Source organism: Paraburkholderia acidicola, from assembly GCF_002362315.1.
Taxonomy (GTDB): Bacteria; Pseudomonadota; Gammaproteobacteria; order Burkholderiales; family Burkholderiaceae; genus Paraburkholderia; species Paraburkholderia acidicola.
The window spans coordinates 56379-111826 of record NZ_MTZV01000005.1 but is presented as its reverse complement, the minus strand read 5'-3'; the positions used below and the strand labels follow the sequence as shown (position 1 = coordinate 111826).

The 55448-nt window shown below is 62.9% G+C and carries 59 protein-coding genes, 1 tRNA gene and 1 riboswitch (2 of these 61 cut by a window edge); of the genes, 11 read left to right on the top strand and 49 right to left on the bottom strand.

Annotated elements, in window-relative coordinates:
* The 10 genes from BWP39_RS18780 to BWP39_RS18740 form a co-directional block, all read right to left on the bottom strand.
* Positions 1-601, bottom strand: the beginning of a protein-coding gene (locus BWP39_RS18780; RefSeq protein WP_207556953.1) for a S53 family peptidase. It extends 1367 nt beyond the left edge of the window; 601 of the gene's 1968 nt are visible here — the first part of the coding sequence; it begins with the start codon at positions 599-601; its stop codon lies beyond the left edge, outside the window.
* 585 nt (positions 602-1186) lie between these two features.
* The gene (locus BWP39_RS31770) at positions 1187-1333 is read right to left on the bottom strand and encodes a hypothetical protein (protein ID WP_157915157.1); all 147 of its coding nucleotides are present in this window, start codon (positions 1331-1333) and stop codon (positions 1187-1189) included.
* A 149-nt stretch (positions 1334-1482) separates the two neighbouring features.
* Positions 1483-2283 carry an alpha/beta fold hydrolase gene (locus BWP39_RS18775; protein WP_157915156.1) on the bottom strand — a complete coding sequence of 267 codons (801 nt, stop codon included), beginning with the start codon at positions 2281-2283 and terminating at the stop codon, positions 1483-1485.
* Positions 2284-2444: 161 nt separating this feature from the next.
* A tRNA-Thr gene (locus BWP39_RS18770) sits at positions 2445-2520 on the bottom strand.
* Between the two features lie 19 nt (positions 2521-2539).
* Positions 2540-3061 carry a ClpXP protease specificity-enhancing factor gene (locus tag BWP39_RS18765; RefSeq protein ID WP_096722883.1) on the bottom strand — a complete coding sequence of 174 codons (522 nt, stop codon included), beginning with the start codon at positions 3059-3061 and terminating at the stop codon, positions 2540-2542.
* A gap of 85 nt (positions 3062-3146) precedes the next feature.
* A complete protein-coding gene (locus BWP39_RS18760) occupies positions 3147-3758 on the bottom strand; it encodes a glutathione S-transferase N-terminal domain-containing protein (RefSeq protein WP_090537322.1) in 612 nt (203 codons plus the stop codon).
* Between the two features lie 94 nt (positions 3759-3852).
* Entirely contained in the window at positions 3853-4620 is a 768-nt protein-coding gene (locus BWP39_RS18755; protein WP_096722881.1) for a cytochrome c1, read from the bottom strand.
* 22 nt (positions 4621-4642) lie between these two features.
* A complete protein-coding gene (locus BWP39_RS18750) occupies positions 4643-6022 on the bottom strand; it encodes a cytochrome b (protein WP_091019772.1) in 1380 nt (459 codons plus the stop codon).
* Positions 6022-6642 carry a ubiquinol-cytochrome c reductase iron-sulfur subunit gene (gene petA / locus BWP39_RS18745; protein WP_096722879.1) on the bottom strand — a complete coding sequence of 207 codons (621 nt, stop codon included), beginning with the start codon at positions 6640-6642 and terminating at the stop codon, positions 6022-6024. The genes BWP39_RS18750 and petA overlap by 1 nt, the downstream gene beginning before the upstream one ends.
* 207 nt (positions 6643-6849) lie before the next feature.
* Positions 6850-7599 (bottom strand): Nif3-like dinuclear metal center hexameric protein, encoded by a 750-nt coding sequence (locus tag BWP39_RS18740; RefSeq protein WP_096722877.1) that lies wholly within the window; start codon positions 7597-7599, stop codon positions 6850-6852.
* Positions 7600-7617: 18 nt separating this feature from the next.
* Between BWP39_RS18740 and BWP39_RS18735 the strand changes: the two genes are divergently transcribed.
* Entirely contained in the window at positions 7618-8841 is a 1224-nt protein-coding gene (locus BWP39_RS18735; protein ID WP_096722875.1) for a Do family serine endopeptidase, read from the top strand.
* 83 nt (positions 8842-8924) lie between these two features.
* Here BWP39_RS18735 and tatC read toward each other — a convergent pair whose 3' ends face one another.
* From tatC to BWP39_RS18590, 29 genes are all read right to left on the bottom strand, one after another.
* Positions 8925-9710 (bottom strand): twin-arginine translocase subunit TatC, encoded by a 786-nt coding sequence (tatC, locus tag BWP39_RS18730; protein ID WP_096722873.1) that lies wholly within the window; start codon positions 9708-9710, stop codon positions 8925-8927.
* A 37-nt stretch (positions 9711-9747) separates the two neighbouring features.
* Positions 9748-10272: a Sec-independent protein translocase protein TatB gene (tatB, locus tag BWP39_RS18725; protein ID WP_096722871.1), complete on the bottom strand. Its 525-nt coding sequence runs from the start codon at positions 10270-10272 to the stop codon at positions 9748-9750.
* A 37-nt stretch (positions 10273-10309) separates the two neighbouring features.
* Positions 10310-10543, bottom strand: coding sequence for a Sec-independent protein translocase subunit TatA (tatA, locus tag BWP39_RS18720; protein ID WP_096722869.1), 234 nt, complete (start codon positions 10541-10543; stop codon positions 10310-10312).
* A gap of 240 nt (positions 10544-10783) precedes the next feature.
* Positions 10784-11149: a histidine triad nucleotide-binding protein gene (locus BWP39_RS18715; protein ID WP_096722867.1), complete on the bottom strand. Its 366-nt coding sequence runs from the start codon at positions 11147-11149 to the stop codon at positions 10784-10786.
* A gap of 42 nt (positions 11150-11191) precedes the next feature.
* Positions 11192-11587, bottom strand: a complete 396-nt coding sequence (locus BWP39_RS18710; RefSeq protein ID WP_096722865.1) for a DUF4870 family protein — start codon at positions 11585-11587, stop codon at positions 11192-11194.
* 75 nt (positions 11588-11662) lie between these two features.
* Positions 11663-12028: a phosphoribosyl-ATP diphosphatase gene (locus BWP39_RS18705; protein WP_091019927.1), complete on the bottom strand. Its 366-nt coding sequence runs from the start codon at positions 12026-12028 to the stop codon at positions 11663-11665.
* 5 nt (positions 12029-12033) lie between these two features.
* The gene (gene hisI, locus BWP39_RS18700; protein WP_096722863.1) at positions 12034-12441 is read right to left on the bottom strand and encodes a phosphoribosyl-AMP cyclohydrolase; all 408 of its coding nucleotides are present in this window, start codon (positions 12439-12441) and stop codon (positions 12034-12036) included.
* Position 12442: 1 nt separating this feature from the next.
* Positions 12443-13216, bottom strand: coding sequence for an imidazole glycerol phosphate synthase subunit HisF (hisF, locus tag BWP39_RS18695; RefSeq protein ID WP_096722861.1), 774 nt, complete (start codon positions 13214-13216; stop codon positions 12443-12445).
* Positions 13217-13398: 182 nt separating this feature from the next.
* Positions 13399-14151 carry a 1-(5-phosphoribosyl)-5-[(5-phosphoribosylamino)methylideneamino]imidazole-4-carboxamide isomerase gene (gene hisA, locus BWP39_RS18690; RefSeq protein WP_096722859.1) on the bottom strand — a complete coding sequence of 251 codons (753 nt, stop codon included), beginning with the start codon at positions 14149-14151 and terminating at the stop codon, positions 13399-13401.
* A 189-nt stretch (positions 14152-14340) separates the two neighbouring features.
* Positions 14341-14982 (bottom strand): imidazole glycerol phosphate synthase subunit HisH, encoded by a 642-nt coding sequence (gene hisH / locus BWP39_RS18685; protein ID WP_096722857.1) that lies wholly within the window; start codon positions 14980-14982, stop codon positions 14341-14343.
* Entirely contained in the window at positions 14979-15599 is a 621-nt protein-coding gene (locus BWP39_RS18680) for a YchE family NAAT transporter (protein ID WP_096722855.1), read from the bottom strand. The genes hisH and BWP39_RS18680 overlap by 4 nt, the downstream gene beginning before the upstream one ends.
* A 53-nt stretch (positions 15600-15652) precedes the next feature.
* Positions 15653-16240, bottom strand: coding sequence for an imidazoleglycerol-phosphate dehydratase HisB (hisB, locus tag BWP39_RS18675; protein ID WP_091019747.1), 588 nt, complete (start codon positions 16238-16240; stop codon positions 15653-15655).
* A 57-nt stretch (positions 16241-16297) separates the two neighbouring features.
* Positions 16298-17368: a histidinol-phosphate transaminase gene (gene hisC, locus BWP39_RS18670; protein ID WP_096722853.1), complete on the bottom strand. Its 1071-nt coding sequence runs from the start codon at positions 17366-17368 to the stop codon at positions 16298-16300.
* Between the two features lie 119 nt (positions 17369-17487).
* Positions 17488-18810 carry a histidinol dehydrogenase gene (gene hisD, locus BWP39_RS18665; RefSeq protein ID WP_096722851.1) on the bottom strand — a complete coding sequence of 441 codons (1323 nt, stop codon included), beginning with the start codon at positions 18808-18810 and terminating at the stop codon, positions 17488-17490.
* Between the two features lie 31 nt (positions 18811-18841).
* On the bottom strand, positions 18842-19540 hold the full coding sequence (gene hisG / locus BWP39_RS18660; RefSeq protein WP_091019740.1) for an ATP phosphoribosyltransferase: 699 nt from the start codon (positions 19538-19540) through the stop codon (positions 18842-18844).
* A complete protein-coding gene (gene murA, locus BWP39_RS18655) occupies positions 19537-20799 on the bottom strand; it encodes a UDP-N-acetylglucosamine 1-carboxyvinyltransferase (protein ID WP_096722998.1) in 1263 nt (420 codons plus the stop codon). The genes hisG and murA overlap by 4 nt, the downstream gene beginning before the upstream one ends.
* 139 nt (positions 20800-20938) lie before the next feature.
* Positions 20939-21178 carry a BolA family protein gene (locus BWP39_RS18650; RefSeq protein ID WP_096722849.1) on the bottom strand — a complete coding sequence of 80 codons (240 nt, stop codon included), beginning with the start codon at positions 21176-21178 and terminating at the stop codon, positions 20939-20941.
* Positions 21179-21191: 13 nt separating this feature from the next.
* Positions 21192-21956: an ABC transporter permease gene (locus BWP39_RS18645; RefSeq protein ID WP_096722847.1), complete on the bottom strand. Its 765-nt coding sequence runs from the start codon at positions 21954-21956 to the stop codon at positions 21192-21194.
* On the bottom strand, positions 21953-22879 hold the full coding sequence (locus tag BWP39_RS18640; RefSeq protein ID WP_096722844.1) for an ABC transporter ATP-binding protein: 927 nt from the start codon (positions 22877-22879) through the stop codon (positions 21953-21955). Before BWP39_RS18640 ends, BWP39_RS18645 begins: the two co-directional genes overlap by 4 nt.
* Before the next feature lie 185 nt (positions 22880-23064).
* Positions 23065-23310, bottom strand: a complete 246-nt coding sequence (locus tag BWP39_RS18635; protein ID WP_096722842.1) for an STAS domain-containing protein — start codon at positions 23308-23310, stop codon at positions 23065-23067.
* A gap of 20 nt (positions 23311-23330) precedes the next feature.
* Positions 23331-23960 (bottom strand): MlaC/ttg2D family ABC transporter substrate-binding protein, encoded by a 630-nt coding sequence (locus tag BWP39_RS18630; RefSeq protein WP_096722840.1) that lies wholly within the window; start codon positions 23958-23960, stop codon positions 23331-23333.
* 112 nt (positions 23961-24072) lie between these two features.
* Positions 24073-24999: an MlaA family lipoprotein gene (locus BWP39_RS18625; RefSeq protein WP_091019729.1), complete on the bottom strand. Its 927-nt coding sequence runs from the start codon at positions 24997-24999 to the stop codon at positions 24073-24075.
* Between the two features lie 11 nt (positions 25000-25010).
* On the bottom strand, positions 25011-25553 hold the full coding sequence (mlaD, locus tag BWP39_RS18620) for an outer membrane lipid asymmetry maintenance protein MlaD (RefSeq protein ID WP_177228342.1): 543 nt from the start codon (positions 25551-25553) through the stop codon (positions 25011-25013).
* An 84-nt stretch (positions 25554-25637) separates the two neighbouring features.
* Complete coding sequence (gene mlaE, locus BWP39_RS18615; RefSeq protein ID WP_091019727.1) at positions 25638-26405, bottom strand: lipid asymmetry maintenance ABC transporter permease subunit MlaE; 768 nt, start codon at positions 26403-26405, stop codon at positions 25638-25640.
* Positions 26402-27223, bottom strand: a complete 822-nt coding sequence (locus BWP39_RS18610; RefSeq protein ID WP_096722838.1) for an ABC transporter ATP-binding protein — start codon at positions 27221-27223, stop codon at positions 26402-26404. The genes mlaE and BWP39_RS18610 overlap by 4 nt, the downstream gene beginning before the upstream one ends.
* Before the next feature lie 95 nt (positions 27224-27318).
* Entirely contained in the window at positions 27319-28437 is a 1119-nt protein-coding gene (gene thiE, locus BWP39_RS18605) for a thiamine phosphate synthase (protein ID WP_096722835.1), read from the bottom strand.
* The gene (locus BWP39_RS18600; protein ID WP_096722833.1) at positions 28434-29249 is read right to left on the bottom strand and encodes a thiazole synthase; all 816 of its coding nucleotides are present in this window, start codon (positions 29247-29249) and stop codon (positions 28434-28436) included. Before BWP39_RS18600 ends, thiE begins: the two co-directional genes overlap by 4 nt.
* 34 nt (positions 29250-29283) lie before the next feature.
* Positions 29284-29481, bottom strand: coding sequence for a sulfur carrier protein ThiS (gene thiS / locus BWP39_RS18595; RefSeq protein ID WP_096722996.1), 198 nt, complete (start codon positions 29479-29481; stop codon positions 29284-29286).
* 58 nt (positions 29482-29539) lie between these two features.
* On the bottom strand, positions 29540-30694 hold the full coding sequence (locus BWP39_RS18590; protein ID WP_096722994.1) for an FAD-dependent oxidoreductase: 1155 nt from the start codon (positions 30692-30694) through the stop codon (positions 29540-29542).
* 192 nt (positions 30695-30886) lie between these two features.
* Positions 30887-30998: riboswitch (TPP riboswitch) on the bottom strand.
* A 332-nt stretch (positions 30999-31330) separates the two neighbouring features.
* Between BWP39_RS18590 and BWP39_RS18585 the strand changes: the two genes are divergently transcribed.
* The 4 genes from BWP39_RS18585 to BWP39_RS18570 all read left to right on the top strand — a co-directional run bounded on the left by BWP39_RS18585 (position 31331) and on the right by BWP39_RS18570 (position 35771).
* Positions 31331-33082, top strand: a complete 1752-nt coding sequence (locus BWP39_RS18585) for an ABC transporter ATP-binding protein/permease (protein ID WP_096722831.1) — start codon at positions 31331-31333, stop codon at positions 33080-33082.
* Complete coding sequence (locus BWP39_RS18580) at positions 33079-33882, top strand: SDR family NAD(P)-dependent oxidoreductase (protein WP_096722829.1); 804 nt, start codon at positions 33079-33081, stop codon at positions 33880-33882. The genes BWP39_RS18585 and BWP39_RS18580 overlap by 4 nt, the downstream gene beginning before the upstream one ends.
* 328 nt (positions 33883-34210) lie before the next feature.
* On the top strand, positions 34211-34849 hold the full coding sequence (locus BWP39_RS18575) for a hypothetical protein (RefSeq protein WP_207556950.1): 639 nt from the start codon (positions 34211-34213) through the stop codon (positions 34847-34849).
* 151 nt (positions 34850-35000) lie between these two features.
* Positions 35001-35771: a response regulator gene (locus tag BWP39_RS18570; protein WP_096722827.1), complete on the top strand. Its 771-nt coding sequence runs from the start codon at positions 35001-35003 to the stop codon at positions 35769-35771.
* A 113-nt stretch (positions 35772-35884) separates the two neighbouring features.
* Here BWP39_RS18570 and BWP39_RS18565 read toward each other — a convergent pair whose 3' ends face one another.
* From BWP39_RS18565 to BWP39_RS18550, 4 genes are read right to left on the bottom strand one after another with little or no spacing between them, the layout of a single operon-like run.
* Entirely contained in the window at positions 35885-36553 is a 669-nt protein-coding gene (locus BWP39_RS18565) for a flagellar basal body L-ring protein FlgH (protein ID WP_096722825.1), read from the bottom strand.
* Between the two features lie 52 nt (positions 36554-36605).
* Positions 36606-37301 carry a hypothetical protein gene (locus BWP39_RS18560; protein ID WP_207556949.1) on the bottom strand — a complete coding sequence of 232 codons (696 nt, stop codon included), beginning with the start codon at positions 37299-37301 and terminating at the stop codon, positions 36606-36608.
* 5 nt (positions 37302-37306) lie between these two features.
* On the bottom strand, positions 37307-37513 hold the full coding sequence (locus BWP39_RS18555) for a DUF6726 family protein (protein WP_096722823.1): 207 nt from the start codon (positions 37511-37513) through the stop codon (positions 37307-37309).
* The gene (locus BWP39_RS18550; protein ID WP_096722821.1) at positions 37510-37710 is read right to left on the bottom strand and encodes a hypothetical protein; all 201 of its coding nucleotides are present in this window, start codon (positions 37708-37710) and stop codon (positions 37510-37512) included. The genes BWP39_RS18555 and BWP39_RS18550 overlap by 4 nt, the downstream gene beginning before the upstream one ends.
* Positions 37711-38023: 313 nt before the next feature.
* On the opposite strand from BWP39_RS18550, the gene BWP39_RS18545 reads away from it, so the two are divergent.
* Positions 38024-38809 carry a response regulator gene (locus BWP39_RS18545; RefSeq protein WP_096722819.1) on the top strand — a complete coding sequence of 262 codons (786 nt, stop codon included), beginning with the start codon at positions 38024-38026 and terminating at the stop codon, positions 38807-38809.
* Positions 38806-40155: an ATP-binding protein gene (locus BWP39_RS18540; protein ID WP_096722817.1), complete on the top strand. Its 1350-nt coding sequence runs from the start codon at positions 38806-38808 to the stop codon at positions 40153-40155. The genes BWP39_RS18545 and BWP39_RS18540 overlap by 4 nt, the downstream gene beginning before the upstream one ends.
* A 229-nt stretch (positions 40156-40384) precedes the next feature.
* Here the strand turns inward: BWP39_RS18540 and BWP39_RS18535 are convergent, their stop codons facing one another.
* A complete protein-coding gene (locus BWP39_RS18535) occupies positions 40385-41326 on the bottom strand; it encodes a tyrosine-protein phosphatase (RefSeq protein ID WP_096722815.1) in 942 nt (313 codons plus the stop codon).
* Between the two features lie 301 nt (positions 41327-41627).
* Between BWP39_RS18535 and BWP39_RS18530 the strand changes: the two genes are divergently transcribed.
* Positions 41628-42887, top strand: coding sequence for an MFS transporter (locus tag BWP39_RS18530; protein WP_096722813.1), 1260 nt, complete (start codon positions 41628-41630; stop codon positions 42885-42887).
* A gap of 16 nt (positions 42888-42903) precedes the next feature.
* A complete protein-coding gene (locus BWP39_RS18525; RefSeq protein WP_096722810.1) occupies positions 42904-44172 on the top strand; it encodes a D-amino acid dehydrogenase in 1269 nt (422 codons plus the stop codon).
* Between the two features lie 140 nt (positions 44173-44312).
* On the opposite strand, the gene BWP39_RS18520 is transcribed toward BWP39_RS18525, so the two are convergent.
* The 3 genes from BWP39_RS18520 to BWP39_RS18510 form a co-directional block, all read right to left on the bottom strand.
* Positions 44313-45779 carry a glutamate synthase subunit beta gene (locus BWP39_RS18520; RefSeq protein ID WP_096722808.1) on the bottom strand — a complete coding sequence of 489 codons (1467 nt, stop codon included), beginning with the start codon at positions 45777-45779 and terminating at the stop codon, positions 44313-44315.
* A gap of 99 nt (positions 45780-45878) precedes the next feature.
* On the bottom strand, positions 45879-50582 hold the full coding sequence (locus BWP39_RS18515; RefSeq protein ID WP_096722806.1) for a glutamate synthase-related protein: 4704 nt from the start codon (positions 50580-50582) through the stop codon (positions 45879-45881).
* Between the two features lie 300 nt (positions 50583-50882).
* Positions 50883-51590 carry a transposase gene (locus BWP39_RS18510; protein WP_096722804.1) on the bottom strand — a complete coding sequence of 236 codons (708 nt, stop codon included), beginning with the start codon at positions 51588-51590 and terminating at the stop codon, positions 50883-50885.
* A 187-nt stretch (positions 51591-51777) separates the two neighbouring features.
* On the opposite strand from BWP39_RS18510, the gene BWP39_RS18505 reads away from it, so the two are divergent.
* On the top strand, positions 51778-52497 hold the full coding sequence (locus tag BWP39_RS18505; protein ID WP_096722802.1) for an OmpW/AlkL family protein: 720 nt from the start codon (positions 51778-51780) through the stop codon (positions 52495-52497).
* A 349-nt stretch (positions 52498-52846) separates the two neighbouring features.
* Positions 52847-53224: a DUF883 family protein gene (locus BWP39_RS18500; RefSeq protein WP_096722800.1), complete on the top strand. Its 378-nt coding sequence runs from the start codon at positions 52847-52849 to the stop codon at positions 53222-53224.
* An 83-nt stretch (positions 53225-53307) separates the two neighbouring features.
* On the opposite strand, the gene BWP39_RS18495 is transcribed toward BWP39_RS18500, so the two are convergent.
* Positions 53308-54453 (bottom strand): deoxyguanosinetriphosphate triphosphohydrolase, encoded by a 1146-nt coding sequence (locus BWP39_RS18495; protein WP_235851459.1) that lies wholly within the window; start codon positions 54451-54453, stop codon positions 53308-53310.
* A gap of 162 nt (positions 54454-54615) precedes the next feature.
* A protein-coding gene (gene aroB, locus BWP39_RS18490) for a 3-dehydroquinate synthase (protein WP_096722796.1) crosses the window boundary here: on the bottom strand, positions 54616-55448 show its 3' portion. The gene runs 244 nt beyond the window's last position; only the last 833 of its 1077 coding nucleotides appear in the window; its start codon lies beyond the right edge, outside the window; it ends in the stop codon at positions 54616-54618.

Below are 55448 nucleotides of genomic sequence, written 5' to 3'. Positions count from 1 at the left end.
CGATATCGCCGAGCGCTGCCGGCACCTGCGCGTCGCTCGTGTTCGCGTAAACCTGGTGGCCGTCTTGCGTGAAACGCTTGAGGCTCGTGTTGAACGCCGACTTCACCAGCGCAGCGTTGCCGTCTGCCGTAACCAGCAAGCGGTTCTTCGCAGCGCGGACGTTCTTGAAGCCGGCACGCGTCAGATACTCCACCACCGTCTGCACCTGGGCCTCGGTCGGCGCGTACGTCGCGAGGATCTGCTCCGGCGTCAGGTACTGACGATAGTTCGGGCTGCCCGGCTGGTTGACCTGGTTGATGAACGCGTCGAGACCCTTCTGGTCGCGCATCTTCAGCGATACCACGACGTGAATCGGCGTAGTCGCAGCAAGTTCGCTAGCGGCGCTGACGGCGAAGTTGGTCGACGCTTGCGCGCCTGACGCTGCAGATGGCGCGGCAAACGCGTGGGTGTTGGTCGATACCCAGTCAGTGGAATTGCTTTGCGCATGCGCGGGCAACACCATCAAACCCGTTGAAGACAAACCGATCAACGACAGAACTGACAGACGACACGTCGCGGAAAGAATCGGTGCGACGAAAGACGGTGCTTGTTTAGGCATCATGCCTCCTCGTGAGATCAAACGGCCACCTGCAGGCCAGCACGGGTAGTGCTGGGATAACAACGCGATGAGCAGATCCGGGAATGCGATGCTCATTCGCGTCTATTCGGGTATTCGTAATTTTTTCGTGATCGAATAGTAGGCTAGCCAATTACATTTGCAAGAAAGCAATTCTAAATTTTCCTCAGAATCTTCAATCCTTTCTTATCGAATTACGGCATATCTTTTGGCGAAAATTCGATAATATTTATGAATTAAATTGTCATATCGACGGAGAGACAAGGGACTGTCAATGCTCGGTGGATGGCCGATCTGAGAGGCATTGCGTGCGATGACGATTTCGATGCCGCGACCTATGCGGGAGGGATAGAGACGATCGAGGAGATAGCAGAATGAATATGTGCCAAAGGGCGGCTTAAATGTGCCAAAGATTGGTCTTGATCGAATTCGATGTGCTAAAAACTATTGTGCCAAATTCGATATTTCTGGTTATTTTTTTATCGAAATCATTGTGCCAAAGTGATCATTCCGGATTCAATGTGACAAACAACAATTGTATTGAATTCGATATGCGATTCTCGAGGCACTCTATTGCCGCGCGTTAGCGGAAGCGGTACGCGCCGTCCCGTCGCACGCGCTCGATGTATCAGCCACCACCGCCAGAACCGTGAGCAGCCCGACGAGAGCAAAGGCAATCACGCACAACGTGCGAATCACGATCGTGGTACGACACATGAGCAAACTCCTTCGATCATTTCCGCTCGTGCGGGTCCTGCTGACGCACGTCCGTATCGTCAGTTCGTGTTGATTTTCAGGGGATGCAAAGATATCAGGTCGTCCAAGATGCGACTGACAACTATTGTCAAACTCGCGTCGCTACGATTTCACAGCATGGCCAGCACGGCGTCGATCACCACGTCCGGATCGTCGCGCTGCACGAAGTGCTGGCTCGCCGGTGTCATGATCTGGCGCGCCTGCGTCGATAGCTGTAGCAGTTCGCGCTGCAGATCTTCCCAACGCGCTTGCAGCGCATCTCGCGTCGCGGTGGGGAAAAATCGTGAATTCGCGTAGGAGCCGGCGGTGATCACCGTCACTGGCAGATCGCCAAGCGGCGCGATCTCGCGATACAGGTCGAGACTGGTGGGCAGATCGATGCGCTCCGGCGTTGCGTTGGGCAGGCGCCATTCGCCTGCCCAGAATGTCCGCATGCGTGTTTGTTCGGGTGTGTCTGATTCGCCCGGCGGAGGGAATGCGTTGCCGAACACGGAGAACTGGCGCGTATGCATGGATTCGACCAGCACGACCCCGTGCATTTCGTCGCGATAGCGCTGAGCGAAGCCACGTGCCAGCAGTCCACCAAACGAATGACCGACTATGAGGTAAGGCGGCGGCATCGCAGTCGCCTGCAGCAGCGCGTGCAGTTCGTCGATCAGATGACCGGCGTGACGTACCGTCAGCGGGCGATCGCTTGCTCCGCGTCCCAGCCGGTCGTAACGGAACACGGTGCAGTGCGCCGCAAGCGCGACCTGGATCGGTTGCCATTCGGCGCTCTCCGCGCCTAGGCCGGTTTCGAGCACGACGGTCGGGGGCCCACCGTGCCCCGATACGGTATAGGCGATACGACCGGACGCCAGCGCGGCGAATTCCGGTTGGGGATCATCTTGGGTTGGGACGATGCGGGACACGGCGTGGATACCGACGTCACGAGTTTCGGTACCAGCGAATATACCTGCAATTTTTGCTGTGGCTTACCGCCAGGCTTCGAATCCGCACAAACAAAAAACCCCGGAAATTCACTGAATTTTCGGGGTTTTTTGCCGCCATCGAACTTCGATGGCGTTGAATTTGGTGCCGGCTGCAGGACTCGAACCCGCCACCTCATGATTACAAGTCAAGCGCTCTACCTGATGAGCTAAGCCGGCATGAGGCCGTGATTTTACTTCATTTCACGACCTTGAGGTGACCTCTTCCACCACCCTTTGATCCGTCGTCATCGGGACGATGCGTTTCATCGTCGGCAGCAGCAGCGGGGGCTGGTGCAGGCGCATCGGGCGGCGCATCCGCTACCCTCAGCCCACCCTCGCCCGTCGTTGCGGCATCGTCTGTCGGCAACGCTTCGTCAGCGCCCGAATCGGTTGCTTCGCCCCCCGCCGAATCGACGGGGAACGCCATGCCTTGCCCATTTTCCCGCGCGTAAATAGCCAGCACGTTAGCGACCGGTACTTCGATCTTGTGCGACTTGCCGGAAAAGCGTGCGCTGAACTCGATCCATTCGTTGCCCATCTGCAGCTGGCTCGTCGCCTCGAAGCTGATGTTCAGTACGATCTCGTTGTCGCGCACAAACTGTCGCGGCACACGCGTCTGGTTATCGACGCGCACCGCGATGTGCGGTGTGTAGCCGTTATCCGTGCACCACTCGTACAGCGCGCGAAGCAGATAAGGCTTGGTGGAAATCTCTTGCATCAACGGTCCTCTTCCTTGCCCCAGGCTTGCCGGGCCGCGGCATGACGCCCACTGGCGCCATGCCGGCGGTCCGCAAAGCCGGCTCTCAGCGGCGCATCACCTTTTCCGAAGGCGTCAGCGCTTCGATATACGCCGGACGGCTGAAAATACGCTCGGCGTACTTCATTAGCGGCGCTGCGTTCTTCGACAGCTCGATACCGTAGTGATCGAGACGCCACAGCAGCGGTGCGATCGCAACGTCGAGCATCGAGAACTCTTCGCCGAGCATGTACTTGTTCTTCAGGAAGATCGGTGCGAGCTGCGTCAGACGATCACGAATGGCAATGCGTGCCTTCTCGTGATTCTTCTCGGCCGCCTTGCCCTTTTCGTTTTCGAGCGTGCCGACATGCACGAACAGTTCCTTTTCGAAGTTCAGCAGGAACAGGCGGGCGCGGGCGCGCTGCACCGGGTCGGCAGGCATCAGCTGCGGATGCGGGAAGCGTTCGTCGATGTACTCGTTGATGATGTTCGATTCGTACAGAATCAGATCCCGTTCAACGAGAATCGGCACCTGACCATACGGATTCATCACCGCGATGTCTTCCGGTTTATTGAACAGGTCGACGTCGCGAATCTCGAAGTCCATGCCCTTTTCGAACAACACCAGCCGGCAACGCTGGGAGAACGGGCAAGTTGTGCCGGAATACAGAACCATCATATTTACATTTCCTCAAAAAACTGAAGGGCCAGCGCGCGGAAAAACCGTCCTGCAGGTTTTTCCTGGCGCCGGCCCCACGCCTGTCAGGGCGTGACTATTTGATATCTTTCCAGTACGCGGCGTTCAATCGCCACGCCAAAAAGCTCAGGACGCCGAGGAACAGGAGCACCCAGACGCCAAGCTGCTTGCGGGTTTTCTGCGTGGGTTCGGACATCCACGACATATAAGCCACGAGGTCGGCCACAGACGCATCATAATCTACCGCCGATAACGTCCCCGGCGTGACCTGTTTGAAGCCCGTGAACTTGTGGATCTTCTCGCCATTCTCCGAGTCGACCACATCCTCGAACGTCGCGGTGCGCTGCCCCTGCAGCTGCCACAACACGTGAGGCATGCTCACGTTGGCATACACCATGTTGTTCCAGCCGGTCGGCCGCGTGTCGTCGCGATAGAAACTGCGCAGATACGTGTACAGCCAGTCGCGATTGCGTGCCCGCGCTTCCACCGATAAATCCGGCGGCGCAGTCCCGAACCACTCCTTCGCGTCGTCGGGCCGCATGGCCACGGTCATCGTGTTGCCGACCTTATCGGTCGTGAACAACAGGTTGGCCTCGATTTCCTTCTGCGATATGCCGAGATCCGTCAACCGGCTGTAGCGCATCAGGCTCGCACTATGACAACTCAGGCAGTAATTTACAAATATTTGCGAGCCATGCTGCAAAGAGACGAGATTTTCGGTGTTATCGGGCGCGCGGTCGAGCGGAAAATTTTCATCCGCGTGAGCCGGCGCGCCCAGCATCGCCAGCGCGACGGTCAGCGTTGCCACGCCGGTCCGCGCGAGCGTCGAAAGTACTTTTTTCATCTTCGTGTTCTCCTCGCTCGCATTAATGGGGCTTGAACTGCACGCGCTCAGGTGGCTGCTTGAACTTGCCAAGCCGCGTCCAGAAAGGCATGCCGAGGAAAAACGCGAAGTAGATGATGGCGCAGATCTGCGCAATCAACGTCGCGGCGGGCGATACAGGGCGCGTTCCGAGGAATCCCAGCGTCAGGAAAATCAGCACGAAGATGCCGTAGAACACCTTGTGGAACAGCGGCCGGTAGCGGATCGACTTCACCGGCGAGCGGTCCAGCCATGGCAGGAAGAACAGCGACACCACCGCGCCGCCCATCACCACCACACCCCAGAACTTCGACTGCGTGAAGTACATGGCCAGAATGACCAGCACGGCCAGCACCGGCAGACCCAGGCGCCACTTGCCGCGCCCCCGCACCAGCGCGAGCACGCCAAGCAGCGCGATCACGATCATCAGCACGATCTTGAATGGATCGGTGGTGGCGCGCAGCATCGCGTAGAACGCCGTGAAGTACCAGACCGGGGCGATTTCCGGCGGCGTCTGCAGCGGGTTGGCCGGGATGAAGTTGTTCGCTTCGAGGAAGTACCCGCCCATTTCCGGTGCCAGGAAAATAATCGCCGCGAAGATCATCAGGAATACACAGACCCCGAGGAAATCGTGCACCGAGTAGTACGGGTGGAACGGGATTCCGTCGAGCGGAATGCCCTTCGCGTCCTTCTTCGCCTTGATCTCGATGCCGTCCGGGTTGTTCGAGCCGACTTCATGTAGCGCCACCAGGTGCGCCACCACCAGCCCGATCAGCACCAGCGGGATCGCGATCACGTGGAACGCGAAGAAGCGGTTCAGCGTGACGTCGGACACGACGTAGTCGCCGCGAATCCACAGCGACAGGTCCGGCCCGATGAACGGAATCGCCGAGAACAGGTTCACGATCACCTGCGCGCCCCAGAACGACATCTGTCCCCAGGGCAGCAGGTAGCCGAAGAACGCCTCGGCCATCAGGCACAGGAAGATCGCGCAACCGAAGACCCACACCAGTTCGCGCGGTTTGCGGTACGAGCCGTACAGCAGGCCGCGGAACATATGCAGATACACGACGACGAAGAACATCGATGCGCCGGTGGAGTGCATATAGCGGATCAGCCAGCCCCACGGCACATCCCGCATGATGTACTCGACCGAAGCGAACGCGAGCGTCGCATCGGGCTTGTAGTTCATCGTGAGAAAGATGCCGGTGACGATCTGGTTGACCAGCACCAGCAGCGCCAGCGAGCCGAAGAAGTACCAGAAATTGAAGTTCTTCGGCGCGTAGTACTCGGAAACGTGCTTCTTCCAGGTCGACGTCAGCGGAAACCGGCGATCGATCCATCCAAGCAGCCCGGTCGTCTCTACCTCGTGTTCGGTCGCCATTACGCTTCTCCTTTCTCGTCCCTGCCGATCACAACCGAATGATCGGACGTGAACATATAGGGCGGGATATCGAGGTTCTGCGGCGCAGGTTTGTTCTTGAAGACACGACCGTCGAGATCATAGGTCGAGCCGTGGCACGGGCACAGGAAGCCGCCTGGCCAGTCGTCGGGAAGATTGGCCTGCGGGCCCTCCTGGAAGCGCTGCGTCGGCGTACAGCCCAGATGCGTGCACACCGCAACGACGACAAGAATGTTCTTGTGTTCGGCCCGTGAGCGGAATTCGTTGTTGCAGTACTCCGGCAGGGGCATCGAAAACGGATGATCTGTATGGGGATCGGCTAGTTCTTTATCGGCTTTCTGGACATCGGCGAGCATTTCGTCGGTGCGATTCAGGATCCAGACGGGCTTGCCGCGCCATGCGACGGTGAGCATGTCGCCAGGCTTCAGGTTGCTGATATCGACTTCGACCGGTGCTCCGGCTGCTTTTGCTTTTTCAGATGGTGCAAACGAACTAACAAAGGGTACGACAGTGGCAACGCCTCCAATACCACCTGCTACGGTCGTCGCAATCAGCCAGGTACGACGGCTGTTGTCGACGCGCTCATCTTCCTTGTCTCGCATCACAAGCCCCACTTCTGAGTTGGATTTTTCCTTCACGTCTCTTCTACCGCCGCTAGTTTGCTCGAATGGAGTCAGCATTTACAAGGGCCGATTGCCAAAAACCGTGCGAAGTCGTTGATGCGTCAGGGTTTCCACCGACACATAACAAACTTTTTGTCGTCTCCTTTTAAGTGTTCCCTTCGTTTTTCGAACCTTTTCGGTCGGTAATCAAACCGGATTATCGATATCGATAAATAGATGCTCGACGTCGAAAGTCTCGGAAATATGCGTACCGAGTGATTGAACACCGTAACGCTCGGTGGCGTGATGGCCGGCCGCGATAAACGCGACGCCGCTTTCCGCTGCCGTGTGCGCGACCGGTTCGGACACTTCGCCGGTCAGGTAGACATCGGCGCCGGCGTCGATCGCCGCGTCGAAGTAACCCTGGGCGGCGCCGGTGCACCAACCGATGCGCCGCAGTTCGCGGTCGGGGTCGCCGAATACGAGCGGCGTGCGGCCGAGCGTCTGCTCGACCTCCGCGGTGAAGTGGGCAAGCGAGAGCGGCATTGGCAGCGTGCTCAGCCAGCCAAGCTGGTTGTCGCCGAAGCGGATGTCGTCGGCAATCAGGCCGAGCCGGGCGCCCAACTGCGCGTTGTTGCCATACAGCGGATGGTCGTCGAGCGGCAGGTGGTATGCAAACAGGTTGAGATCGTTGGCAAGCAGCAGCTTCAGGCGCCGGTATTTGCGTCCGGTGATCGGCGCCGCCTCGTTGCGCCAGAAATAGCCGTGGTGGACCAGCACGGCGTCCGCGCCCCATTCGAGCGCCGCTTCGAGAAACGCCAGCGAAGCCGTGACACCCGTCGCGAGCTTCTTGACCCGCCGGCGCCCTTCCACCTGCAGCCCATTGGGGCAATAGTCCTTGAACCGCGCCGTTTCCAGAACGTTGTTCAAGTACAATTCGAGTTCGATCCGATCCATATAAACCTCTAATTTCAGATGCTTAGACGCTTCTGGCTGTTCTTCGCCCAAGCGGTGACCGTGCTTCTGGCGCTGATGTTCATCGTTGCGACCCTTAAGCCGCAATGGCTGCAGCGACAAGGCCAGTTCGGCAAGCAGCTCGCCGAACCGATCGTCGCACTGCGGGAAGTGGCGCCAGGCATCGGCGGCGGTCCTGCGCAGGCGTCGTATGCAGACGCGGCGCATAAGGCCATGCCCGCGGTCGTCAACGTGTTTTCCAGCAAGGACGGATCGCTGCCGCCCGACCCACGGGCGAAAGATCCGCTGTTTCGCTACTTCTTCGGCGACAAGAACAATAACCGCAAGCAACAGGATCAGCCGGCGGCGAACCTGGGCTCGGGTGTCATCGTGAGTTCGGAAGGTTACATTCTAACGAACCAGCACGTCGTGGACGGCGCAGACCAGATTGAAATCGCGCTGTCGGACGGCCGCACGACCAACGCGAAAGTGATCGGCGTCGATCCGGAAACCGATCTGGCCGTGCTGAAGATCAACATGACCAATCTGCCCGCCATCACGCTTGGGCGGATGGATCAGACCCGCGTGGGCGACGTCGTGCTGGCGATCGGCAATCCATTCGGCGTCGGGCAGACCGTGACGATGGGTATCGTCAGCGCGCTCGGCCGCAATCACCTAGGCATCAATACGTTCGAGAACTTCATCCAGACCGATGCAGCGATCAACCCGGGTAACTCGGGCGGCGCGCTGGTCGATGTGAACGGCAATCTGCTCGGCATCAACACCGCCATCTATTCACGCTCGGGCGGCTCGCTTGGGATCGGCTTCGCGATTCCCGTGTCGACGGCGCGCACGGTGCTGGAGAGCATCATCACGACGGGCTCGGTCACGCGCGGCTGGATCGGCGTCGAGCCGCAGGATGTGACGCCGGAGATCGCCGAATCGTTTGGGCTCGAGCAGAAGTCGGGGGCGATCGTCGCGGGCGTGCTGAAGGGCGGCCCGGCCGACAAGGCGGGCATCAAGCCTGGCGACATCCTGATGAGCGTGAACGGCCAGGACATCACCGACACGACGAGTCTGCTGAACGTGATCGCCCAGATCAAGCCGGGCGCCGACGCGAAGGTTCATGTGGTGCGCAAGAATCGCGAGCAGGACCTGAACGTAACGATCGGCAAGCGTCCGCCACCGCCGAAACAGGCCACCGACGACAACAGCAACGATAACAACGACGACGACGGCGGTTGATCCAGCGACACGAAACCCGTAACGCATCCAACAAAAAGGGCAGCTCACATAGCTGCCCTTTCTCGTTCAGTGGATACGGTTCTTCAGCTCTCGCTCTTCGGTTCCTCGTCGGGCGATACCGGCTCCGGCCTCTTGACGAAGAGCCGTGCCGCGATGATCCCCGCCTCGTAGAGCACGATCAGCGGCACCGCGAGAATCAGCTGCGAGAACACGTCCGGTGGCGTAACCACAGCCGACACGATAAATGCCCCGACAATCACATACGGCCGGATCTCCTTGAGCTTCTGCACCGTCAGAATGCCCATGCGCACCAGCAGCACGACGACGATCGGCACCTCGAACGTGACGCCGAACGCGACGAACATCGTCAGGACGAAGCTCAGGTAATTGTCGATGTCGGTGTTCATTTCCGCGCCGAGCGGCGCGTTGTAGTGCGCCATCACGTGGAAGATGGTCGGGAACACCACGAAGTACGCGAACGCCATGCCGCACAGGAACAGCGTATAGCTGCTGGCGACGAGCGGCATGACCAGCTTCTTTTCGTGCTGGTACAGCCCCGGCGCGACGAACGCCCAGATCTGATACAGCACGACCGGCAGCGCGATCACCAGGGCCACCAGCATGGTCACCTTCATCGGCACAAAGAACGAGCCAGTGACGTCGGTGACGATCATCTTGCCGTTGGCGGGCAGGTTCATCATCAGCGGTCGCGCGAGCAGCCTGAAGATGTTTGGCGCCCAGTAGACGAGCCCAAGGAACACGACGATCACAGCAATGCCGGCGCGGATGATACGGTCGCGCAGTTCGACGAGATGCGAGATGAAGGTCTCTTCGTTGCCTTCAGTCTGGGTTTGTTGCGGGTCGCTCACAACGGCCCTCGGTAGGAGATGGGGGAGGCGCGGGACATCAGAAGAAGCGGGTCGGACGACGCAGGCTCACCGGCGTGTGACGCGCCACGCGTGCCGCCCCTGACTGCACGCGGGTGCGGCGTAACGTCGCACGCTTGTACCAGGACGGGGCCGCGGTCTGCTTGATGCGCCAGTTCTTGCGTTTCGGCGGCGCCGTGAAGCTGCTGCGCCACGACACGCCACCGTCCGAGAAACCCGAACCGGTCGACGTGCTCGCCATGTCGGGCGACACCGAGGTACCCGCACTCCATGCGTCGTTGAGTTCGGTTTCGGTCTTGCGCAGGTTGTCGTGCACCGTATTGCTGACGTTCTGCGCCGCCGATTCGAACTCGGTCTTCATGCGGCGCAGTTCGTCGAGTTCGATCTCGCGCGTGACTTCCGCCTTGACGTCGTTGATATAGCGTTGCGCGCGCCCGAACAGCGCGCCCGCGGTGCGCGCGACGCGCGGCAGGCGCTCCGGCCCGAGCACGACCAGTGCGACGACGCCGATCAGCGCCATCTTGGTAAGACCGAGATCGAGCATGAAGCGTGATATCCGTCAGTGCGCGGGTGGCCGCGGCTTAGCGGGAGTCGCCGGCATTCGGCGCTTTTTCTTTTGCATCGACATCGACGGTGCCGCTACGCGGCAGTTCGCGCTGCGTTGCGTCGGCCGTTTCGCTTTCCTTCATGCCTTCCTTGAAACCCTTCACCGCACCACCCAGATCGGTGCCGATGTTACGCAGCTTCTTCGTGCCGAACACGAGCGCAACGATCAGCAGAACGATCAACCAGTGCCAAATACTGAACGAACCCATGAAAACTCTCCTTAACCCCGCTGTCGCGTATCGACGCAACGGAACACGGTGTGCCTTGCGGCCTGTTGCGAAGCCGAGGCTTCGTCCTTCTGTTACTGCCCGACCCGGGCGGCGCGCCATTATCGCGTGCGATCGCGTCGGCGGCGTTACAGAGATACAAAAATCTCCAGTCGTACCTGCGCGGCCCGAAAATCGTGCTGGATGCGGAAAAGCGGCGATTGATACCAATCTAGCCCGCTTTTACCCCATCCGCTGCCACGGACGCGGCCCTGCGATCAGATGCGCATGCAGGTGATACACCTCCTGCCCGCCGCCGGGACCCGTATTGATCACCGTACGAAAGCCGGTTTCTCCACCCGTATAGGCCACGCCGAGCTGCTTCGCGAGCTGCGCGACCAGAATCATCATTTTACCAAGCAGCGGCGCATCGCTTTCGGTGCAGTCGGATAGCGTCGCGATGTGCTTGCGCGGGATCACCAGTACATGCGTTTCGGCGGCAGGATGGATGTCTTTGAACGCGACGAACTCGTCGTCTTCGTGCACGCGGGTCGACGGAATATCGCCGGCGGCGATCTTGCAGAAAAGGCAGTTCGGATCGTGGCTCATGGTTTTCCTGGTACGCGGGCGCGTGCAACTTCAGACGCAACGTTAGAAGAAGCTACGCGGATTCTGCAGCGGCTTGTTGTCGTACAGATACAGCCAGCCTTTGATAATACGGTACAACGTCCAGATTCCGACAGCCCAGAGCACTGGAATGCCGATCACCACGAAAAGCAGCACCCCGCCGATCACATAGCCGAGCAGGCAGAACCAGAACGTGCGGATCTGCCACGTGAAATGCGCCTCATACGGCGTGCCATCGGCATCCTGCCGCTTCAGGTAGTTGATGATGATCGCAATCAGCACCGACACGCCGCCGGTCAGGAAGTGCACCGCGTACAGCCCGTACAGCACGTGCGTCAGCGTGCGCAGCCGGCGCTCCTGCTCGGCATCGAGTTCGCCAGGGTAAGACGGAGGCGGATAACCGCCCTGCGACTGTTCCATGCTTGCGTCCTCCTATCGGGTCCGTCAGTCCATCAACCAGCAAAGCGAGCTGCCGAAGTGCCGCCTGGTGCCAGCTCAGTCGCCGCTCTCTTCACGTTCGCGGCTCTTGCGCAGCGCCTTTTCTTCGATGCCCGACGTACCTTCGCGCCGTTCGAGCTCCGCGAGGACATCAGCGGGGCTCAGATCGAAGTGCGACAGCATCACGAGACAATGAAACCACAGGTCGGCCACTTCACCGACGAGCGCAGTCGGCGCGCCGCCCTGGCGCACGTCCTTCGCGGCAAGTACGACTTCGGTCGCTTCTTCGCCGATCTTTTTCAGCACCGCATCGTCGCCCTTGTGAAACAGGCGCGCCACATACGAAGCATCCGGGTCGCCGCCCTTGCGGCCATCGATCACCGCCGCGAGGCGCAGCAGCGTGTCGTTTGTCGATTGCGAAATTTGCGTCATTTGTAGATGTGCTCGGGGTCTTTCAATACGGGCTCGACGGTTGCCCAGTCGCCGTCGTCGACGGTGCCTTCGAATTTCTGGAAGAAGCAGGAGTGACGGCCGGTGTGGCAGGCGATGCCCGACACCTGCTCGACCTTCAGCAGCACCACGTCTTCGTCGCAATCGAGCCGCACTTCATGCACGTGCTGCACGTGGCCCGACTCTTCGCCCTTGAACCACAACCGCTGACGCGAGCGCGAGAAGTACACCGCGCGGCCGGTTTCGATGGTTTTGGCGAGCGCTTCGCGGTTCATCCACGCGAACATCAGCACGTCGTTGGTCGACGCTTCCTGCGCGATCACCGGCACGAGGCCGTTCGCGTCCCACTTCACCTTGTCGAGCCAGTTGCCTGAAGAGTTCGTCACGTCACAGCCTCACGGAAATACCCTGCCCGGCCATGAAGCGCTTTGCCTCGCCGACCGTGTGTTCGCCATAGTGGAAGATGCTTGCGGCCAGCACCGCATCGGCGTGTCCGTCCTTGATGCCGTCGGCGAGATGCTGCAGCGAGCCGACGCCGCCCGACGCGATTACTGACACCGGCACCGCGTCCGACACCGCGCGCGTCAGCGCGAGATCGAAGCCGCTTTTGGTGCCGTCGCGATCCATGCTGGTGAGCAGGATTTCGCCCGCGCCGAGTTCGGCCATCTTGCGCGCCCACTCGACGACTTCGAGGCCGGTCGCCTTGCGACCGCCATGCGTGAACACTTCCCAGCGCGGGGCTTCGTTGTCGGCAGATACGCGCTTTGCGTCGATCGCGACGACGATGCACTGCGAGCCGTATTTGTCGGTGGCATCGCGCACGAGCTGCGGATTCGCCACCGCCGACGAGTTCATGCTGATCTTGTCCGCGCCCGCGTTCAGCAGGCGCCGCACGTCTTCGACCGCGCGCACACCGCCGCCGACCGTCAACGGAATGAACACCTGCGATGCGACCGCTTCGATGATCGGCAGGATCAGGTCGCGCTGGTCGGAGGTGGCGGTGATGTCGAGGAACGTGAGTTCGTCGGCGCCCTGTTCGTCGTAGCGTCGCGCGATTTCGACCGGGTCGCCCGCATCGCGCAGTTCGACGAAGTTGACACCCTTCACCACGCGGCCGGCCGTGACGTCGAGACAGGGGATGATGCGTTTAGCTAGAGCCATGATCTTGCCAATGCTTGCGTAGTTCGCAGGTAAATCGCAGGTAAGGCCGCCTGCTGCGGGCGGTGCGGGCGAACCGCTGCGGTGCCACTGCGGCGATAAGTCGCTGTGGCGCCGCAGGTTGCGTGCGCGGTCTGTGCCGTGTGCAGCAGCGGGCCCGCGCAGTCGACGCCCAGGCGTCGTGCTTACGCGTCGTCAGACTCGCGCAGGCGGTCGGCGAGCGTCTGTGCGGCAGCGAAGTCAAGATCGCCCGAATAGATCGCGCGACCGCAGATCACGCCTTCGATCCCTTCGTCCTCGACTTCGCAGAGCGATTCGATATCGGTCAGATTCGACAGGCCGCCGCTCGCAATGACCGGAATTTTTACCGCACGCGCAAGGCGCACCGTCGCATCGATGTTGATGCCCTGAAGCATGCCGTCGCGGCCGATGTCCGTGTAAATGATCGACTCGCAGCCGTAATCCTCGAACTTGCGCGCGAGATCGGCGACTTCGTGGCCGGTGAGCTTGCTCCAGCCGTCGGTGGCGACCTTGCCGTCCTTCGCATCAAGACCGACGATGATATGGCCGCCGAACGCCGTACAGGCTTCCTGCAGGAAGCCCGGGTTCTTCACCGCCGCCGTGCCGATGATGATGTACGACAGGCCGTCGTCCAGATAACGCTCGATCGTATCGAGGTCGCGGATACCGCCACCCAGTTGCACCGGAATCTCGTTGCCGACCTCCTGGATGATCGCGCGAATCGCGTCCTCGTTCTTCGGCTTGCCGGCGAACGCGCCGTTGAGGTCGACGAGATGCAGGCGCCGCGCGCCGCGCTCGACCCAGTGTCGGGCCATCGCCGCCGGTTCCTCGGAGAAAATCGTCGCCTGGTCCATATCGCCCTGTTTGAGGCGTACACACTGACCGTCTTTGAGGTCGATGGCGGGGATCAGCAGCATAGCAATCGGGTGGTGTCTGGGAAGAGGGTTGGGTGTGGGTCGGCGCGATGAACGCAAAACCTGCAGGCGCGCCGTTCCGCTAGTTTAGTACAACTCTTTCGGCGCCCTTGATGGGGCGGCTTGAACGCACCGGCACCGGAGCGGCACGATCGGTGCCGGACAGGCCGCGGCGCAGCGGACGAAAGGCGCTCATGGGTTCCAGTGCACGAAGTTGCGGTACAGGCGCAACCCCGCGTCGGCGCTCTTTTCCGGGTGGAACTGGGTGGCAAAAATGTTATCCCGCGCGACCGCCGAGGTAAAGGGCGCGCCGTACACGGTTTCGCCCGACGTATGCGCGGCATTGTCGGGCACGACGTAGTAGCTGTGCACGAAATAAAAAAAACTGCCGTCCGCGACACCGTCCCACAACGCATGCGGCTGCGCCTGGCGAACGCGGTTCCAGCCCATCTGCGGCACTTTGAAGCGGGAGCCGTCGTCCTGCACCTGGTCCGCCAGATCGAAGCGCACCACCTTGCCGGGCAACAGCCCGAGCCCGCGTGTATCGCCCTCGGCGCTCCAGTCGAACAGCATCTGCTCGCCGACGCACACGCCGAGCAACGGCTTGCTGCGCGAGGCTTCGAGCACCGCTTCCTGCAACCCGGATTCGCCGAGACACCGCATGCAATCGGGCATCGCGCCCTGTCCCGGCAGCACGACCCGGTCTGCCGCGCGAATCGCTTCGGGGCGGTCGACGATCGCCACGTCGGCCTCGGGGGCAGCTTTCCTCAGCGCCTGCGCGACCGAACGCAGGTTGCCCATGCCGTAATCCACAATCGCAATCGAAGTTTTCATCTCAAGTTAGGCAGCAACGCCTTCAATCCGTCGACGATGAACTCCACCGCCAGCGCCGACAACATCAAACCCATGAGCCGCGTGCCGATATTGATCCCGGTTTGGCCCACCCAGCGGGCGATCGGCTCGGCAAGCCGCAGCGACAAAAAGCAGATCGCCGCGAGCACCGCGCCGATCGCAATCAGACTGATCCGGTCGTACCAGTGCGCGGAACCGGCCGCATACACGATGACCGTGCTGATCGCGCCAGGGCCGGTCAGCAGGGGAATCGCGAGCGGCACCACCGCGACGCTGTTCTTCTGCTCGGCCTCGTCACGCTCTTCCGGCGTGGAGCGCGAATTACCGATCTGCGCATTCAGCATGTTGATCGCCATCAGCAGCATGATGATGCCGCCGCCCACTTCGAGCGAGCCAACCGAAATGCCGAAAAAACTGATGATCTGCTGTCCGAGCAGCGTCGTCACGGCGATCACGCAGAACACCGAGATCGCCGCGATGCGAATGGTGTGCTTGCGCTCACCCTCCGACTGCTGCGACGTAAGGCTCAGAAAAAATGGTATCGCGCCGACCGGGTTGATCAGCGCGAGCAGTGAAATAAACGACTTGAGGGTATCCATCGCACGCCGGCCGCGCTGCTGCGCCGCCGGTCCGCTTCGTCAGGGTTCGGGGCCTAGAGGCTGCCTTTGGTCGACGGAATCTGCCCCGCCGCGCGCTCGTCGAGTTCGGCTGCCATCCGGAGGGCCCGGCCGAACGCCTTGAACACCGTTTCCATCTGGTGATGGGCGTTCAGACCGCGCAGGTTGTCGATATGGAGCGTCACGCCCGCATGATTGACGAAGCCGCGGAAAAATTCGATGGAGAGATCGACGTCGAACGTGCCGATGCGCGCCCGCGTGAACGGCACATGGAATTCGAGGCCCGGGCGGCCCGAGAAGTCGATCACGACGCGCGACAGCGCTTCGTCGAGCGGCACGTACGCGTGACCGTAGCGGCGAATCCCCTTGCGATCGCCGATCGCCTTCGCGACCGCCTGTCCGAGCGTGATGCCGACGTCTTCGACCGTGTGATGGTCGTCGATATGCAGGTCACCATGCGCCTCGACTTCCAGATCGATCAGCCCATGCCGTGCAATCTGGTCGAGCATGTGGTCGAGGAACGGCACGCCGGTCGCAAGCTTCTGCTGGCCGGTGCCGTCCAGGTCGATCTTTACACGGATCTGCGTTTCGCTAGTGTTGCGAACGACTTCCGCAAGGCGCATGGTGAATCCTCGAATCGAACTAAAAAGTAAGGTGAAACGAAACAACGGAACCGGGCATCAGTGCAGCACGAGTTTCAGCGCGGCCAGCATCTGATCGTTCTGTTCCGGCGAACCGACCGTCAGACGCACGCAATTGGCGAGCAATGGATGCATTTTACTCACGTTTTTGACAAGAATCCGCGCAGTAAGCAGCGTTTCGAACGCTATTGATGCATCCGGCACACGCACCAGCAGGAAATTGCCCGCGCTCGGGAAGACTTCGGCGCCCGGCAGCTGGGCCACCGCTGCGGCCAGCCGCGAGCGTTCCTCGCGCAGTCGCGCCGCCTGCGCGTCGAGCACGTCGACATGGTCGAGCAGGAAATCGGCGGCGGCCTGGGTCAGGACGTTGACGTTGTACGGCGGCCGCACCTTGTCGAACTCGGTGAGCCATGCGGGACGGCCGGCCAGGTAGCCGAGACGGATACCGGCAAGCCCGAGCTTCGACACCGTGCGCATCACGACGACGTTGTCGAACTGGTCGGCGCGCGGCAGCCAGCTTTGCTGCGCGAACGGTTGATACGCCTCGTCGATGACGACGAGGCTGCGATCGGCGGCCGCGATGATGCGTTCCATGTCGGCTTCGTCGTACAGCGTGCCGGTCGGGTTGTTCGGGTACGCGAGGTAGATCACGGCCGGTGCATGTTCGGCGATCGCGGCGAGCATCGCGTCGGCATCGAGCGTGAAATCGGCCTTCAACGGCACACCGATAAACTCCAGATGCGCGAATTTCGCGGACATCTGATACATGACGAACCCCGGCACCGGCGCGAGCACCTTTGCGCCCGGATTCGCACAGGCCAGCGAAATGATGCTGATGATTTCGTCGGAGCCGTTGCCGAGCAGCACGTCGCAGGCGGCCGGCACCTGCATCACCCGCTTGATCTTCTCGATCAGCGCTTCCGGCCGCGGCGCGGGGTAGCGGTTCAGCGCGACGCCGGCCAGATGCTCGCCGAGATGCGCGGCCAGCACGGGGGGCAGCGAGAACGGGTTCTCCATTGCGTCCAGCTTTACGAAGCCGGTCGCGTCCGGAACCGGGTAGCTCGTCATCGCGAGTACGTCGCGGCGGATGATGTCTTGTGGTGTCGTCATAACTGGGCAAACCGGTCGCATCACGCGCCGGCACAACAAGAGCGACGCGCAGCCGCCCTGTGGTTGGTCGATATTCTCGTTTTAGTACGGTCTTACTGCTGGCCCTTCTCTTTCAACTTTCAACCGGTCTGCTTCATCCGGTACTCGGCACTGCGTGCATGCGCCTGCAGCCCTTCGCCATAGGCAAGCTCGGCGGCAATTTCGCCGAGCGTCTGCGCACCCTCGGCGCTGACTTCGATCACGCTCGAACGTTTGAAGAAATCATAGACACCGAGCGGCGACGAAAACCGTGCGGTGCGAGACGTAGGCAGCACGTGGTTCGGTCCGGCACAGTAGTCGCCGAGGCTTTCGCTGGTGTAGCGACCGAGGAAAATCGCGCCCGCATGGCGGATCAACTGGCCCCACTGCTGCGGCTCCAGCGCGGAAATCTCGAGATGCTCCGGTGCGATGTCGTTGGCGATCGCGCAGGCTTCGGCCATGTCGCGCACCTTGATCAGCGCGCCACGCCCTTCGAGCGACGCCTGAATCACATCGCGGCGCGGCAGCGTGGGCAGCAACTCGGCGATCGCGTCCTCGACGCGCGCGATAAACGCGGCATCCGGACACAGCAGGATGGATTGCGCGAGTTCGTCGTGCTCGGCCTGCGAGAACAGGTCCATCGCGACCCAGCGCGGGTCGGTTGTGCCGTCGCAGAGCACGAGGATTTCCGACGGACCGGCAATCATATCGATGCCGACCGTGCCGAACACGCGACGTTTCGCCGACGCGACATACGCATTGCCTGGACCGCAGATCTTGTCGACCGCCGGCACGGTTTTCGTGCCGTACGCGAGCGCCGCCACGGCCTGCGCACCGCCAATCGTAAACACCCGATCGACACCGCCCAGCAGCGCCGCGGCAAGCACGAGCGGATTCTTCACGCCGTCGGGCGTCGGCACGACCATCACGATTTCGCGCACACCGGCCACACGCGCCGGAATCGCATTCATCAGCACCGACGACGGATACGCAGCCTTACCACCCGGCACGTAGATGCCCGCGCGGTCGAGCGGCGTCACCTTCTGGCCGAGCACCGTGCCGTCGGCCTCGGTGTAATGCCAGCTATGGCTGCCGCACTCGATCTTCTGCTTCTCGTGAAACCCGCGCACGCGCGCAGCCGCAGCTTCGAGCGCCGCACGGCGCTTCGGCTCCAGCCCTTCGAGTGCCGCTTCAAGCTCGGCCATCGGCAGCTCGAGCGCCGAAACGCTAGCCGCGTTCAGGCGATCGAAGCGATTCGTGTAGTCGAGCACGGCTGCATCGCCGCGCGTCTTCACGTCGGCGAGTATCTCCGCGACCGAGCGCTCGATCGCTTCGTCCTCGCTCGCCTCGAACGCGAGCACCGCGTGCAGCGCTTTCTGAAAACCGACCGCGCTGGAATCGAGTTTGCGAATCTTGATAGACATACGAGTATCCGTTTCGGTAAGGCGCGCGCCGTCAGGCCTTCGCGCCGTCGAGCCGCGACGCGCGTTCAAACGCATCGAGGAACGGTCGCAGCGCAGCGCGCTTCAACTTCAGTGCCGCCTGGTTCACCACGAGGCGCGACGAGATCTGCATGATCTCTTCGACTTCGACGAGATCGTTCGCTCGCAGCGTACCACCCGAGCTGACCAGGTCGACAATTGCGTCGGCAAGGCCGACGAGCGGCGCGAGTTCCATCGATCCATACAGCTTGATCAGATCGACGTGCACGCCTTTGGCCGCGAAATGTTCGCGGGCGGTTTCGACGTACTTGGTCGCGACACGCAGGCGCGCGCCCTGGCGCACCGCGCTCGCATAATCGAAGCCCGCCTTGACTGCGACCGACATGCGGCAACGCGCGATGTCGAGATCGACCGGCTGGTACAGGCCGCTGCCGCCGTGTTCGAGCAGCACGTCCTTACCGGCCACGCCGAAATCGGCGGCACCGTATTCGACGTAGGTCGGCACATCGGTGGCACGCACGATGATCACGCGAAGGTTTGGATCGGTGGTGGGCAGGATCAGCTTGCGCGAGGTTTCCGGATCTTCGGCCACTTCGACACCGGCCGCGGCCAGCAGCGGCAGCGTTTCCTCAAAGATGCGGCCCTTCGACAACGCGAGCGTCAACGGTGCACTTGCAGCCGGCGACGACGACGTTTGCGGCACCGTGCTCATGCTGCTTTCCCCTGAATGCGGCGCACCTGCGCGCCGACCGCCGTCAGCTTCGATTCCATCCGGTCGTAGCCACGGTCGAGGTGATAGATCCGGTCGATCAGCGTTTCGCCACTCGCGCACAGCCCGGCGATCACGAGGCTCGCGGAGGCGCGCAGATCGGTTGCCATCACCTTCGCGCCCGACAGCCGCTCGACGCCGGTGACCAGCGCGGTCTTGCCGTCCGTCGTAATGCTCGCACCGAGGCGATTGAGTTCCTGCACGTGCATGAAGCGGTTCTCGAAGATCGTTTCGACAACCTGCGCGGTGCCGTTCGCGACCGCGTTGAGCGCCATGAACTGCGCCTGCATGTCGGTCGGGAATGCCGGGTATTCGGACGTACGAATGTTCACGGATTGCGCACGCTGGTTCATCCGCACACGCATCCAGTCGTCGCCTTCCTCGATCGTCACGCCGGCTTCGCGCAGCTTGACGGTGACGGCTTCGAGGATCTGCGGACGCACCTTGCGCAAGATCACATCGCCGCCCGCTGCGGCCACGGCGCACAGGAAGGTGCCCGCTTCGATACGGTCGGGGATCACCGTGTGTTGCGCGCCATGCAACCGGTCAACGCCCTGGATCACCAGCCGGTCGGTACCGATGCCGTCGATCTTCGCGCCCATCGCGACCAGCAGATTGGCGAGGTCGCCGACTTCCGGCTCACGCGCCGCGTTCTCGATCACCGTTTCGCCGTCGGCGAGCACCGCGGCCATCAGCAGGTTTTCGGTGCCGGTCACGGTGATCATGTCGGTGACGATGCGCGCGCCCTTCAGACGCTTCGCGCGCGCTTCGATGAAGCCGTGCTCGATGGTGATCTCGGCGCCCATCGCCTGCAGCCCCTTGATGTGCTGATCGACCGGTCGTGCGCCGATCGCGCAGCCACCGGGCAGCGATACCTTCGCTTCGCCGAAACGGGCGACCAGCGGGCCGAGCACGAGGATCGACGCGCGCATCGTCTTCACGAGTTCGTAAGGGGCGACGGGGTTGGTCACCTTCGAGGCATCGAGTGATACACGACCCGCGCTACTTTCGGTGCGCACGCCCATCTGGCCGAGCAGCTTGAGGATGGTGCGCACGTCCTGCAGATCGGGCACGTTGTCCAGATGCACCGGGTCCGCGCTCAGCAGACCGGCGCACAGAATGGGCAGCGCGGCGTTCTTCGCGCCCGACACCGTGATCTCACCCGCAAGCCGCTGTCCGCCAACGATAACGAGTTTGTCCATGCCAGTCGTTTCCTGATGCGTTTCCTGAGCCGTTTCCGGTTCCGTCCGCGAGCCGTTCGGCGCGGCCTGTTGAAGCTCTGCTACGGCGCCGCTCACTGCGTCGCCGGTGTCCTGTGTGATTCGCACTGAAGTGTCCAGATTATCCGTTCTGCCATTCGGCGGGCGTCAGCGTTTTCATGCTGAGCGCGTGTATTTCTTCGCGCATGCGGTCGCCGAGCGCCGCGTACACGAGTTGATGGCGCTGGATCAGCCGCTTGCCTTCGAAGTCCAGCGAAACGATCGTCGCAAAGAAATGCTGACCGTCGCCTTCGACTTCGAGATGCTGGCAGGGCAAACCAGCCGCGATGTAATTCTTGACCTGTTCGGGAGTCGGCAACATGGAAAGCTCCTCGTCAGTGGCGCAGCTTGTAGCCGGATGCGAGCATGCGCATCGCGATCACGGCCAGCACCACGAAGAAACCGCCGACAATCGCCAGGCTCGCGAGCGGATCGATATCCGCGATCCCGAAGAAGCCAAAGCGAAAGCCGTCGATCATGTAGAAAAAGGGATTCAGCCGCGACACTTCGCGCCAGACCGGCGGCAACGTATGCGTCGAGTAGAACACGCCGGACAGGAACGTGAGCGGCATGATCAGGAAATTCTGGAATGCGGCGAGCTGATCAAATTTCTCCGCCCAGATGCCGGCGATCAGCCCGAGCGTGCCGAGAATCGCCGAACCGAGCACGGCGAATCCGACGATATAGAGCGGCGCAGCGAAGTTGAGCGGAATGAACCAGATCGTCACGACGAACACGCCGCAGCCCACCGCAAGACCGCGCACCACCGAGGCGAGCACGTAGGCGCCATACATTTCCCACGGCGCGAGCGGCGGCAACAGCACGAACACGAGGTTGCCGGTGATCTTCGACTGGATCAGCGACGACGAGCTGTTTGCGAACGCGTTCTGCAGCACGCTCATCATCACGAGGCCCGGCACCAGGAAGCTCGTGTATTGCACGCCGGGATAGACCTGCACGTGATCGCGCAGCGCGTGGCCGAAGATCGTCAGATACAGCAGCGCCGTGATGACCGGCGCGAGCACCGTCTGGAACGACACCTTCCAGAAGCGCAGGACTTCCTTGTAGAACAGCGTGTTGAATCCGCTATAGCCGCTCATGCAAGCCCCTCGATCACTTCCGGACCGTTCATCACCTGAACGAATACGTCTTCGAGGTCGGCTTTGCGAACCTCGATTTCTTCGAATGTACAACCGGCCGCGCGACATTGCGAAAGAATCCGCTCGACGTCGTCGTAGCTGGCGAGACGCAGCAGATGCTGGTGCGGCTGCATCTGCGTCGGATCGACTTCGAGCGGCCGCAGTTCGGCGGGCAGCATGCCCTGCGCAAAACGCACGAACAGCTGGATGCCCGCGAAGCGCTGCAGCAGCGCCGCCGTACGGTCGAGCGCGACCACTTCGCCGCGCCGGAGCATCGCGATACGGTCGCACAGCGATTCCGCTTCTTCCAGGTAGTGGGTGGTCAGCACGATCGTGTGACCTTCACGGTTCAGGCGCGAGATGAATTTCCACAAGGTCTGGCGCAATTCAACGTCTACGCCGGCGGTCGGCTCGTCGAGCACGATCACCGGCGGCCGGTGCACCAGCGCCTGGGCGACCAGCACGCGGCGCTTCATCCCACCGGACAGCGCGCGCATGTTGGCGTCGGCCTTGTCGGTGAGATCGAGATTCGCCATCACTTCGTCGATCCACGCATCGTTGTTGCGCAGGCCGAAGTAGCCGGACTGGATGCGCAGCGTCTCGCGCACGCTGAAGAACGGATCGAATACGAGTTCCTGGGGCACGACGCCGAGCGCACGACGCGCTTCGCGGAAATCGGCGACCACGTCGTGGCCGCGTACCGCGATCGAGCCTTCATCGGCCCGCGCGAGACCCGCAAGTATGCTGATGAGCGTCGTCTTGCCCGCGCCGTTCGGGCCGAGCAGCCCGAAGAACTCGCCTTCTTCGATGGCGAGGCTGACGCCCTTGAGCGCCTGCAGATCCTTGTAGCGCTTCTTGACGTTACGAATGTCTATCGCTGGCATGACTGTGCGCCGCTTTCGGCGGCGGCGCCTTTAGGTGCGCAATATGCGGGGGAAACGGAAATTGGGGCCGGCTCTGTATCGCGATAATCCGCGAGGCAAGCCCCAAAAAAGCCCCTGATTATAGGGCAAAGTCGCTTATCCGACTCTGCCTGGGGTATTAGAGGCTGAAGGTGACGCGTAGAGCGTCAATGTCGCGACGACAGCAGCGTATCGACGCCGTAGGCCTGAGCGAGACTGGCGAGCCCCGCCGGAAGATTGACGATATCGAGTGCGGCGCCGCGAGTTTGCGCGGCACGCTGCCACGCGAGCAATACAGCCAGCGCGGACGAATCGAACTGCGTGAGCGGCGCACAATCGACGCCAGTCGCACCGCCGGCAATCCGCTCGAGCCCCGCCGCGAGCGCGGTTTTCGCGCTCGCGTGGGTCAGCATGGCGCCGGTTTCAAAGCGGCTCACGACTGCTTGCCCGCAGCCAGCTGCTGGTTACGCTGGGTCAGGAACTGAATCAGGCCGTCGACACCGTGCTGCTGGATCTGCTCGTTGAACTGCTGCTGGTACGCCTGGATCAGCCACGCGCCGAGCACGTTGATGTCATAGACGCGCCAGCCTTGCGGCGTCTTGTACAGACGGTAGTCGAGCTCGACCGGCGAACCGTTGTTCATCACCACCGAGCGCACGACCACGTCGGTGTCATCCGGGCTCGAGCGGAACGGACGATACTGGATTTCCTGGTTGCGCACCTGGGCCAGCGCGCCCGAGTACGTACGGATCAGCAGCATCTTGAACTGCTCGACGATCTGCGCCTGCTGCTCCGGCGTCGCGGTGCGCCAGTTGCGGCCCATGGCCAGTTGCGTCGTACGGTGGAAGTCGGTGTACGGAAGAATCTTTTCGTTGACGAGCTTCGTCACCGCGGCGATGTCGCCCTGCTGGATCGACTTGTCGGCCCGCACGGCGTCGATGACCTGCTGCGTGGCTGTCTTGACCAGCGTGTCAGGCGTGCTGGTATCGACGCCTTGCGCGAATGCAGCACTGGTGAACGAAAACAACGCAGCGAACAACGGAATCAGGAATAGTTTTTTCATATGAAGCCTGCAAGAGAATGAGCGCCTATCTTTGAACGGGCTATGTTGCCCGAGTTCATCGACTTACGCCCGGAATCTGCGACAGTCGTATCTATCTGTTACCGCGGTGCCGTCAATGCAGCTTGAGCGACGGGAAGCCGAACCCGGTACGCGACGGCGGAACGATCTGGCCAGCCGGCACCGTGCTGTCCTGACTGCCCTTCTGGTTGGTCTGCGGAGCAACTCCCGCGCCTGACGCGGGCGCAGCCGCCGCTGCTGCGCCAGAAGCCGCGGCCGGTGCGGCGGCACCATCCACCGCGCTGTCGTCGTACTTCGGCGGCGGCGCACCGTCGCCGTAGTCGGGCAGCGCAGCCGAGTTGCCATCCGAAAGCTGATACTGGCGGCGCTGCAGGTACGCATTACGCACGAACGAATACTTGTCGAGCGCGGCGCCCGCCAGCACATCGCCAGCGCCGAGCAGGTTAGCCCGCGTGCTGATGATATTCAGGCCGTACAACGCCCAGCGGAAACCTTCCGGATCGACGTACGAAAGCGGATTGACGTAGTAGTTGCCCAACGTGCCCACCGCATCACGCACGGTGCTCGGGCCGAACAGCGGCAGCACGAGGTACGGGCCCGCCGGCACACCGTAGTGGCCGAGCGTCAGACCGAGATCGTTGTTGTGCTTCGGCAGCCTCGCGAGCGTCGCGACGTCAAACAGACCGCCCACGCCGAACACCGTATTGATCACGATCCGCATGATGTCTTCGACACCATCGGTGATCTTCAACTGCAGCAGGTTGTTCGCCGCGGTGTACACGTCGCCGATGTTCGAGAAGAAGTTGGTGACGCTGTCGCGCACCGGCTGCGGCGTGATGAACACGTAGCCCTTCGCCACCGGCTTCAGCGCGTACTGGTCGACGGTATCGTTGAACTTGAAGATCGTGCGGTTGAAGCCTTCGATCGGATCTTCCTTGATCGGCGTCTGAACGGTCGAACAACCGGCGAGCATGGCCACCGCCAGCACGAGGGCCGCATTGCGGACGCGCAGGGTCTTCATTCTTGTTCTCCTTATTGGCCGGCGGCACCGCCAGAGGCGGGCAGCGTCGGTGCAGCGGCGCCCGGTGCGGGCGCGGGAGTTTTGGCAGCGCCAGAGTCGGCGGCCTTGCTGTACAGAAACTGTCCAATCAGATTTTCGAGGACGATCGCCGACTGCGTCATCGCGATGGTGTCGCCGGCTTTCAGCATCTCGGTGTCGCCACCGGCCTCGAGTCCGATGTACTGCTCGCCGAGCAGACCCGAGGTCAGGATCTTCGCGGACGAATCCTTCGGAAACTGGTACTGCTTGTCGAGATCGATCGTGACGAGCGCCTGATACGTATTGCTGTCAAAGCCGATCGAATCGACCCGGCCGACCGTCACGCCCGCGCTCTTCACCGGCGCACGCGGCTTCAGTCCACCGATATTGTCGAACTTGAGCTTCACCGGGTAGGTGGCCTGAAACGATAGCGAACTCATGTTGCCGGCCTTCAGCGCGAGGAACAGCAGCGCGATGAAACCCAACACTACGAACAGGCCGACCCAGAAGTCGAGAGCAGTCTTTTTCATCGTCATCCCAAAGAGAAACCACCGCGGCGCCCGGCTACCCGCGTGGCGCCATGGCTCGGCGCCGTACGTCGGGAGCGCGACGCGCGGGTCTTAACTGAACATCAGCGCGGTCAGGAGGAAGTCCAGACCGAGCACGGCAAGCGATGCATACACCACCGTCTTCGTCGTCGCACGCGACACGCCTTCCGGGGTCGGCTTCGCCTCGTAACCCTGGTACAGCGCGATGAAGGTCACGGCAAAACCGAACACGATACTCTTGAACACGCCATTGCCGACGTCGCTCCAGACGTCGACGCCGCCTTGCATCTGCGACCAGAACGCACCTGAGTCGACACCGATCATCAGCACGCCGACCACATAGCCGCCGATGATCCCGACCGCGCTGAAAATCGCCGCGAGAATCGGCATCGCAATGATGCCCGCCCACAGGCGCGGCGCGATGACGACCTTCAAAGGATCGACGGCCATCATTTCCATCGCCGTGAGTTGCTCGCCGGCCTTCATCAGACCGATCTCGGCGGTGAGCGACGTGCCGGCACGGCCCGCGAACAGCAGTGCGGTGACGACCGGCCCGAGTTCGCGCACCAGCGACAGCGCGACCAGCAGCCCGAGCGCCTGCTCGGAGCCATAGCGGTTCAGCGTGTAATAGCCCTGCAAGCCGAGCACGAAGCCGACGAACAGCCCCGACACGGCAATGATCACCAGCGAATAGTTGCCGACGAAATGGATCTGCTTCGTGACAAGCCGCGGGCGCCGCAGCAGCGCAAAGAATTCGAATACAAGACGAACGAACATCCGCGCCGCGTAACCCGCGCCGGCCAGCCCGTCGAGCACCGAACGTCCAATGGTGCTGATCATGCCCGCCCCCCGTCGATACCGAAATCCGCGGCCAGCGATGCGCTGCCCGGGTAGTGGAACTTGAACGGACCGTCGGGCGCGCCGTCGATGAACTGGCGCACCGTCGCATCCGTCGATGCGCGCAGCTGGTCCGGCGTGCCTTCCGCGTGCACGCCGCCGTTGGCGAGGAAATAGACGTAGTCGGCAATCGCAAACGATTCGGGCACGTCGTGCGTGACCAGAATCGAGGTCGCGCCGAGCGCCTGGTTCAGCGTGCGGATCAGGTTCGCCGTGATGCCGAGCGAGATCGGGTCGAGCCCGGCGAACGGCTCGTCGTACATCATCAGTTCGGGATCAAGTGCGATGGCGCGGGCCAGCGCCACGCGCCGCGCCATGCCGCCGGAAATCTCCGACGGCGCGAGATCGCGTGCGCCGCGCAAGCCGACCGCGTTGAGTTTCATCAGCACGAGGTCGCGCAGCAGTTCTTCGGGGAGATCCGTGTGTTCGCGCAACGCGAACGCGACGTTTTCGAACACCGACATGTCGGTGAAGAGCGCGCCGAACTGGAACAGCATGCCCATCTTGCGGCGTAACGTGTACAACGCGTCACGGGACTGCGTGCCGATGTCCTGCCCCTGGAACAGCACCTGGCCGCGCTTCGCCTTCACCAGACCGCCGATCAATCGCAGTACGGTCGTCTTCCCGCAACCGGAGCCGCCCATGACCGCCACCACCTGACCGCGCGGGAAACGCAGGTTCAGGTTCGACAGGACAAGGCGGTCGCCATAGCCGAAATCGACGTCGCGCAGTTCGAGAAGGGGCTCAGAGGTGGAAGGCACGTAGCTGACAGTCCATTTACACGAAGGCCGAATTATAGGGCCATCATGAAAAAACTGTCGTGACGCCCCGGCTAGGTGCCGCAGAAGTCCGACGATTATTGCGTAAACACCTGTTGCAGTGCAGAAACCGCGGCGGCCGGGTCGGGTGCTTCGGTGACAGCGCGGACCACGGCCGCGCTGCCGACGCCGGTCGCCAGCACGTCGGGCAACACGCCGCCGTCGATTCCGCCGATCGCCACCAGCGGCACCACGCCGTCCAGCAACTGGACATAGCGCGCAAGGCGCGCAAGGCCCTGCGGTTCGGTGGGCAGCGCCTTGGTCGTGGTCGCAAAGATCGCGCCGAAAGCGATGTAGCTGGGCCGGAAATGCAGTGCGACGAGGACTTCGTAGTAGCCGTGGCTCGACAGGCCGAGGCGCACGCCGGCGGCACATAAGGCCTGGAGGTCGGCAGTATGGAGATCTTCCTGGCCTAGATGGACGCCGTAGGCGCCTGCGTCGATGGCGGCTTGCCAGTGATCGTTGATGAACACCTGCGCGTCATGTCGACGTCCCGCTTCAACACAGCGCGCGATGTCCTGTGCCAGTTCAGCGCTCAACTGACCGGGTGTGCCGGCCTTGTGGCGCAACTGGACGGTCTTCACGCCGAACTCCAGCACCCGCTCGACCCAGTCGGCGTTCGGCAGCACCGGATAGAGGCCCAGCCGGTCCGGGCAACGCGGAAACAGCTGTGCCGGTGCGGGCGGCAACCCGACGACACGCGGAAAGCGCGTGAGATCGGTGGGCCAGGCATCGGCGGCGCGCTTTTCGTCGCCATCGCGCCAGGCCAGCGCCAGCACCAGCGCGTCATGCGGCGCAAACCCGCAATCGAGGAACGCGGCCAGCGCCGGGATCCAGTCTTCGGGCAACGCGCCTTCGAGCGATTCCAGCGGATAGCGCTCGCCGCCCAGATGCAGCGTCGCACGATCCGGCGCAGCCTCAATCACGCCCGCGCCCTGCACGAGCCAGCGCGCGAGTTGCGCACCGTCAGGCTTCGCACCGGCGGCGACGATCAGGTCACCGCCGTTCGCATCGTCGGGCGCGGTCAGGCAGATACGCCATGGCGCGTGGGTCGGCGGCCAGTCGCCGAGCCGCGAACGGATGCGCTCGGCGGCTTCGGTGAGTTCGTCGGCGGGCGGCCAGAAGCGGTCACCGGTCAGCGGGAAAGTCTGCGTCACGCGGCGCTCCCGTCGTGATGCCAGAACGGCATACCGACCACCGGCGTGCTCGCCTCGGCCGTCTCGCGCTCGGCCATCGGCCCAGCAACGTAAGCCGCGCGGCCCGCCTCGGCGGCCAGCGCGAAGGCCCGCGCCATCGCCGGCGGGTGGGTTGCCTGCGATACCGCCGTGTTCAGCAGCACACCATCGAAGCCCCACTCCATCACCTGGCACGCGTGCGAAGGCACGCCGAGCCCGGCATCGACGATCAGCGGTACGTCGGGCAGCCGCTCACGCAGCACGCGCAGTCCGTACGGATTGATGACGCCCTTGCCGGTGCCGATCGGCGCGCCCCACGGCATCAGCGCCTCGCAGCCCACATCGAGCAATCGACGGCCGATCACGAGATCTTCCGTGCAGTACGGCAGCACCTTGAAACCTTCCTTCACGAGCTGGGCGGCCGCCTCGATCAGTCCGATCGGGTCGGGTTGCAGCGTGTAGTCGTCGCCGATCAGTTCGAGCTTGATCCAGTCGGTGGCGAAGATTTCGCGCGCCATGTGTGCGGTCGTCACCGCTTCGGCGACGCTCTGGCAGCCGGCCGTGTTCGGGAGCAATGGCACGCTGTGGCGCTTGAGCAGGTCGAAGAAGCCCGCCTCGGCGCCGCCTTCGTTCATCTGGCGCCGCAGCGCGACGGTGACCATGCCCGGCTGCGCCGCCGCGATCGAATCGGACAGCGACTGCAGCGACGGATAGCGTGAGGTGCCGAGCAGCACGCGGCTCGCGAACGTTTCGCCGTAGAGGCGGAGGGGATCGGCGGGAGCGGGAGAAGTCATTGGGGAATCCTTGCGTCTGACGGTACGCCGCGGCTCAGCCGCCGGCGACCGGTTGCACGACGTCGAGCCGGTCGCCCGGTTGCAGCGCGCGCGCCGCATGCTGCGTGCGCGCGACGAAATCGCCATTCAGCGCAACCGCGAACGGCGGCCGCGCGCCCCATGCGGCAAGCGCATCGGCGACCGTGGCACCGTCGGGCAGCGTCAGCGGTTTCTGATTGATGTGGATGTTCATGAGGTTCGTCAAAAGCGGTTCTTCCATTTCTTCTGTGGTTCGCGACAGGCGGCTTGTGTCACGCCGGCTCGCGTGCCGGGTCCGGCTGGCTCAGCGAGTCGAGGTGGAGCAGCTCGCTCCAGCGTGCATCGCGCCGCCAGGTCGCAAACGCGTCGGCATCGGCGACGCGGCGCTCGAGTAACGCGGTCGCGAAGCGCACCGCTTCGTCCGCGACTTCCGGCGCGATCATGTAACCGTGCCGGTACAGGCCATTCACGCGCAGTGTCTGCGCGCCGTTCCAGACCAGCGCCGGGCGATGGTCGGGCAGGGTCGGCCGGCAGTGTGCATTGAGTTCGAGAATGCGCGCTTCGCCGAAACCCGGATGCACGGAAAACGCCGCGCTCAGCAGTTCGAGCGCCGAGCGCACGCTGACCGGCGACATGTCCTCGCCTTCCACTTCGGTTGCACCGATCACATAGCAGTCGTCCTGCTTCGGCGCGATATAGAGCGGATACCGCGGATGCAGCAGGCGCACCGGGCGCGTGAGGTCGATGCCCGGCGCGTGGACCCGCGCGACTTCACCGCGGATACCGCGCAGCGTCGGCAGAACCGGTTTTGCGCCAAGGCCGCGACAATCGATCGTGACGTGCGCGTCGGGCATCGCGCGATCGTCGATGTGGGTGTTCCAGTGCAGTTCGACACCGCGCGCCGCGAGCCCCGCCGCAAGCGCGGCGAGCACCTGGCGATTATCGAGCTGCCCTTCGCGCGGCAACAGCCAGCCTTTCGTGAAGCGGCCGGTCAACGCGGGCTCGGCGGCGCCGACCTGCGCACCGGACAGCGCGACGAAGCCACTGTCGAGCCACTCGGCCGGTGCGTTCGCCCGCACCCGGCGCTCGAACAATGAAGCTTCCGTGCGATCCGCGTGATGCCACACGATCAGCGAGCCATTGCGCTGAAAGAACACCGGCTCCGGCAATTCGGCGAGTAGCCGCGGCCATGCATCGAGCGATGCGGCGCCCAGTTGCGTGATCAGCAGTTCGGCGCTGGCCGCTTCGGCAAGCGGCGCGAGCATCGCGGCGGCGACCCACGCGGCGGCCTGCGTACCCGCTGCATCGCCGCGTTCGTACAACGCCACGCGATGCCCCGCGCCGGCCAGACGCCACGCGACGAGCCGCCCGCACAGACCGCCGCCGATCACGGCGAAATCCGGCTTGGATTGGATAGCGGTCTTCATCGCGCGGGAACCGGACGCGACGGCGCCCATCCGCGAACACGCAGACAGACAACGCAAAAGACTGAAGAATAAGCGGTCATCGAATCCTTTCCGTACGGCAGGAAGCGCACGTACCCAAGGACGAAACCGGCGGGCGAAGCCGGCCGGACCGGGCACCTATGACGGTGCCGTCCGGCGGAGAAATGGAAGACATCAGAACTTCCGGAAACTTCCCGCGCCGGTATTACCCGGATCGGGTGCGAAGGGTCTCTCTCAGCCTGGCCGCAGCGTGTCGCCCGCGCGCAAAGCACCCCTGTTTCGTCAGCGGCCATTAGACCATAAAAGGCTCGACGCCCGCAAACCGGCGGGCTGCGGCGGCCGTCCAGCCGGCCTGTAGCGGGTTGCGCGGGGAAATACGGCGACCTGGGGTGGTCTGGCACAATGCCGGTCAACGCAGCGTGGGCCGGCTGAGCGGTTAAGACCTGTTAAGACTCGTTTAAGCGGGTCGGGACAGAATCGGGCGGTCGCGGAACGGGGTCGATACCCGGGTCGCAATCACAATCTGGCCGTGGCGCCGACTTGCTATGGACTGAGCCTATCAAGGTCCAGCCATGTTGCGCCGGTCCCAGACGTGCCAGCATTTCTCCCAGGATGGTCATGACGCCCAACACTTCCCCTACACCCACGCTAGAGCCCGACGATAAAGTCTCCGCGTGGAGTCTGATCAAGCCTTATTGGGTCTCTGAAGAATGGAAGATCGCGTGGGGGCTGTTGATCACGATCATTGCGATCAACCTTGCCAACGTCTGGATCACCGTCAAGTTCAACACTTGGAACGGCGAGTTCTACAACATGCTGCAGGCCAAGAGCGTCAAGGACTTCCCGCACTTGATGACAGTTTGGGCCTTTCTCGTGGCGGCGTTGATCGTTCTCTTTGTCTACGGCCGCTATCTGCGGCAGATGCTCGGCTTCCGGTGGCGCCAGTGGCTCACGACACGCTACCTCGAAGAATGGCTCGGCAACGGCGTCTTCTACCGGATCGAGCGCGATCGGCTCGCGGACAATCCCGACCAGCGGATCAGCGACGACCTGCAGTCATTTGCAACCAGCACGCTCACACTGACGCTCGATTTTCTGTCAACCGTCGTCACACTTATTACGTTCGTTACCATCCTCTGGTCCCTGGCTGGCGCATTGACCGTAACACTCGGAGGCATGCCGCTCGTCATCCCAGGCTACATGGTGTGGGTCGCCGCGCTCTATGCGCTGGCTGGCTCATACATGACCTACAAGCTCGGCCACCCGCTCGTCGCGATTACCTACCAGCAACAAAAGGTCGAGGCGGATTTCCGCTTCGGCCTGATCCGTGTGCGCGAGAACTCGGAACAGATCGCGTTCTACGACGGCGAACAGACCGAACGCGCGAGCGCGCAAAACGTCTTCCAGCGCATTCGCGACAACTGGTGGCGTGTGATGAAGTACACGAAGCGCCTAAGCTTCGTGCTGAGTTTCTACGGAAATATCGCGCTCATTTTTCCGCTCATTGTCGCCGCGCCCAAGTATTTCTCCGGCGCATTTACCCTGGGTGTGCTGATGCAGATCCAGAATGCGTTCGGTACGGTCAGCGACTCATTCTCGTGGTTTATCAACAGTTACGGCAGCCTCGTCGACTGGCGTGCTACGGTGAACCGTCTGCGCGAATTCAAACGTGTCGTCCACGCGTCGCACCTGAAAGAAGCAACCTCGCCGGCCACCGCTCATGGCGGCATCAACCTGCACTACGTGGACGAGGACAAACTTACTACAGACGGTCTCTCGCTCTCGTTGCCGAGTGGCGCCCCGCTCTCACAGATTCGCGACATCTCGATCCAGCCCGGTTCGCGCTGGCTGGTACGCGGCGCATCCGGGGCCGGCAAGAGTACCTTGATGCGTGCACTCGCCGGATTGTGGCCCTTCGGTAACGGCTCGATCGATGCGCCGGTCAGTGCGCGCATGATGTTCATCCCGCAACAGAGCTACATGCCCATCGGCACGCTGAAGGCGGCGCTCGCCTATCCGTCGTCGGGGGATGCGTACTCGGACAACGAATACATCGAAGCTTTGCAGGCCTGCCATCTCGCGGACTACACCGGCCGTCTCGAGGAATCCGCGCACTGGGCCCGCGTGCTATCACCCGGCGAGCAGCAACGCCTCGCAGCAGCGCGCGTACTGCTGCACAAGCCCGACTATCTGTTCCTCGACGAAGCGACCAGCGCGCTCGATACAGACAACGAAGCGCGTCTCTATCGCCTGTTCATCGAGCGATTGCCGAAGGCGGCAATCATCAGCGTGGCGCATCGTGAGTCGCTGGCTGCGTTCCATGAGGAAACGCTCAACGTCGAACGTAGCGCGGAGGCCGCCGCCGCATGAGCACGACGCGCCGCGTCGTGTTGATCACCGGTGCCGGATCGGGCATCGGTGCCGCGCTTGCGCGTAGGCTAGCCACACGCCATGCGACGCTCGATGCAACATCTGACACCGCCACGCAACTCGCCTTGATGCTGCACGCACGCGGCGCGGATTCCGAAGCACGCGACCGGCTCGAAGCCGTCGCCACCAGCTGCACCGCGCACGGCGCGACCTGCACAACGGTATTCGGCGATCTCGCCGAACCCGGTGCCGCCGACCACATCGTGCATCAAACGCTCGCCGCATTCGGCGCGCTCGATCATCTGGTCGCGAACGCCGGTCACGCTCAGCGTCAGACACTCGCGGCACTCGATGCACACACGCTTACCGAATCGTTCGCGGCCATGCCCTCGGCATTCGCTGCGCTCGTCAGACGCGCGACGCCTGCGCTGAAAACATCGGAGCGCGGCCGCGTGGTCGCGCTCAGTTCGTTCGTCGCGCACCGCTACCGTCACGACGCGCCGTTCGCAGCGACTGCGGCGGCGAAAGCCGCACTCGAATCGCTGGCGAAAACCGCTGCGGCCGAACTCGCGCCGCACGGCGTAACGGTCAATTGTGTGGCGCCGGGCTACACGCGCAAAGATCGCGGCCCAAGCGCGGACAACGCGCCCGCGTGGGCACACGCCGCGCAATCGACACCGCTCGGCCGCATCGCCGACCCGGACGATGTCGCCGCGCTGATCGCCTTCCTGCTGTCCGATGAAGCGCGCCATATCACGGGACAGGTGATTCATATCGACGGTGGGCTTACGCTCGGTTGATCAGCGGAAATAGACGGAAACAGAGAGAAACACGCGGCAATAACTAGAAAGCACTTTGCCCACGCGCAGCGTGTTCACCGTTTTGAATTCCCATCGAGCAGCGACGATAGCGGTGCGAGCCGTGTAGTCGATAGCGGTCCGCGACGATCTTCACCGTTACCGGATGTCGCTCATGCCCCACGATCGTTTTACGCATCGGTCCTTCGCGGCCGCCATCGTCTATTCCGCAGAACGCGTATCGGCATGCCGCCGCTGCGCCGGAGCGACGACGTGCGGCGGCAACGACAGTGACAGTAACCGTGCGCATCTTCGCGTCGCCGGCTGATCCATGCGCACCGCCTCGATCACGTTGCACCGTCGCGCAACCGCACACCCTCTACCGAACACGCGCCGCCGCCGAAACACCGCACGCCTCACAGCGGCCGCCGCACTCGCTACCGCAACCCTCACGTTGCACGGCTGCGCATGGACCTTGATCTCGGCCGTCGATGCCACCGGCTCCGTCATCCAGGCCGGCTTCGCCGCCGCAACGCACTACTCGTCGCCGAGCTTCGTCAACGGTGCGCCAATCGACGTCAACCACATCTGCATCGAACTGAACCAGAACGTCACGACCGGCGATTTCGTCCCCGCGCTGCAAACGGTATTGACCCAACGCGGCGTGCAATCGGATCTCTACGGCCCCGGCACCGCGCCACCAGGTTGTGAAGCGCGGCTCGTCTACAGCGCAGCCATCGACTACGGCCGCCGCGCGTTCAGCGATGAATCGACACCGTATCTGTCGACAATCGATCTGACACTTTTGCAGCGCGGCCGCGTTGTTGTGACCGCGCGTTACGAGACCCGCGGCCTCGCCACCGACCGCTTTTCGAGCGCATCGACGAAGCTCGGCGGCCTGGTGGGCCGCATGGTCGTCGACCGGCGCGCCCAGAATGCGCCTGCGTTGCAGGCTGCCCGCATCGATTGAAACATTCGTCTATCACGCGCTTTCCGCCTGTTCGCACCGCACTTCATGCGCGCCGCTTGCCGCGCTTCTTATGTGCCCGCACGCCGCGAAGAAAGAAAGCGAAAGATTTGCGTGCTTCCGGCACGCCCTTTCATCACTTAGGATTTCTTCCATGAGCCAACATATCCTGCTTGTCGATGACGATTCCGTAGTCCGCGATGTGACGCGCGAGTATCTGCAGGCGCGCGGTTATGCGGTATCGGTGCTGCACGATGGTCTTGCGTTGCAGCGCCGGCTACAGATCGAACGTCCTGCCCTCGTCGTACTCGACATCATGATGCCGGAGCTGGATGGCATCAGCGCACTGCGCGCATTGCGCGCAAGCGGAGACGACATTCCGGTGATCCTGCTGACCGCGCGCAACGACGTGATCGATCGCGTGATCGGCCTCGAGCTCGGTGCCGACGATTACCTCGGCAAACCGTTCGACCCGAGCGAGCTGGTCGCACGCATCCGCACCGTGCTCAGGCGCCGCGGCAATCCGGTATCGAGTGCGCCGGAGAGTCGAGCACCGTACCGCTTCGGTCCGTTCGAAGTGAACTTCCCCGCACGCGAACTGCGTCGCGACGACGAACGCATTGCACTGCGCTCAAGTGAGTTCGCGATCCTCAAGCTGTTCGTCAATCACGCGATGACGATCCTCACGCGCGCGCAGATCATCGAGAAGCTGTACGGTCATGGCGGCGCGTATCGCAACCGCAGTCTCGATGTGTCGATCTGGCGTCTGCGCCGGCTGATCGAAACCGATCCGTCCGAACCGCGTTATGTGCAGACGGTGTGGGGACACGGCTATGTGTTCGTGCCGCAGGGAGAAGTGGGATTCGCGGAACGCTATACGGATACGCCTGAAGTCGCGGAAATCGCGCAGGCCGCGCGGCCTTAATTCGTCACGGCACAACTTGGCAAGCCGCAACCGGGCGCGAATCGAATGCGCGCGGTTGCGTTACGCGCAGATCAGCGTTTAGCGATTGGATTAACCGCGAGTCGCGCCGTCACTCAGAAGGTCAACACGCTCATAAAGAGCCGCTGCAACCAGCCCATCGTCGTCGAATCCGCGAGCATCCCCACCCCCGCCTGTTCGATCCGCGCATTCGCGACCTTGCTCGATGCAACGTAGTTGCCCATGTCGATGTCCTTCGGATTGACCACTCCCGACAGACGCAACGTGTCGCGATTGCCATTCATCGCGATGATCTTTTCACCGGAGACCACCAGGTTGCCGGTTGGCAGCGTTCCGATCACCGTCACCGCAAGCGTGCCCGACATACCCGACGTATCCGATACACTGCCCTGCCCGTTGAACGTCGTGCTTGCCGAGCCGACGTTGAACAGCTTTGCGAGTTTCGCTGCGGCATTCGTCGATTGATCGGCGGCTTGGGCGCTGATATTGCTCGCGCGGCTCGCCGAGGCGTTTGCGCTGCTGTTGCCGCTATACGATTCGGCGAGACGGATCGTCAGCACATCGCCGATGTGTTGCGCACGCGGCGTCTCGTACAGCGACAGCGCGTTGCCCGCCTGATAGATCGCACCCTGCGTATTGACGTTGAGCGGCGCGGCGGCGAGCGGCGCATACATCGGTGTGTCGACAATCGAATGCGGTCCGCTCGAACACGCGGTCACGCTGACCAAGGCTGCTGCCGCAACGAGAATACGGTGGGAAATCATGGTTGCTCCGGGACAGACGTGACGAAAGAAAGTGGGTGCATCAAACTCGCCGTCACCCCGTTTCGGGCAAGCCGTCCTGCCATAACCGCTCGACTGATTTCACGCGCGCATCGGGATCTTTCAGCAGATAGGTCAACGTACCGTTGCCGCTCGCGGGCAGCAGACACAGCGTGATCGAACTCACCGCGTTCTCCCAGACATAGACTGGCAACCCCGGTAACCCCGACGACGTGCTACCGGTCTGCATGCGCGGTGCGCCATAACGCACCGCGAGCGCACTGCGCAGATCCTCCGCAGTCACACCGTCGACGACAAACGAAATCTCGAAGAGCCGCAGCGGGGCGTCGTAGGAGGCACGCGCAAAACGCAGCACGTGTTCGTCCGCTGGCGTACCGTCGACCACCGCGCGCGACATCTGCCAGCCGTTGCCCGCGCGATGCGCCCAGCGACACGCCACCACCAGGCTGTCGTCGCTCTTCAGACGCATGCCGAGTGCGCCCGCGCTGACGTCGGTCTCGCAGACCAGTTCGCTATCGGGCGGCGTTGCGCGCACGGTGTGGCTCGCACGCAGCACATCGAGCGAGACGCCGAGCGGAATGCCGCGAAAGGCGAACGGCAGCGCGGCGATACGCAAGCGTGCATCGCCGCCCGTGCGACCGGGTGGCAACGTCGGCCCCTGCGCATTGACAGCAATCGATAGCGTCGACACAGCCAGTGCAGCGACGCCCGCAAGCAAGGCTCGTTTCATCTCGTTCAGTCGATGGCGGATGAGCAGGCGTCGAACGGCGTAGCGGCCGCGTGCCCGACTACGGGAATGATCTTCAGCGTCGCCGACGCGGCCCGGCACGGCAGCGCCGCGAGGCCACATCCGCTGAGCGGCAGCAGTGCCGCGCACACTGCCGACCACGCGGTCACGCGGGCAACACATCGGAGGGTTGTCGACTTGGTCACTGTCGTCATGCGGTGGTGTCGACGTGTCGACCGACCAGACCGGTCGGCAGCGACGGCTGCGCAGCAGCAGCCGAACCAGCGGCTTCGGTCGTGGCTTGCGCGTTGCTGGCGGCGGGCGTTGCCGCGGTGCTGGCGGCTTTGCCGGTTGCGGGCGCACGAGTCGGCGGCGGGAAAGTCGGACGGTGCGTGCTAACGGGGCTGGTCATGATGAACCTCGCAAAATGAAGGGGATCTACAGATCAACGCACCGTCGATCGCGAACGAATGCAAGCAACGGTGGTGTGAGATGCATCTTCGCGCTGCAAGCGCCTGCGCAATGGGCGAAGCAACGCGCGCTTTTCCACGGCGCTTACTGCGCGTTGCGAAGCCGCTCCAAAACTTTCGCGAGTCGTGTTCCGATACCGCGCGATCCCGCACAATCGCGCTGCAACGCCCACAGGACGGCGCTTACATAGATATGTAAGTAACCGTAAGAAAGCTGTCACGCGCACGGGGCGCTGACCGGTCTAAAATTTCACGATGAATCCACAGGTCCTTATCGTCGACGACGATTCCGTGGTGCGCGATCTGTTGTGCCGGTTCCTGCAGGCGAACGGGCTCGACGTGTCCGTGCTGCACGATGGCACCCATCTGAAACGGCGGCTCGAACGCGAGCGGCCGTCGGTGGTGGTGCTCGACATCATGATGCCGAAGACCGACGGGCTGCGCGCGCTCACCGCGTTGCGCGAGGCCGGCGACGACATCCCTGTGATCTTCGCGTCCGCGCGCGGCACGGTGGCCGACCGCATCGCAGGTCTGTCGCTCGGCGCCGACGACTACATCACGAAACCGTACGATCCGCGCGAGCTGCTCGTGCGCATTCACGCGGTGTTGCGGCGGCGCGGCCCCGTTACTTCGAGCGCGCCCGAAGTACGCGAGCGCTATCGCTTCGGTCCGTTCGAACTCGACTACGCAACCCGCACGCTGCTGCACGACGGCACGCGCGCCACACTGCGTGACAGCGAGTTCGCGCTCCTGAAGATTTTCAGCACGCATCCGTACAAGGTGCTGTCGCGCGCGCTGATTCACGATCTCATCCATCGCGACGACCTCGCGTTTCGCGACCGCAGCCTCGATGTGCCGATCTGGCGACTGCGTCGCGTGATCGAGGATGATCCTTCGAATCCGCGCTACGTGCAGACCGTACGCAGCCGCGGTTATGTGTTCGTGCCGGATGCATCCGACCCGGACCTCGACGGCGCTGAAAACGATGCGCACGCCGCCGACCCCGACCGTAACGCGAACGAAGCAGCGGCAGGCTCATGAGAAATCCGTTGAATACGCTGTTTGGCCGCATGGCGCTGATGTCGACCGTCGTGCTGTTCGCCATTCAGGCCGGCTGGTTCGTGCTGGTCGTGCGGCAACCGCCGCGGCATGAGATCGACGGTTTTGCGCGCGGCATGCTGCTCGTGCTGCATGCCGCGAACGGTGAATCGTCCAGCGGCGCGGAACTCGCGCCCGCGTTGCGCGTGCATCTCGTGCCGACCTGGAACATGCCGGGCGCTGTGCATCTGCGCACACCGATCCAGCCGCCGCTCGTCCAGTTGCGCCAGCATCTGCTCGATAACCTGCCGCCCGGCACCCAGATCGTCGCTGACGACGCGCATCCGCCGCGCATCTGGGTACGTTTTCCCGACAAGCCGATGTGGATCGTCGCACCCGTCGATATTCCACCGCCACCGCGCTTTCTGCTGGTGGCGGGCTCGATGCTGATCGCCGCGCTGATGTTGTCGCTGTTGGCCGCGTGGCAGATCCAGCGGCCGCTGTCGCGCGTCGCCGGTGCCGCCCGCGCATTCGGCGACGGGGCACGCCCGGAACCGATCACCGAACAGGGACCGCGCGAACTCGTCGATCTGATCGGTTCGTTCAACGGCATGATGCGGCGCCTGAATGAAGCCGACGACGATCAGGCGGTGATGCTCGCCGGCGTCGCCCACGATCTGAAAGCGCCGCTCACGCGTCTGAAGTTGCGCGCGAGCGTGCTCACGTCGGAGCACGATCGCGCGAACTTTATCCGCGACATCGATTCGCTGACCAACATCGTGCAGCAGTTTCTGGAGTTCGCAGGCCAGGCCGCCGATGCGGGGCCGCCGGTCGAAGTCGATACGTTCCTGCGCGAGCAGTTTTCCTCCGGTGAATCGCTCGACGACGAACCGCTCTTCTCGCTCGACCTGCAGGCCGGCCCGGCCTTCACGCTGCCGCGCACGACACTCGACAGGTTGATCACGAATCTCGTCGACAACGCGCTCGAACACGGCGCGCCGCCCGTCGACATCGCGACCTTGCGCGATGGGCGTCACTGGATCGTCAGCGTGCACGATCACGGTTCGGGCATCGCCGAAGACCGGATTGCGGCCGCGATGAAGCCGTTCGTGCGGCTCGATGCAGCGCGTGGCGGCGAGGGTCACTGCGGGCTGGGTCTGGCGATCGTCGCGCGGCTTGCGCACGATCGCGGCGGTCGCTGCGATGTGGGCAACCATCCCGAAGGCGGACTGTGGGTACGGATCGTATTGCCGGTCACGCAGGACGTACGACCGGAGCGGCCGGACCGGATCGAGCGAGCGGAACGGCCCGAGCGGGCGGAGCGCAACAAGGCGCTCGCCTATCCCTGAAGATTGCAGGCTCTTACGCCGCCGCGCGCGTTGCTTACCCCCGCTTACCGATGCCCATTTATGCCGCGAGCCGCGCGTATAGTCGCGGCTGGCTCGCGTTGAGCTATTCCCCTCGGTCCGATTCGCCCGGCACGGCAATCGGGCCTTTTTTTACGCTTTACGTTACGACGAAGGTCCGGCGCGAACATGGCCTTGCTACGCCAGCCGGTCGGGTCGGTTCAGCTCAGGGTCAGCTAACGAGCCGCGCACGCAGCCGCGCCACCGTCGCCTGCGACAGCCCGAGACCGGTGGTCAGATAGCCGTTCATCGTGCTGTAGCTCGCCTGCACCTGATCGACGGCAGCCTGCAGAAAGCTCGCCTGCGCGGCATAGAGCGGCGCGGCGGCGTTCGCGGCTGCTGCGCCGCGCTGCACGCGCATCACGGCGAGGCTCGTCTGGGTCGATGCCGCGTTATAGGTATTCGTCAGGAGATAGTCCTGCATCACGACGTCGAACGGCACGTTCGCCACGCTGAGCAGCACGGCGGCCACCCATCCGCTGATGTCCTTGCCGTCGTCGCAGTGAAAGAGCTGCGCGCCGGTCGTGCTGGCGAGCCGCGTCAGCAGTGCGCCAAAGCCCGCCCGCTGCGCCTCGCCGCTCACGAAGCTGCGCCACTGGGCCTCCATCATCGCGACGGCATCGGCAGAGGTGGCGGGAAGCAGCGTGGGCGGCTCGGACGTGCCGTCGATATTGAAGTTCACATAGGCAGCACCGACCGGCACGACGTCGCGTGCGGCGGCAATTTCGGCGGGCGTGCGCAGGTCGTAGTCGACGGTGATGCCGAGCGTGTCGAGCGCGGCCTTGTCGGAAGCGGTGAGCGTCAGCGCGCCGGAGCGGTAGAAGCGGCCGCGCTGCACGCGGGCGCCGTCGACGGTCGTATAGCCATCGGCCGTGCCGCTCACATCGCGAAAATTCTCCACCGACGCGATACGCAGCGTGGTGGACGTGTCGGCGTCGACCGCGCCGCCACAGCCTGTCAACAGCGTGCCGCTGAAGCCCGACAGTGCAAACAGCCCGGCGGCGCCCTTCAGCAGCGAGCGCCGGCCGTTGTCGACCTGCGCGGAACGCCGCGCCGCGCCGGGCTGTGGCCGGTCGCCGGGGGGTAAAGCGCGCGCTGTCGCAGTGGGATTCATGTTCGAGCCGTCCGGGGTAAGCGCGGGTGCGCAAGGGAAGTCGAAGGCCGCGTGCAGCGCACACGTCGACAGGCAGTTTACCGGCAATCGTGAAAATCGAGATTACAGAGCAACAAACGGTAAGGAAAGTTCCGGAACCGGATCGCTCCAGTGCGCCGGGTTTGCCGCCAATCGCGCGCAAACCCGCGCCACAGCGCGGTTCTTTTTTGTTCCAGATGGCTTACACGCAATAACGCGCCGTAAAATACCGACCACCCCGGCGCAGGCCGCCCCCGCGCGGGACAGGAGGAGCAGAGACAGAATGGGATCATTCCAGTGGTTCACCGAGTTGACGCCGCGCGAGCGACGCACGCTGTATGCGGGTTTCGGCGGTTATGCGGTCGATGCGTTCGACTTCATGATCTACTCGTTCCTGATCCCAACCCTCATCGCCGCATGGGGTATGTCGAAAAGCGAAGCCGGCATGATCGCGACCAGTTCGCTGATCTCGTCGGCACTGGGCGGCTGGATCGCCGGCATTCTCGCTGACCGCTACGGGCGCGTACGTGTGCTGCAATGGACCATCGCGACGTTTGCGGTGTTCACGTGCCTGTCGGGCTTCACGCATTCGTTCTGGCAACTGCTCACCACCCGCACGCTGCAGGGTTTCGGTTTCGGTGGCGAGTGGTCAGTGGTGACGATCATGATGGCCGAGACGATCCGCTCGCCGCAGCATCGCGCGAAAGCAGTCGGTACCGTGCAGAGCAGCTGGTCGTTCGGCTGGGGCGCGGCTGCGATCCTGTACTGGGCATTCTTCGCGCTGCTGCCCGAGCAACTCGCGTGGCGCGCATGCTTCTGGATCGGTCTCGCGCCCGCACTGTGGATCATCTACATCCGCCGCAACGTCAGCGATCCTGACATCTATGTGGCCGCCAGGCGCGCGCGCGAAAGCGGTTTCGACACCTCGCACTTCCTGCAGATTTTTTCGCTCCCGCATCTGAAAACTACGCTGCTCGGCAGTGCGCTGTGCACAGGCATGCTCGGTGGCTACTACGCGATCACGACGTGGCTACCGACGTATCTGAAGACCGTGCGGCATCTGTCGGTCTTCAATACCAGCGGTTATCTCGTCGTGCTGATCACCGGTTCGTTCTGCGGCTATATCGTCGGTTCGATTCTGTGCGACCGGATCGGTCGACGTGCATCGTTTGTGCTGTTCGCGCTCGGCTCGTTCGTGCTCGGCATGGTCTACACGATGCTGCCGATCACCGACAGCACGATGCTGCTGCTCGGGTTTCCGCTCGGCATCGTCGTGCAGGGGATCTTTGCCGGGATCGGCGCGTATCTGTCGGAGCTGTATCCGAGCGCGATCCGCGGCTCGGGTCAGGGCTTCTGCTACAACCTCGGGCGCGGTATCGGCTCGTTCTTCCCGATACTCGTCGGCACGCTGTCGCAGACCACGACGCTCGTGAAAGCGATGGGCGTCGTCGCCGGTTCGGGTTATCTGCTCGTCATCGTGTCGGCACTGTGCCTGCCGGAAACCAAAGGCAAGTCGCTTTCCGAAGCCCCTTCCATCGCCTGATTCACGCGCCAACGCTATGCATACGATCGTACTCGGTGGCGGCGTGATCGGCGTCTCGACAGCCTTCTTCCTGCGCGAACAGGGCTGCGACGTCACGGTTATCGAGCGCGAAGTCGATGTCGCGCTATCGACCAGCTTCGGCAACGCGGGCGTGATTGCGCCCGGCTACGTCACGCCATGGGCCGCGCCCGGCATGCCCGCGAAGATGGCCAGATATCTGTTCAAGCCAACTTCACCGCTGATCTTCCGGCCCACGCTCGACCCCGCTCAATGGCGCTGGATCGCGCGCTGGCTACGCGAGTGCGATCTCGCGCGGTTTCGCGTGAACAAGCAACGGATGCAGCGTGTCGCGTATTACAGCCGCGCGTGTCTGCAGGAATTCCGCACGCGCTATCCGTTCGAGTACGGTCGCAGCAAAGGGTATCTGCAGCTTTTTCGCAGTGACTACGACGTCGAACTCGCGCAGCCCTCGCTTGCGGTGCTGCGCGATGCGGGTATCGCGCATCGCGAGGTGAGTGCCGCCGAATGCGTGCAGATCGAGCCAGGCTTGCGCTGGGCGCGCGAGACACCGGTTTCCGGTCTGTATCTGCCGGACGATGAAGCCGGCGACTGCGCGCGCTTTACACGCGAGCTGCGCATGTTGTGCGAAAGAGCCGGTGTGCGGTTTCGCTTCGAAACCAGCGTTAGTGCGCTCGACGCGCAGGGCGGTGCGGTGCGCGGTGTGCGCATCGACAGTGCGCGCGGCAGCGAGACGCTGGCGGCGGATGCGGTGGTGGTTGCGCTGGGCGTCGACAGTGCGGCATTGCTTGCGCCGCTCGGCGTGAAGGTGCCGCTCTATCCGGTGAAGGGATACTCGGCGACGCTGCCGGTCATCGACGACGAGAAAGCGCCGCGCGCCGCGCTGATGGACGAATCGTTGAAGACGGCGATTACGCGCTTCGGTACGAATCTGCGGGTGGCCGGCACCGCCGAACTCGGCAACGGCCGCACGACCTTGCGCGAGCAGGCACTGCATACGCTGATGAAGGTGCTCGACGACTGGTTTCCGCGCGCGGCCAAGCCGACGTCCGCGCACTTCTGGGTCGGACGACGGCCGATGACACCCGACGGCGCACCGCTGCTCGGGCCATCGGGTGTCGACAACCTGTGGATCAATCTCGGACACGGTTCGACAGGTTGGGCGATGGCGCTCGGCTCCGCGCGTGTCGTCGCTGATCTGATCACGCAGCGCACACCGGAGATCGATCTCGACGGGCTTACGCTTGCGCGCTATCGGCGTTCGTAACTCGCCGCAGTTACTTCGCTCATGCGTCGTAAAAAAACCGGGTCGCCCTCGCGGGCGCCCGGTTTTGTCTCGTACTACGCTGTCGTCTCCACCTGTTCCTGCAAATCGTGAACGCGGCAGCGCCGCTGCCAGATTCAGCTTCAGCGCGGCAGATCCGAATGTCCCATCAGGTACGCATCGACTGAACGCGCACACTGCCGGCCTTCGCGAATCGCCCACACGACGAGCGACTGGCCGCGACGCATATCGCCCGCCGCGAAAACCTTGTCCACCGACGTGTAGTACGCCTTGTCGCCTTCGGTAGCCGCACGCACATTGCCGCGCGCATCCTTGTCGACACCGAACGCTTCCAGCACCGGCGACACCGGTTGCGTAAAGCCCATCGCCAGCAACACGAGATCGGCCTTCATATCGAACTCGGAACCCGGCACCTCCTGCATCTTGCCGTCCTTCCATTCGACACGCACCGCCACCAGCTTCTCGACCTTGCCATTCTTGCCTTCGAAACGCTTGGTCGCGACAGCCCAGTCGCGCTCGCAACCTTCTTCGTGTGACGACGAGGTACGCAGCTTGATCGGCCAGTACGGCCAGACGAGCGGCTTGTGCTCTTCTTCCGGCGGCTGCGGCAGCAGTTCGAATTGCGTGACGCCCTTCGCGCCGTGCCGGTTCGACGTACCGACGCAATCGGAGCCCGTATCGCCACCACCGATCACGACGACATGCTTGCCTTTCGCGACCAGTTGATCGATGACCTTGTCGCCGGCATTGATCTTGTTCTGCTGCGGCAGGAACTCCATCGCGTAGTGAATCCCGGCGAGCTCGCGACCCGGCACCGGCAGATCGCGCGGCGTTTCCGAACCGCCGGAGATCACGATCGCATCGAACTGCTCTTTCAGTTCTTCAGGTGTGACGGTTTCCTTCGCGGTGTTGCCGATGTGCGCCGGCAACGCCTCCTTGCCGACGAACACGTTCGGGCGGAACGTCACACCTTCCGCTTCCATCTGACGCATGCGCCGATCGATCAGCCACTTCTCGAGCTTGAAGTCGGGGATGCCATAACGCAGCAATCCGCCGATCCGGTCGTTCTTCTCGAACACCGTCACGTCGTGGCCAGCACGGGCGAGTTGTTGCGCGGCGGCGAGACCGGCAGGACCCGACCCGACGACAGCAACCTTCTTGCCGGTCTTGTGCTTCGGCGGCAGCGGCGCGACCCAGCCCTCGGTCCACGCCTTGTCGATGATCGCGTGTTCGATCGACTTGATGCCGACGGGGTCGTCGTTGATACCCAGCGTGCACGCCGATTCGCACGGCGCCGGGCAGATGCGGCCCGTGAACTCGGGGAAATTGTTGGTGGAATGCAGCACGTCGATCGCCGTCTTCCAGTCCTGATGGAACACCAGGTCGTTGAAGTCCGGGATGATGTTATTCACGGGGCAGCCGTTGTTGCAGAACGGAATGCCGCAGTCCATGCAACGTGCGCCCTGAATCTTCGCTTCGTCGTCGCTCAATGCGGCGACGAATTCCTTGTAGTGCTTCACACGTGTGAGCGGAGCTTCGTACGCCTCGTGGCGGCGTTCGAACTCGAGAAAGCCGGTTGCCTTGCCCATGTGGTTCTCGTGTCTATCTGTATCGAGTGAGGGGAGCGGTGTCCGCCGCATCGAATGCGGCGGCACATCAGCGATGTATATAGTCGGTGTGGAGTCGGATCAGGCCGCGAGCACTTCCTTGCTGGCCTTCTTCGCGCCCATTTCACCGAGCGCACGCTTGTATTCCGTCGGGAACACCTTCACGAACTGACGGCGCGCCGCGTCCCAGTTTTCGAGCAGCGCCTTCGCACGCGTCGAGCCCGTGAACTGGAAGTGACGTTCGATCAACCCCTTCAGCAACGCTTCGTCAGTCTGGCCGGTATGCCACAGTGCACGATCGACGGTGCGTTCCTGTTCGGCTTGTTGCAGCACGGGGTCGAGCGCGACCATCGCCTTGTTGCATTTGCCCGCGAACGTGTTGTCCGGGTCGTACACGTACGCGACGCCACCCGACATACCGGCCGCAAAGTTGCGCCCGGTTTCGCCGAGCACGACCACCGTGCCACCCGTCATGTATTCGCAACCGTGATCGCCGGTGCCTTCGACTACCGCCGTCGCACCCGAATTGCGCACGCAGAAACGCTCGCCGGCGACGCCGCGCAAGAACGCTTCGCCTTCAATCGCGCCATACATCACCGTGTTACCGCAGATGATGTTTTCTTCGGACTTGCCGCGGAAATCGTTGGTCGGACGAATGATGATGCGTCCGCCCGACAGGCCCTTGCCGACGTAGTCGTTGCCGTCGCCGACGAGATCGAGCGTGATGCCCTTCGCGAGGAACGCGCCGAAGCTCTGGCCTGCGGTGCCCTTCAACTGGATGTGGATCGTGTCGTCGGGCAGACCTTCATGGCCGTACTTCTTGGCGACGAGACCCGACAACATCGCGCCGACCGTGCGGTTCACGTTGCGCACCGGCTGGATGAACGAAACGTGCTCGCCCTTCTCGAGCGCGGCTTTCGCCTTCTCGATCAGCGTGTGGTCGAGCGCGCGTTCGAGGCCGTGATCCTGCGAGTCGACATGCAGACGCGCCACCTCTGCCGGAACCTGCGGCAGATAGAACACCTTCGAAAAATCGAGCCCCTTTGCCTTCCAGTGTTCGATGCCCTTCTTCATATCGAGCAGGTCCGCGCGGCCGATCAGATCGTCGAACTTGCGGATACCGAGTTGCGCCATGATCTCGCGCACTTCTTCGGCGATAAAGAAGAAGAAGTTGACGACGTGTTCCGGCTGACCCTGGAATTTCGCGCGCAGCACCGGGTCTTGCGTCGCGACACCGACCGGGCAGGTGTTCAGATGGCACTTGCGCATCATGATGCAACCTTCGACGACGAGCGGCGCAGTCGCGAAACCGAATTCGTCGGCGCCGAGCAGCGCGCCGATCACGACGTCGCGACCGGTCTTCATCTGGCCGTCGGCCTGCACGCGGATGCGGCCGCGCAACTGGTTCAGCACCAGCGTCTGCTGCGTTTCGGCGAGACCGAGTTCCCACGGCGTGCCGGCATGCTTGAGCGACGACAGCGGCGACGCGCCGGTACCGCCATCATGACCGGCGATCACGACGTGATCGGCCTTCGCCTTTGCAACACCCGCTGCAACCGTACCGACACCCACTTCCGACACCAGCTTCACGGAAATGCTTGCGGCGGGGTTCACGTTCTTCAGATCGTGGATCAGCTGTGCAAGGTCTTCGATCGAATATATGTCGTGGTGCGGCGGCGGCGAAATGAGGCCGACGCCCGGCACCGAGTAGCGCAGCTTGCCGATGTATTCGGACACCTTGTGGCCCGGCAGCTGACCACCTTCGCCAGGCTTTGCGCCCTGCGCCATCTTGATCTGGATCTGGTCCGCCGAAGCAAGATACTGCGCCGTCACGCCGAAACGACCCGATGCCACCTGCTTGATCTTCGAGCGTAGCGAATCGCCATCCTTCAACGGAATGTCGCGCACGATCTCATCGCCGATGATCGACTTCAGCGTGTCGCCGTTCTTGATCGGGATACCGCGCAGTTCGTTGCGATAGCGGTTTTCGTCCTCGCCGCCTTCACCGGTGTTCGACTTGCCGCCGATCCGGTTCATGGCGATGGCGAGCGTGGTATGCGCTTCGGTGCTGATCGAACCGAGCGACATCGCGCCCGTGGCGAAGCGCTTGACGATGTCCTTCGCCGACTCGACGTCGTCGAGGGCAATCGCCTTCATCGGATCGACCTTGAACTCGAACAGACCGCGGAAGGTCATGTGCCGCTTGGTCTGATCGTTGATCAGATGCGCGTATTCCTTGTACGTCTGATACGAGTTGCTGCGTGCCGAATGCTGCAGCTTGGCGATCGCATCGGGCGTCCACATGTGGTCTTCGCCGCGCACGCGGTACGCGTATTCGCCGCCCGCATCGAGCATGGTCGCGAGGACCGGGTTGTCGCCGAACGCATCGCGATGCAGACGGATCGCTTCTTCCGCGACGTCGAACAGGCCAATGCCGCCGACCTTCGACGCCGTGCCCTTGAAGTACTTCGCGACCAGTTCTTCGGCAAGACCGACTGCTTCGAAGATCTGCGCACCGGTGTACGACATGTAGGTCGAAATGCCCATCTTCGACATGACCTTTTGCAGGCCCTTGCCGACGGCTTTCGTGAAGTTGTAGATCGCCTTGTCCGCCGACAGGTCGCCCTTCAGACCAGCCGCAAACTGCGCGAGCGTTTCGAGCGCGAGGTACGGATGCACCGCTTCCGCACCGTAGCCTGCGAGCAACGCGAAGTGATGCGTCTCGCGCGCGGAGCCGGTTTCGACAACGAGGCCCGCGCTCGTGCGCAGACCGTGCTGCACGAGGTGCGTGTGGATCGCGGCGGTGGCGAGCAACGCCGGAATCGCGACGTTGTCGCGATCGGTCTTGCGGTCCGACACGATCAGCATGTTGTAGCCGGACTTCACGGCATCGACGGCTTCGGCGCACAGCGACGCGAGACGCGCCTCGATACCTTCCTTGCCCCAGGCCACCGGGTAGCAGATGTTCAGTTCGTACGAACTGAACTTGCCGCCCGTGTACTGATCGATTGCGCGGATCTTCGCGATGTCCTTGAAGTCGAGCACCGGCTGCGACACTTCGAGCCGCATCGGCGGGTTGATGTTGTTCGTGTCGAGCAGGTTCGGCTTTGGACCGACGAACGACACCAGCGACATCACCATGTTCTCGCGGATCGGATCGATCGGCGGGTTCGTGACCTGGGCGAACAGCTGCTTGAAGTAGTGATACAGCGTCTTGTTCTTGTTCGACATCACCGCGAGCGGCGAGTCGTTGCCCATCGAGCCGACCGCTTCCTCGCCCGCCTGCGCCATCGGCGCCATCAGGAACTTGAGGTCTTCCTGCGTATAGCCGAACGCCTGCTGACGATCAAGCAGCGCAGCGGCTTCGCGGCGTTCCGTGACGATGTCTTCGGCCTTCGGCTCGATCTCGTCGAGCTTGATCCGCACGGCGTCGATCCAGCTCTTGTACGGCTTCGCGTTCGCGAGGTTGTCCTTCAGTTCCTTGTCGTCGATGATGCGGCCGTGTTCCATGTCGATCAGGAACATCTTGCCCGGCTGCAGACGCCATTTCTTGACGATCTTCGACTCGGGGATGGGCAGCACGCCCGATTCGGACGCCATGATGACGAGGTCGTCGTCGGTGATGATGTAGCGCGCCGGACGCAGGCCGTTACGGTCGAGCGTCGCGCCGATCTGACGACCGTCGGTGAACGCGATCGCGGCGGGGCCGTCCCACGGCTCCATCATCGCGGCGTGATATTCGTAGAACGCGCGGCGGTTGTCGTCCATCAGCGTGTGCTGTTCCCACGCTTCGGGGATCATCATCATCACCGCGTGCACGAGCGGGTAGCCGGCCATCACGAGCAGTTCGAGACAGTTATCGAACGATGCCGTGTCCGACTGGCCCGGATAGATGAGCGGCCACAGCTTCGGCAGATCGTCGCCAAGCACGTGGCTCGCGATCGCGCCAGTGCGTGCGTTCAGCCAGTTGACGTTGCCCTTCACGGTGTTGATTTCGCCGTTGTGGGCAATCATCCGGTACGGGTGTGCGAGTTCCCAGGCCGGGAATGTGTTGGTCGAGAAGCGCTGGTGCACGAGCGCAAGCGCCGACACGACACGCTCGTCCTGCAGGTCGCGGTAGTACACGCCAACCTGGCCTGCCAGCAGCAGCCCCTTGTAGACGACCGTGCGCGCCGAGCACGACGGCACGAAGTATTCCTTGCCGTGCTTGAGCTTGAGCGCCTGGATACGGTGGCTCGCGGTCTTGCGGATCACGTACAGCTTCCGCTCGAGCGCGTCGGTCACCATGATGTCCTTGCCGCGACCGATGAAGATCTGGCGGATCAGCGGCTCGCTCGCCTTCACCGTCGGCGAAATTGGCATGGCGTGGTCGACCGGCACGTCGCGCCAGCCCAGCACGACCTGGCCTTCCGCTTTCACCGTGCGCTCGAGTTCCTGTTCGCACGCGAGTCGCGATGCGTGTTCCTTCGGCAGGAAAATCATGCCGACGCCGTATTCGCCGGACGGCGGCAGCGTCACGCCCTGCTTCGCCATTTCCTCGCGATAGAAGCCATCGGGAATCTGGATCAGGATGCCCGCACCGTCGCCCATCAGCGGATCGGCGCCGACTGCGCCACGGTGATCGAGGTTTTCCAGGATCTTCAGGCCTTGCTGAATGATCTCGTGGCTTTTCTTGCCCTTGATATGAGCGACGAAGCCGACGCCACAGGCGTCGTGTTCGTTTTGCGGGTCGTACAGACCTTGCGCAGCGGGCACCGACGAAGTCGGTTGCAGGGGGTCGTTCATGGGGACACCGTCTGAAAGGGGCCGGGGCGGCCGTTTAACCATTTGTTGTTTTCGCCTTCCGCTGTGCCGGTGTGCAGCTACGCGGGCGATCGGGCTTCCAGCTTTGTGTGCCGGGGAACCGCCGGAATTCGGAATATACGCGACGAATCAAGGGAATAGCAAATAAAACGTGATGATCAGACACCTATTATCGTGATGGTGCATGATTTCGATTTTTAATCGGTGCCATATCGAAACGGTGCAAAAGAAAACGGCATGCGGAGATGCCGTCTTTCGTATCTGGCGCCGGCCCTGCGCGGCTTACTGGGTTTGTGGCGTTTCGCGCACCTTGCGCGGCCGTCCGCGGGGCAGCGGCGACACGCGCCGGTTGGCCGCCCGCGCCGCCCACTCGCGATACGACTCACCGCCCAGCACCCAGCCCTTGAGCGTCGCCTGCTGGAGCTGGCTCGCTTCGCGTTCATCGAGCGGTTGTTCGCACAGGTCGCGATACGCGCGCTGCCGTTCAAACGGCGTGTTACCGAGCGACCAGTACAACGGGTGATCGGTGATGAGGCTATCGAGCGTCAGCCCGATGTGATGCCGGTAGCTCGACCAGCGGTAGTCTTCCGCCGCGCTCACGAGCTGGCTGCGCACCGGGCACAGCTCGACCACGCGGCTGGCCAGCAGGAAGTAGCGCTCGCCCTCGATCACCGTCGCGCGATAGCGGCCTTCCCACAAGGTGCCGCGCCGTGCATAGCGGCGGTTGAAGTGCGCCACGTAACGGCGGCCGACGGCCTGCATCGCCTTCGGCAGGCTTGCTTCGTCGGCGGGGGTGACGAGCAGCTGTACCGCGCCGGGCATCAGCGCGTACGCGTGAATCGCCAGCCGGTGATCGCGCGAGGCCGCCTTCAGGCAATCGATGAAGAGCTCGTAATCCTGGTCGTCGACGAATGCGGGCTGCTGGTCGAGTCCGCGCAGAATCACGTGCTGCGGCTGGTCAGGAACATAAAGACGTGCAAGCCGTGCCATGCTGGATTATCCGATAGTCGCGTTGGTATATACCCGAAGGTCCGAAGAACCGCCTGAGCGCTAGATTCGGCGCGATGCGGCTAAGCCGGAAACCGCCTGGCGCTTAGGGAAAATGCTCTAACTGCAGCGTATGGTTTGTTTGAAACGTTGTGGTCATAATGAGCGGGCTTTTTCAGGAGGAGCACACATGAAATTAAAACAGGCCATAACGGGGATTGCAGCGCTTGCCTGCATCACGGGCGCTCATGCGCAATCGGCTGGAAGCATCTACCTCACCACGGGTTGGTTCCATCTTGCGCCACAGGACAGCAGTGATCCGCTGAAGGTACTCTCGATTGGTGGCACGCCTATCAATCAAAGCCAGCCAGGCACTGGCGCCGGCATCGATTCGTCCGACACGCTGGGTATGAGCATCGGTTACTTCATCACCGACCATATCGCTGCCGAAGCGGAACTCGGCATTCCACCCAAGTTCAACCTGCTCGGCGAAGGCAGCTTTTCGCAGTTCGGCCAGCTCGGCTCGGCGAAGCAATGGAGCCCGGCGGTGCTGTTCAAGTATCACTTCTTCGGTGCTCAGGCGAAATTCCGTCCGTATGTGGGTATCGGTGCGACGTACGTCTGGTTCACCGACGCGAAGATCACTAATACCGCGTTCGAGCAAGGCGTGCTGCATGGTCCGACATCCGTGTCCACAGATCGTTCCTGGGCGCCGGTGTTTAACCTCGGCTTCAATTACGCAATCACCAAGCACTGGTTCGCGGGCGTCTCGGTGTCGTACATTCCGCTCAGCGTGACAGCCACCCTGCATACGCCGAATGCAACGCCGGTTGGCGGCAGCGTGGAGTCCCAGGCGAAGATCAAGCTGAATCCGATCGTCACCTACGCCAAGATTGGCTACGTCTTCTAGCGCAACCTGGTTTCCTGCTGCCGGGTTTGCTGCACCGCCCTGTCGCATTCAAACGCCGTCACCTCGTGACGGCGTTTTGTTTTCTGGATTCTATGCCTATGGCGCATGTGCCGCATGCATCTGAAATCCATTGTAATTTTGACCATCGTCGGTCATGTGACTGAAAATTCTGCCGGGCTGGGGCTTTCGGCGCGCTGTCGCATTGTCCGCCCGATGTCCCGTGGGCCGGCTGTGCACGTTTCTGCGCGGGTCAGGCACCGAAGTTGCAACTTCCGAGGTTGTTGGCGAGGAATTCCGCAGCAAACCCGGGCCTTTCCATGCACATCCAACTTCCACCGACGGAGCAACCATGACTGCACTACCGAACACGCGCGATGCCATCGGCGAATCCTGGACCACGACCAGCCGGCGCGCCCGCCGCATCGCACGCCACAGCCGCGATGCCGCCGAAGATGTCGCCGGCGAACTGCGTTCGCTGATGTCGGAGCTCGAAGAAACGCTGGCTGACGGCACCCAGGCCGACGCGAAGGTGCTGCGCGAGCAATTGCGCAAGCGGCTCGATGCGGCCCGCGCACGCTTGCAGGAAACCCGCGAAGCCGTGCGCGAACAGGCGGAAACCGTGCTGGCCGATGCCGACGATTACGTGCATGAGAACCCGTGGCGCACGCTTGCCGTGGTGGGTGGACTGGCGCTGCTGACCGGTGCGCTGCTCGCGCGGTCGCGCTAGGACGCGATTCGCGCTGGGCTGATTTGAACTCTGAGACGGACTGGACTGGGCGCCGCAGATCGCCTCGGTGCGTTTCCGCGCGCCTAGTTGTCGTCCACAACGAACAACCGCCGGTATTCCTTCAGCGCATACCGGTCCGTCATACCGGCGATGTAATGGGCAATCAGCCGCGGCTGCGCAGCGGCGTCCTTCGCCTGATAGGCCGGCGGCAATAACCGTGAATCGTCGGTGAATGCGTCGAACAGACCGGCGATGACCCGCCTCGCCTTGTTCGCCATACGCATCACGCGGTAATGCCGGTACAGGTTCTTGAACAGGAAGCGCTTCAGCTCGCCGGCCTGGGCGGCTACGGCCTCGCTGTGCGCGACTAGCGTCGGTGCCGCCCGCACATCGTCCAGCGACGCCGGCGCATAGCGCTCGAGCTGGCGCGTCGTGGTATCGATCAGATCGACGATCAGCGTATTGATGATCCGGCGCACGGTCTCGTGCACCAGCCGGCGTCCTTCGATCTGCGGATAGTCGCCTCGGGCCGTCTCGTAGTGCACCTGCCAGAGTTCGACTTCGGCCAGTTGTTCGATCGTGAGGAGCCCCGAGCGCAGGCCGTCGTCGACGTCGTGATTGTTGTAGGCGATCTCGTCGGCGAGATTGGCGATCTGCGCTTCGATCGACGGCTGATGTCCGTTCAGAAAGCGCTCGCCGAGTTCGCCCAGACGGCGCGCATTCTCGCGCGAGCAATGCTTCAGAATCCCTTCGCGCGTTTCGAAACACAGGTTCAGCCCGTCGAACGCGCCGTAGTGCTCCTCCAGATCGTCGACTACTGCGAGACTCTGCAGGTTGTGTTCGAAGCCGCCATGCTCGCGCATGCATTCGTTCAGCGTGTCCTGGCCGGCATGGCCGAATGGCGTATGGCCGAGATCGTGGGCGAGCGAAATGGCTTCGACGAGATCCTCGTTGACGCGCAGGTTGCGCGCCACCGACCGCGCGATCTGCGCAACTTCAAGACTGTGCGTCAGACGCGTGCGGAACAGGTCGCCCTCGTGATTGACGAACACCTGGGTCTTGTATTCGAGCCGGCGGAATGCGGTCGAATGCACGATGCGGTCGCGGTCGCGCTGAAACTCCGTGCGCGCAGCCGGTGCAGCTTCCGGGTAACGGCGTCCACGCGACTGCGATGAATGCGCCGCATACGGCGCGAGATGCGCCTCGAGCGTATCGACGCTCGGGGTGATTGCGGGTGCTGCATGCGGCCGATTGGTATCGGGCGCGCGCGAGTCAGTCGGCAGGTTGCTGCGGGTGTCGTTCACCGGTTTCTCCGCATCAAGGGGTGGCCGCCGTGTGAAGCGCGCTCTGGCGCATCGCGTCCGCGGCGCTCGCCGCGCCTGCCGTGTCGGCTAGACGGCGGCCGCGAGCGTCGCGTTCACAACGTCGTCGGGGGCACGGGCGATCAGCGTCTCACCGAAACGCTTCAGCAGGATGAATTTGATCTCGCCCGCTTCGGCCTTCTTGTCGACGCGCATCAGTTCGACATAGCGATCGGCGCCGAGCGCAGGTGCGCGAACAGGCAGATGCGCGGCCGCGATCACGTCGACGAGACGCCGTCGCGCGGCTTCGTCCAGCTGGCCGAGCCGCACGGACAGGTCGGCCGCCATCACCATGCCACAGCCCACCGCTTCGCCGTGCAGCCATTCGCCGTAGCCGAGCCCGGCCTCGATGGCATGGCCAAACGTGTGACCGAAATTCAGGATCGCACGCAGGCCACCTTCGCGTTCGTCCGCGGCGACGACCGAGGCCTTGATCTCGCACGACCGCTTGACCGCCTGCGCAAGCGCCTCGGGTTCGCAGTTGTTCAACGCGCCGACGTTCGCTTCGATCCAGTCGAAGAACGCTGCGTCCGCGATCGCGCCGGTCTTGATGACTTCGGCCACACCGGCCGCCAGTTCACGCGCGGGCAACGTCTTCAGCGCGCCGATATCCGCAATGACAGCCTGCGGCTGATAGAACGCGCCGATCATGTTCTTGCCGAGCGGATGGTTAATACCGGTCTTGCCGCCCACCGACGAATCGACCTGCGACAGCAGCGTGGTCGGCACCTGGATAAACGGCACGCCGCGCATATAGCTGGCAGCCGCAAAACCGGTCATGTCGCCGATCACACCGCCGCCCAGCGCAATCAGCGTGGTCTTGCGGTCGGCGCGAGCACCGAGCAGCGCGTCGAAGATCAGAT

What these genes read in the sequence shown, in the direction of transcription:
- BWP39_RS18740 (WP_096722877.1), bottom strand. Translation starts at nt 7,599, where the DNA reads ATGGATCGGATCGAACTCGAATTGTACTTGAACAACGTTCTGGAAACG.
- BWP39_RS18515 (WP_096722806.1), bottom strand. Translation starts at nt 50,582, where the DNA reads ATGAACGACCCCCTGCAACCGACTTCGTCGGTGCCCGCTGCGCAAGGT.
- BWP39_RS18765 (WP_096722883.1), bottom strand. Translation starts at nt 3,061, where the DNA reads ATGCAAGAGATTTCCACCAAGCCTTATCTGCTTCGCGCGCTGTACGAG.
- BWP39_RS18565 (WP_096722825.1), bottom strand. Translation starts at nt 36,553, where the DNA reads ATGATTTCCCACCGTATTCTCGTTGCGGCAGCAGCCTTGGTCAGCGTG.
- BWP39_RS18635 (WP_096722842.1), bottom strand. Translation starts at nt 23,310, where the DNA reads ATGCTGACCCACGCGAGCGCGAAAACCGCGCTCGCGGCGGGGCTCGAG.
- petA (WP_096722879.1), bottom strand. Translation starts at nt 6,642, where the DNA reads ATGCGAGACAAGGAAGATGAGCGCGTCGACAACAGCCGTCGTACCTGG.
- hisC (WP_096722853.1), bottom strand. Translation starts at nt 17,368, where the DNA reads ATGACGACACCACAAGACATCATCCGCCGCGACGTACTCGCGATGACG.
- BWP39_RS18625 (WP_091019729.1), bottom strand. Translation starts at nt 24,999, where the DNA reads ATGAAGACCCTGCGCGTCCGCAATGCGGCCCTCGTGCTGGCGGTGGCC.
- BWP39_RS18560 (WP_207556949.1), bottom strand. Translation starts at nt 37,301, where the DNA reads ATGAAACGAGCCTTGCTTGCGGGCGTCGCTGCACTGGCTGTGTCGACG.
- BWP39_RS18755 (WP_096722881.1), bottom strand. Translation starts at nt 4,620, where the DNA reads ATGAAAAAAGTACTTTCGACGCTCGCGCGGACCGGCGTGGCAACGCTG.
- hisD (WP_096722851.1), bottom strand. Translation starts at nt 18,810, where the DNA reads ATGTCTATCAAGATTCGCAAACTCGATTCCAGCGCGGTCGGTTTTCAG.
- BWP39_RS18600 (WP_096722833.1), bottom strand. Translation starts at nt 29,249, where the DNA reads ATGACTTCTCCCGCTCCCGCCGATCCCCTCCGCCTCTACGGCGAAACG.
- BWP39_RS18735 (WP_096722875.1), top strand. Translation starts at nt 7,618, where the DNA reads ATGCTTAGACGCTTCTGGCTGTTCTTCGCCCAAGCGGTGACCGTGCTT.
- tatA (WP_096722869.1), bottom strand. Translation starts at nt 10,543, where the DNA reads ATGGGTTCGTTCAGTATTTGGCACTGGTTGATCGTTCTGCTGATCGTT.
- BWP39_RS18500 (WP_096722800.1), top strand. Translation starts at nt 52,847, where the DNA reads ATGACTGCACTACCGAACACGCGCGATGCCATCGGCGAATCCTGGACC.
- BWP39_RS18525 (WP_096722810.1), top strand. Translation starts at nt 42,904, where the DNA reads ATGCATACGATCGTACTCGGTGGCGGCGTGATCGGCGTCTCGACAGCC.
- BWP39_RS18650 (WP_096722849.1), bottom strand. Translation starts at nt 21,178, where the DNA reads ATGTTGCCGACTCCCGAACAGGTCAAGAATTACATCGCGGCTGGTTTG.
- BWP39_RS18535 (WP_096722815.1), bottom strand. Translation starts at nt 41,326, where the DNA reads ATGAATCCCACTGCGACAGCGCGCGCTTTACCCCCCGGCGACCGGCCA.
- BWP39_RS18520 (WP_096722808.1), bottom strand. Translation starts at nt 45,779, where the DNA reads ATGGGCAAGGCAACCGGCTTTCTCGAGTTCGAACGCCGCCACGAGGCG.
- thiS (WP_096722996.1), bottom strand. Translation starts at nt 29,481, where the DNA reads ATGAACATCCACATCAATCAGAAACCGCTGACGCTGCCCGACGGTGCC.
- BWP39_RS18575 (WP_207556950.1), top strand. Translation starts at nt 34,211, where the DNA reads ATGCGCACCGCCTCGATCACGTTGCACCGTCGCGCAACCGCACACCCT.
- BWP39_RS18530 (WP_096722813.1), top strand. Translation starts at nt 41,628, where the DNA reads ATGGGATCATTCCAGTGGTTCACCGAGTTGACGCCGCGCGAGCGACGC.
- BWP39_RS18510 (WP_096722804.1), bottom strand. Translation starts at nt 51,590, where the DNA reads ATGGCACGGCTTGCACGTCTTTATGTTCCTGACCAGCCGCAGCACGTG.
- BWP39_RS18570 (WP_096722827.1), top strand. Translation starts at nt 35,001, where the DNA reads ATGAGCCAACATATCCTGCTTGTCGATGACGATTCCGTAGTCCGCGAT.
- BWP39_RS18555 (WP_096722823.1), bottom strand. Translation starts at nt 37,513, where the DNA reads ATGACGACAGTGACCAAGTCGACAACCCTCCGATGTGTTGCCCGCGTG.
- BWP39_RS18580 (WP_096722829.1), top strand. Translation starts at nt 33,079, where the DNA reads ATGAGCACGACGCGCCGCGTCGTGTTGATCACCGGTGCCGGATCGGGC.
- BWP39_RS18645 (WP_096722847.1), bottom strand. Translation starts at nt 21,956, where the DNA reads ATGAGCGGCTATAGCGGATTCAACACGCTGTTCTACAAGGAAGTCCTG.
- BWP39_RS31770 (WP_157915157.1), bottom strand. Translation starts at nt 1,333, where the DNA reads ATGTGTCGTACCACGATCGTGATTCGCACGTTGTGCGTGATTGCCTTT.
- BWP39_RS18680 (WP_096722855.1), bottom strand. Translation starts at nt 15,599, where the DNA reads ATGGATACCCTCAAGTCGTTTATTTCACTGCTCGCGCTGATCAACCCG.
- hisG (WP_091019740.1), bottom strand. Translation starts at nt 19,540, where the DNA reads ATGAGCACGGTGCCGCAAACGTCGTCGTCGCCGGCTGCAAGTGCACCG.
- mlaD (WP_177228342.1), bottom strand. Translation starts at nt 25,553, where the DNA reads ATGACGATGAAAAAGACTGCTCTCGACTTCTGGGTCGGCCTGTTCGTA.
- BWP39_RS18630 (WP_096722840.1), bottom strand. Translation starts at nt 23,960, where the DNA reads ATGAAAAAACTATTCCTGATTCCGTTGTTCGCTGCGTTGTTTTCGTTC.
- BWP39_RS18710 (WP_096722865.1), bottom strand. Translation starts at nt 11,587, where the DNA reads ATGGAACAGTCGCAGGGCGGTTATCCGCCTCCGTCTTACCCTGGCGAA.
- hisA (WP_096722859.1), bottom strand. Translation starts at nt 14,151, where the DNA reads ATGCTGCTGATCCCCGCCATCGACCTCAAAGACGGTCAGTGTGTACGC.
- BWP39_RS18640 (WP_096722844.1), bottom strand. Translation starts at nt 22,879, where the DNA reads ATGCCAGCGATAGACATTCGTAACGTCAAGAAGCGCTACAAGGATCTG.
- BWP39_RS18585 (WP_096722831.1), top strand. Translation starts at nt 31,331, where the DNA reads ATGACGCCCAACACTTCCCCTACACCCACGCTAGAGCCCGACGATAAA.
- BWP39_RS18505 (WP_096722802.1), top strand. Translation starts at nt 51,778, where the DNA reads ATGAAATTAAAACAGGCCATAACGGGGATTGCAGCGCTTGCCTGCATC.
- BWP39_RS18760 (WP_090537322.1), bottom strand. Translation starts at nt 3,758, where the DNA reads ATGATGGTTCTGTATTCCGGCACAACTTGCCCGTTCTCCCAGCGTTGC.
- mlaE (WP_091019727.1), bottom strand. Translation starts at nt 26,405, where the DNA reads ATGATCAGCACCATTGGACGTTCGGTGCTCGACGGGCTGGCCGGCGCG.
- BWP39_RS18715 (WP_096722867.1), bottom strand. Translation starts at nt 11,149, where the DNA reads ATGAGCCACGATCCGAACTGCCTTTTCTGCAAGATCGCCGCCGGCGAT.
- hisF (WP_096722861.1), bottom strand. Translation starts at nt 13,216, where the DNA reads ATGGCTCTAGCTAAACGCATCATCCCCTGTCTCGACGTCACGGCCGGC.
- BWP39_RS18590 (WP_096722994.1), bottom strand. Translation starts at nt 30,694, where the DNA reads ATGAAGACCGCTATCCAATCCAAGCCGGATTTCGCCGTGATCGGCGGC.
- murA (WP_096722998.1), bottom strand. Translation starts at nt 20,799, where the DNA reads ATGGACAAACTCGTTATCGTTGGCGGACAGCGGCTTGCGGGTGAGATC.
- hisH (WP_096722857.1), bottom strand. Translation starts at nt 14,982, where the DNA reads ATGAAAACTTCGATTGCGATTGTGGATTACGGCATGGGCAACCTGCGT.
- BWP39_RS18540 (WP_096722817.1), top strand. Translation starts at nt 38,806, where the DNA reads ATGAGAAATCCGTTGAATACGCTGTTTGGCCGCATGGCGCTGATGTCG.
- BWP39_RS18750 (WP_091019772.1), bottom strand. Translation starts at nt 6,022, where the DNA reads ATGGCGACCGAACACGAGGTAGAGACGACCGGGCTGCTTGGATGGATC.
- tatB (WP_096722871.1), bottom strand. Translation starts at nt 10,272, where the DNA reads ATGCTCGATCTCGGTCTTACCAAGATGGCGCTGATCGGCGTCGTCGCA.
- BWP39_RS18545 (WP_096722819.1), top strand. Translation starts at nt 38,024, where the DNA reads ATGAATCCACAGGTCCTTATCGTCGACGACGATTCCGTGGTGCGCGAT.
- hisB (WP_091019747.1), bottom strand. Translation starts at nt 16,240, where the DNA reads ATGCGCCTTGCGGAAGTCGTTCGCAACACTAGCGAAACGCAGATCCGT.
- BWP39_RS18550 (WP_096722821.1), bottom strand. Translation starts at nt 37,710, where the DNA reads ATGACCAGCCCCGTTAGCACGCACCGTCCGACTTTCCCGCCGCCGACT.